The organism is Salinispirillum marinum, from assembly GCF_042650105.1.
GTDB classification, from domain to species: Bacteria; Pseudomonadota; Gammaproteobacteria; order Pseudomonadales; family Natronospirillaceae; genus Salinispirillum; species Salinispirillum marinum.
This window is the reverse complement of record NZ_JBHSAL010000002.1, coordinates 288,357-346,027: the sequence shown is the minus strand read 5'-3', so window position 1 is coordinate 346,027 and position 57,671 is coordinate 288,357. Positions and strand designations below refer to the sequence as shown.

At 51.7% G+C, this 57,671-nt stretch carries 55 protein-coding genes and 2 tRNA genes (2 of these 57 cut by a window edge); 11 read left to right on the top strand and 46 right to left on the bottom strand.

The features are described 5' to 3' along the window. From ACFOSD_RS08730 to ACFOSD_RS08705, 6 genes are all read right to left on the bottom strand, one after another. On the bottom strand, positions 1-753 hold the 5' portion of the coding sequence (locus ACFOSD_RS08730; RefSeq protein ID WP_380695572.1) for an HAD-IIA family hydrolase. The gene continues 255 nt to the left of window position 1, outside the view; the window shows 753 of its 1,008 coding nt (coding positions 1-753); it begins with the start codon at positions 751-753; its stop codon lies off the left edge, out of view. Next, the gene (gene phnE, locus ACFOSD_RS08725) at positions 660-1,469 is read right to left on the bottom strand and encodes a phosphonate ABC transporter, permease protein PhnE (protein ID WP_380695570.1); all 810 of its coding nucleotides are present in this window, start codon (positions 1,467-1,469) and stop codon (positions 660-662) included. Before phnE (ACFOSD_RS08725) ends, ACFOSD_RS08730 begins: the two co-directional genes overlap by 94 nt. Beyond that, entirely contained in the window at positions 1,466-2,272 is an 807-nt protein-coding gene (gene phnE, locus ACFOSD_RS08720) for a phosphonate ABC transporter, permease protein PhnE (RefSeq protein WP_380695568.1), read from the bottom strand. Before phnE (ACFOSD_RS08720) ends, phnE (ACFOSD_RS08725) begins: the two co-directional genes overlap by 4 nt. Next, positions 2,269-3,096 carry a phosphonate ABC transporter ATP-binding protein gene (gene phnC / locus ACFOSD_RS08715; protein ID WP_380697254.1) on the bottom strand — a complete coding sequence of 276 codons (828 nt, stop codon included), beginning with the start codon at positions 3,094-3,096 and terminating at the stop codon, positions 2,269-2,271. The genes phnE (ACFOSD_RS08720) and phnC overlap by 4 nt, the downstream gene beginning before the upstream one ends. Before the next feature lie 124 nt (positions 3,097-3,220). Continuing rightward, positions 3,221-4,168 carry a phosphate/phosphite/phosphonate ABC transporter substrate-binding protein gene (gene phnD / locus ACFOSD_RS08710; protein WP_380695566.1) on the bottom strand — a complete coding sequence of 316 codons (948 nt, stop codon included), beginning with the start codon at positions 4,166-4,168 and terminating at the stop codon, positions 3,221-3,223. 182 nt (positions 4,169-4,350) lie between these two features. Next, on the bottom strand, positions 4,351-5,229 hold the full coding sequence (locus tag ACFOSD_RS08705) for an MBL fold metallo-hydrolase (RefSeq protein WP_380695564.1): 879 nt from the start codon (positions 5,227-5,229) through the stop codon (positions 4,351-4,353). Between the two features lie 160 nt (positions 5,230-5,389). Between ACFOSD_RS08705 and ACFOSD_RS08700 the strand changes: the two genes are divergently transcribed. Next, entirely contained in the window at positions 5,390-6,637 is a 1,248-nt protein-coding gene (locus ACFOSD_RS08700; RefSeq protein ID WP_380695562.1) for an NAD(P)/FAD-dependent oxidoreductase, read from the top strand. Positions 6,638-6,652: 15 nt separating this feature from the next. Here the strand turns inward: ACFOSD_RS08700 and ACFOSD_RS08695 are convergent, their stop codons facing one another. The 26 genes from ACFOSD_RS08695 to gyrA all read right to left on the bottom strand — a co-directional run bounded on the left by ACFOSD_RS08695 (position 6,653) and on the right by gyrA (position 30,984). Then, positions 6,653-7,786 (bottom strand): hypothetical protein, encoded by a 1,134-nt coding sequence (locus ACFOSD_RS08695; protein ID WP_380695560.1) that lies wholly within the window; start codon positions 7,784-7,786, stop codon positions 6,653-6,655. Beyond that, a complete protein-coding gene (locus tag ACFOSD_RS08690) occupies positions 7,770-8,459 on the bottom strand; it encodes an ABC transporter ATP-binding protein (RefSeq protein WP_380695558.1) in 690 nt (229 codons plus the stop codon). The genes ACFOSD_RS08695 and ACFOSD_RS08690 overlap by 17 nt, the downstream gene beginning before the upstream one ends. 12 nt (positions 8,460-8,471) lie before the next feature. Continuing rightward, positions 8,472-9,713, bottom strand: a complete 1,242-nt coding sequence (locus ACFOSD_RS08685) for an ABC transporter permease (protein WP_380695556.1) — start codon at positions 9,711-9,713, stop codon at positions 8,472-8,474. Beyond that, positions 9,713-10,951 carry an ABC transporter permease gene (locus ACFOSD_RS08680; protein ID WP_380695554.1) on the bottom strand — a complete coding sequence of 413 codons (1,239 nt, stop codon included), beginning with the start codon at positions 10,949-10,951 and terminating at the stop codon, positions 9,713-9,715. Before ACFOSD_RS08680 ends, ACFOSD_RS08685 begins: the two co-directional genes overlap by 1 nt. 11 nt (positions 10,952-10,962) lie before the next feature. Further along, entirely contained in the window at positions 10,963-11,700 is a 738-nt protein-coding gene (locus ACFOSD_RS08675) for an outer membrane lipoprotein-sorting protein (protein ID WP_380695552.1), read from the bottom strand. A gap of 123 nt (positions 11,701-11,823) precedes the next feature. Beyond that, on the bottom strand, positions 11,824-12,474 hold the full coding sequence (locus ACFOSD_RS08670; protein ID WP_380695550.1) for an NAD-dependent epimerase/dehydratase family protein: 651 nt from the start codon (positions 12,472-12,474) through the stop codon (positions 11,824-11,826). A gap of 49 nt (positions 12,475-12,523) precedes the next feature. Then, on the bottom strand, positions 12,524-12,997 hold the full coding sequence (locus ACFOSD_RS08665) for a GNAT family N-acetyltransferase (protein ID WP_380695548.1): 474 nt from the start codon (positions 12,995-12,997) through the stop codon (positions 12,524-12,526). 260 nt (positions 12,998-13,257) lie between these two features. Continuing rightward, entirely contained in the window at positions 13,258-14,901 is a 1,644-nt protein-coding gene (locus ACFOSD_RS08660; RefSeq protein WP_380695546.1) for a methyl-accepting chemotaxis protein, read from the bottom strand. A 314-nt stretch (positions 14,902-15,215) separates the two neighbouring features. Next, complete coding sequence (locus ACFOSD_RS08655) at positions 15,216-15,575, bottom strand: VOC family protein (protein ID WP_380695544.1); 360 nt, start codon at positions 15,573-15,575, stop codon at positions 15,216-15,218. A gap of 7 nt (positions 15,576-15,582) precedes the next feature. Beyond that, on the bottom strand, positions 15,583-15,987 hold the full coding sequence (locus tag ACFOSD_RS08650; protein WP_380695542.1) for a DUF1801 domain-containing protein: 405 nt from the start codon (positions 15,985-15,987) through the stop codon (positions 15,583-15,585). A gap of 62 nt (positions 15,988-16,049) precedes the next feature. Beyond that, positions 16,050-16,766 carry a substrate-binding periplasmic protein gene (locus ACFOSD_RS08645; RefSeq protein ID WP_380695540.1) on the bottom strand — a complete coding sequence of 239 codons (717 nt, stop codon included), beginning with the start codon at positions 16,764-16,766 and terminating at the stop codon, positions 16,050-16,052. 192 nt (positions 16,767-16,958) lie between these two features. Further along, positions 16,959-17,498: a GNAT family N-acetyltransferase gene (locus ACFOSD_RS08640; protein WP_380695538.1), complete on the bottom strand. Its 540-nt coding sequence runs from the start codon at positions 17,496-17,498 to the stop codon at positions 16,959-16,961. Continuing rightward, positions 17,491-17,901, bottom strand: coding sequence for a VOC family protein (locus ACFOSD_RS08635; protein WP_380695536.1), 411 nt, complete (start codon positions 17,899-17,901; stop codon positions 17,491-17,493). Before ACFOSD_RS08635 ends, ACFOSD_RS08640 begins: the two co-directional genes overlap by 8 nt. Before the next feature lie 65 nt (positions 17,902-17,966). Beyond that, the gene (locus ACFOSD_RS08630; RefSeq protein ID WP_380695534.1) at positions 17,967-18,887 is read right to left on the bottom strand and encodes a sensor domain-containing diguanylate cyclase; all 921 of its coding nucleotides are present in this window, start codon (positions 18,885-18,887) and stop codon (positions 17,967-17,969) included. Between the two features lie 8 nt (positions 18,888-18,895). Continuing rightward, entirely contained in the window at positions 18,896-19,702 is an 807-nt protein-coding gene (locus ACFOSD_RS08625) for an alpha/beta fold hydrolase (protein WP_380695532.1), read from the bottom strand. A gap of 220 nt (positions 19,703-19,922) precedes the next feature. Beyond that, positions 19,923-20,882, bottom strand: a complete 960-nt coding sequence (locus ACFOSD_RS08620) for a LysR family transcriptional regulator (RefSeq protein ID WP_380695530.1) — start codon at positions 20,880-20,882, stop codon at positions 19,923-19,925. Positions 20,883-21,398: 516 nt separating this feature from the next. After that, positions 21,399-21,474: transfer RNA gene (locus tag ACFOSD_RS08615), tRNA-Gly, on the bottom strand. A gap of 147 nt (positions 21,475-21,621) precedes the next feature. Beyond that, a tRNA-Glu gene (locus tag ACFOSD_RS08610) sits at positions 21,622-21,697 on the bottom strand. A 62-nt stretch (positions 21,698-21,759) separates the two neighbouring features. Further along, complete coding sequence (locus tag ACFOSD_RS08605; protein ID WP_380695528.1) at positions 21,760-22,941, bottom strand: hypothetical protein; 1,182 nt, start codon at positions 22,939-22,941, stop codon at positions 21,760-21,762. A gap of 21 nt (positions 22,942-22,962) precedes the next feature. After that, a complete protein-coding gene (locus ACFOSD_RS08600; RefSeq protein WP_380695526.1) occupies positions 22,963-23,220 on the bottom strand; it encodes a LapA family protein in 258 nt (85 codons plus the stop codon). 3 nt (positions 23,221-23,223) lie between these two features. Next, entirely contained in the window at positions 23,224-23,517 is a 294-nt protein-coding gene (gene ihfB / locus ACFOSD_RS08595) for an integration host factor subunit beta (RefSeq protein WP_304994041.1), read from the bottom strand. 232 nt (positions 23,518-23,749) lie between these two features. Continuing rightward, positions 23,750-25,429: a 30S ribosomal protein S1 gene (rpsA, locus tag ACFOSD_RS08590; protein WP_380695523.1), complete on the bottom strand. Its 1,680-nt coding sequence runs from the start codon at positions 25,427-25,429 to the stop codon at positions 23,750-23,752. 195 nt (positions 25,430-25,624) lie between these two features. After that, on the bottom strand, positions 25,625-26,314 hold the full coding sequence (gene cmk / locus ACFOSD_RS08585) for a (d)CMP kinase (RefSeq protein ID WP_380695521.1): 690 nt from the start codon (positions 26,312-26,314) through the stop codon (positions 25,625-25,627). Between the two features lie 5 nt (positions 26,315-26,319). Beyond that, positions 26,320-27,216 carry a prephenate dehydrogenase/arogenate dehydrogenase family protein gene (locus tag ACFOSD_RS08580; RefSeq protein ID WP_380695519.1) on the bottom strand — a complete coding sequence of 299 codons (897 nt, stop codon included), beginning with the start codon at positions 27,214-27,216 and terminating at the stop codon, positions 26,320-26,322. A gap of 6 nt (positions 27,217-27,222) precedes the next feature. Further along, entirely contained in the window at positions 27,223-28,335 is a 1,113-nt protein-coding gene (gene pheA / locus ACFOSD_RS08575) for a prephenate dehydratase (RefSeq protein WP_380695517.1), read from the bottom strand. A 21-nt stretch (positions 28,336-28,356) separates the two neighbouring features. Then, the gene (gene gyrA / locus ACFOSD_RS08570; protein ID WP_380695515.1) at positions 28,357-30,984 is read right to left on the bottom strand and encodes a DNA gyrase subunit A; all 2,628 of its coding nucleotides are present in this window, start codon (positions 30,982-30,984) and stop codon (positions 28,357-28,359) included. Between the two features lie 276 nt (positions 30,985-31,260). On the opposite strand from gyrA, the gene ACFOSD_RS08565 reads away from it, so the two are divergent. The 4 genes from ACFOSD_RS08565 (at position 31,261) to ACFOSD_RS08550 (ending at position 35,355) form a co-directional block, all read left to right on the top strand. Continuing rightward, positions 31,261-32,586, top strand: coding sequence for a TRZ/ATZ family hydrolase (locus tag ACFOSD_RS08565; RefSeq protein ID WP_380695513.1), 1,326 nt, complete (start codon positions 31,261-31,263; stop codon positions 32,584-32,586). Beyond that, positions 32,579-33,286 (top strand): bifunctional 2-polyprenyl-6-hydroxyphenol methylase/3-demethylubiquinol 3-O-methyltransferase UbiG, encoded by a 708-nt coding sequence (ubiG, locus tag ACFOSD_RS08560; protein ID WP_380695511.1) that lies wholly within the window; start codon positions 32,579-32,581, stop codon positions 33,284-33,286. Before ACFOSD_RS08565 ends, ubiG begins: the two co-directional genes overlap by 8 nt. A 10-nt stretch (positions 33,287-33,296) precedes the next feature. Next, positions 33,297-34,064, top strand: a complete 768-nt coding sequence (locus tag ACFOSD_RS08555) for a YciK family oxidoreductase (RefSeq protein WP_380695509.1) — start codon at positions 33,297-33,299, stop codon at positions 34,062-34,064. A 361-nt stretch (positions 34,065-34,425) separates the two neighbouring features. Next, on the top strand, positions 34,426-35,355 hold the full coding sequence (locus ACFOSD_RS08550; protein WP_380695507.1) for a GGDEF domain-containing protein: 930 nt from the start codon (positions 34,426-34,428) through the stop codon (positions 35,353-35,355). 20 nt (positions 35,356-35,375) lie between these two features. Here the strand turns inward: ACFOSD_RS08550 and rluB are convergent, their stop codons facing one another. The 5 genes from rluB to ACFOSD_RS08525 form a co-directional block, all read right to left on the bottom strand. Continuing rightward, positions 35,376-36,305, bottom strand: a complete 930-nt coding sequence (gene rluB, locus ACFOSD_RS08545; protein ID WP_380697252.1) for a 23S rRNA pseudouridine(2605) synthase RluB — start codon at positions 36,303-36,305, stop codon at positions 35,376-35,378. A gap of 76 nt (positions 36,306-36,381) precedes the next feature. Next, positions 36,382-37,356, bottom strand: a complete 975-nt coding sequence (scpB, locus tag ACFOSD_RS08540) for an SMC-Scp complex subunit ScpB (RefSeq protein ID WP_380695505.1) — start codon at positions 37,354-37,356, stop codon at positions 36,382-36,384. Next, positions 37,349-38,221, bottom strand: a complete 873-nt coding sequence (locus tag ACFOSD_RS08535; protein ID WP_380695503.1) for a segregation and condensation protein A — start codon at positions 38,219-38,221, stop codon at positions 37,349-37,351. The genes scpB and ACFOSD_RS08535 overlap by 8 nt, the downstream gene beginning before the upstream one ends. Before the next feature lie 4 nt (positions 38,222-38,225). Continuing rightward, positions 38,226-38,846 carry an L-threonylcarbamoyladenylate synthase gene (locus tag ACFOSD_RS08530; RefSeq protein WP_380695501.1) on the bottom strand — a complete coding sequence of 207 codons (621 nt, stop codon included), beginning with the start codon at positions 38,844-38,846 and terminating at the stop codon, positions 38,226-38,228. A 13-nt stretch (positions 38,847-38,859) separates the two neighbouring features. Further along, the gene (locus ACFOSD_RS08525; protein ID WP_380695499.1) at positions 38,860-39,732 is read right to left on the bottom strand and encodes a PHP domain-containing protein; all 873 of its coding nucleotides are present in this window, start codon (positions 39,730-39,732) and stop codon (positions 38,860-38,862) included. A gap of 151 nt (positions 39,733-39,883) precedes the next feature. Between ACFOSD_RS08525 and ACFOSD_RS08520 the strand changes: the two genes are divergently transcribed. The 6 genes from ACFOSD_RS08520 to ACFOSD_RS08495 all read left to right on the top strand — a co-directional run bounded on the left by ACFOSD_RS08520 (position 39,884) and on the right by ACFOSD_RS08495 (position 44,898). Continuing rightward, entirely contained in the window at positions 39,884-40,183 is a 300-nt protein-coding gene (locus ACFOSD_RS08520; protein ID WP_380695497.1) for a YciI family protein, read from the top strand. Next, positions 40,180-40,872: a TIGR04211 family SH3 domain-containing protein gene (locus tag ACFOSD_RS08515; RefSeq protein WP_380695495.1), complete on the top strand. Its 693-nt coding sequence runs from the start codon at positions 40,180-40,182 to the stop codon at positions 40,870-40,872. The genes ACFOSD_RS08520 and ACFOSD_RS08515 overlap by 4 nt, the downstream gene beginning before the upstream one ends. 6 nt (positions 40,873-40,878) lie before the next feature. Next, positions 40,879-41,208, top strand: coding sequence for a hypothetical protein (locus ACFOSD_RS08510; RefSeq protein WP_380695493.1), 330 nt, complete (start codon positions 40,879-40,881; stop codon positions 41,206-41,208). Beyond that, positions 41,184-41,807: a peptidylprolyl isomerase gene (locus ACFOSD_RS08505; protein WP_380709168.1), complete on the top strand. Its 624-nt coding sequence runs from the start codon at positions 41,184-41,186 to the stop codon at positions 41,805-41,807. The genes ACFOSD_RS08510 and ACFOSD_RS08505 overlap by 25 nt, the downstream gene beginning before the upstream one ends. Before the next feature lie 15 nt (positions 41,808-41,822). Next, positions 41,823-43,760, top strand: a complete 1,938-nt coding sequence (mnmC, locus tag ACFOSD_RS08500) for an FAD-dependent 5-carboxymethylaminomethyl-2-thiouridine(34) oxidoreductase MnmC (RefSeq protein WP_380695489.1) — start codon at positions 41,823-41,825, stop codon at positions 43,758-43,760. A gap of 118 nt (positions 43,761-43,878) precedes the next feature. Further along, the gene (locus ACFOSD_RS08495) at positions 43,879-44,898 is read left to right on the top strand and encodes an Rpn family recombination-promoting nuclease/putative transposase (RefSeq protein WP_380695487.1); all 1,020 of its coding nucleotides are present in this window, start codon (positions 43,879-43,881) and stop codon (positions 44,896-44,898) included. A gap of 52 nt (positions 44,899-44,950) precedes the next feature. Here ACFOSD_RS08495 and hrpA read toward each other — a convergent pair whose 3' ends face one another. From hrpA to ACFOSD_RS08450, 9 genes are all read right to left on the bottom strand, one after another. Then, positions 44,951-48,859, bottom strand: coding sequence for an ATP-dependent RNA helicase HrpA (gene hrpA, locus ACFOSD_RS08490; protein WP_380695486.1), 3,909 nt, complete (start codon positions 48,857-48,859; stop codon positions 44,951-44,953). A 162-nt stretch (positions 48,860-49,021) separates the two neighbouring features. Then, positions 49,022-49,546, bottom strand: a complete 525-nt coding sequence (locus ACFOSD_RS08485; RefSeq protein ID WP_380695485.1) for an adenylate kinase — start codon at positions 49,544-49,546, stop codon at positions 49,022-49,024. A gap of 343 nt (positions 49,547-49,889) precedes the next feature. Then, positions 49,890-50,288, bottom strand: coding sequence for a fosfomycin resistance glutathione transferase (gene fos / locus ACFOSD_RS08480; protein WP_380695483.1), 399 nt, complete (start codon positions 50,286-50,288; stop codon positions 49,890-49,892). Between the two features lie 112 nt (positions 50,289-50,400). Continuing rightward, on the bottom strand, positions 50,401-53,562 hold the full coding sequence (locus tag ACFOSD_RS08475; RefSeq protein WP_380695481.1) for an N-6 DNA methylase: 3,162 nt from the start codon (positions 53,560-53,562) through the stop codon (positions 50,401-50,403). Then, complete coding sequence (locus ACFOSD_RS08470; RefSeq protein WP_380695479.1) at positions 53,531-53,803, bottom strand: XRE family transcriptional regulator; 273 nt, start codon at positions 53,801-53,803, stop codon at positions 53,531-53,533. The genes ACFOSD_RS08475 and ACFOSD_RS08470 overlap by 32 nt, the downstream gene beginning before the upstream one ends. A 35-nt stretch (positions 53,804-53,838) precedes the next feature. Next, positions 53,839-54,501 carry a transposase gene (locus ACFOSD_RS08465; protein WP_380695477.1) on the bottom strand — a complete coding sequence of 221 codons (663 nt, stop codon included), beginning with the start codon at positions 54,499-54,501 and terminating at the stop codon, positions 53,839-53,841. 77 nt (positions 54,502-54,578) lie between these two features. Further along, positions 54,579-54,974, bottom strand: a complete 396-nt coding sequence (locus ACFOSD_RS08460; RefSeq protein WP_380695475.1) for a hypothetical protein — start codon at positions 54,972-54,974, stop codon at positions 54,579-54,581. Positions 54,975-55,045: 71 nt separating this feature from the next. Continuing rightward, a complete protein-coding gene (locus ACFOSD_RS08455; protein WP_380695473.1) occupies positions 55,046-55,822 on the bottom strand; it encodes an abortive infection family protein in 777 nt (258 codons plus the stop codon). Between the two features lie 677 nt (positions 55,823-56,499). After that, positions 56,500-57,671 carry the 3' portion of an AMP-binding protein gene (locus ACFOSD_RS08450; protein ID WP_380695471.1) on the bottom strand. The gene runs 493 nt beyond the window's last position, so 1,172 of the gene's 1,665 nt are visible here — the last part of the coding sequence; the start codon falls outside the window, past its right edge; its stop codon occupies positions 56,500-56,502.

Here is a 57,671-nt window from a genome sequence, read left to right as displayed (position 1 = left end):
AGGATGTAATGAGGTGGGTAGTCGCTTCATACAGTAATAACCGGGCTGAACACGAAAACGGTCTTCATAGGGTGCTACAAGGTCGGGATTAGCCAACACAATGGGCCGTGGATGGGCGTTCAACGACGCCACCCACGCCTCATGTCGAGACATGTCCCACGCCGCAGCATTAAGAAAAATATACCCTTCAGCCGCCAAAAAATCGGGATGATCAGGCCATAAACCTTCGGGTGGTAAACCTGTAGCATCGGCATGTTCCGGTAATATGAAGCCCCACCGTTGTACTGCATCGTAGCGCCGCAATCCAATGATGGTTGCATCTCGGCTACTGATGATCTGCTCCGGTGTTAAACGAAAACCTAACTGTTGAAACTTAGCCAGGGCCTGAGCGCCGGAAAGCGACGCGCCATTGGTCAGCACCAGCACCTGTTTGCCTTGGTCCTGCAAGCGCGCCAATGCTTCAACCGCGCCCACAATCGCGGACTCGCCGACGTTCAAAACACCGTATGCATCAAACACAAATACATCATAGTGTGCAGCCAGTTCATCCAACGACTGCACCGTTTGGGTTTGATGCGTGCACGGCGGCACCTTCGGTAACGTGGCACGAATTTCCTCATACCAAGTTAAGATGGTTTCTGCCGTTATGTCACTGCTCATTAAATCACTGCCTTGCGCACGCTGGCCGATACCCATTCGCTGAACACCACGGTAGCCAACACCACCAAAATGATCAAGGTAACTTGCGGCCACGCCAACACATTCATACTGGCTTGTAATTGCACACCAATACCGCCAGCACCGACGAGCCCAAGAATAGCGCTTTCACGAATGTTGATGTCCCAACGGAAAACACTGATGCCAAAAAACGCGGGCAGTACTTGCGGCACAATTCCGTAGTTCAGAATTTGGCTGCGCGATGCACCCGTCGCCGTAATCGCCTCAATCTGCGCCACATCCGTTTCTTCAATGGCTTCATACAACAGCTTGCCGATAAAGCCAATCGACCGGAAGGCAATCGCCAGGATACCCGCCAGTAAGCCAGGCCCTAAGATAGACACCAGTAATAATGCCCATATCAACGAATTAATCGACCGGGTCGCCACAATGCACAGCAAAGCAAAAGGACGCAGAATCAGGCGCGATGGCGTGGTATTCGTGGCCGCTAAAAATGCCAGTGGCACCGCCATGATGATACCCAGCAAGGTGCCTAAAGTCGCCATGTTGATGGTGTCCCATAAGGGCTTCCATAAACGGTCCATATACTCCCAGCGTGGGGGAAACGCTCGATCCAACAAATCAGCTCCCGCACGCGGAGCGTCTGAAACAAATACCCATAGCGTGTTCTGCGTCATTAAATCCCAGCACCAAACAAAGAGTGCGACCAATAAAAACCAACCCAGCCACAACAACAGGCGGGTTTTGGGCGTACGATGACGCCAATTCAAATCCGATTCTTGCACAGTCATTTCACTAACTTCCGTAGATGACCTGAGGTGTATTCCGTTGCCATTACAATCAGAATAATGATCAACAATACCGCGCCAGCACTGTCGTATTCATAGCGCGATAGCGAGGTGTTCAAGGTCGCACCTATGCCACCTGCCCCCACAATGCCAATGACCGCACTTTCACGAAAATTGATGTCCAAACGATACAGCGACAAGCCGACCAAACGCGGCATCACTTGCGGTTGAATGGCGTAATTGATCAATTGAAACCATGACGCACCGGTTGCTCGAATCGCTTCGGCCTGCGCTTCATCAATGTCTTCTATATCCTCAGCCAGCAATTTACCGATGAACCCAATGGTGGCGAACGTTAAGGTCAGAAAGCCCGCGAAGGCGCCAAAACCGAACAAGGCCACGAAAAAAATGGCAACGACGATTTCTTGTAAAGCACGGCTCATTGCAATGATGCTACGGCAAAACAAGTACACCCAAGCGGGTGCCACATTACGTGCCGCACCAATACCAATCGGAATGGAAATCAACACGCCGACCACGGTGGAGGTCAACGTCATGGTTAGGCTTTCGACCAAACCGGCAGAGATGTCGCGCCAACGCGTCGTAAAATCTGGCTGTAAGAAACCACCCACGAACCGTTGTCCGCGCTCTAAGCCTTCCATTACTCGTAACCAATTCACCTCAACGGTGCCTGTAGCGACGTAAAGATAGGCAATGGCCGCGACTAAGAACAGCCAGCGCAAAGGTCGAGACTTAATGATTTGAGGCGGACGACGCCAATGCGTGGCGTAGGGTTTCGTGGTCATAACGCAGCCACCAAGCGCTTGGCTTCAGCCGCTGCAGCATTTTCTTCTGCCACATCCTCAGCGGCGCCCTTACGCATCGCCGTCCAGTCTTCTTCACCATAAATTTGGGTGAGAACCTGCTCGGTCAATTCACTCGGTTTGCCATCGAACACAATCTTACCGGCCTGCAAACCGATGATTCGGTCGGTGAACTGCTGCGCCAACACCACATCGTGAATGTTGATGATGGCGGGCAATCCGCTTTCATTACAAATTTCAACCAATAACCGCATGATTTGGCGGCTGGTTTTCGGGTCCAGACTGGCGGTCGGTTCATCGATCAACAGCAATTCAGGGTCTTGCTCTAAAGCCCGGGCAATACCAACCCGCTGGCGCTGACCACCCGACAAGGCATCGGCGCGTTTATCGGCATGGGCCGACAGCCCTACGCGGTCGAGCAAACGAAAGGCTTTGGCGATGTCTTCGCCCGGAAAGCGGCGGGTAAAACTGCGCCAAAATGGTACATAACCTAAACGGCCGGACAGAACATTTTCCATCACGGTTAAGCGTTCCACTAGCGCATATTCCTGGAAAATCATGCCAATGCGGCGACGCACGCGCCTTAAGGCCGTATTCGATAAGCCGGTGATGTTCTGATCATTCAGTTTTACAACGCCTGATGTAGGCTCAACCAATCGATTTATACAACGAATTAAGGTTGACTTCCCCGCGCCAGAAGGCCCGATCAACCCCACCACCTGCCCTTTGGGCACCGTAAAGGTCACGTCGGAAAGGGCTTTATCGCCCGTTTTGTAGATTTTGTTTAATGCTTCAACCGTCAGCATGATGAACTCCGCCATGCGCGATGCCACGCACAGTGTTAAAACCAGTGAAACCACAGAAACGAACACTCGCCTGCACGAGTGCTCGTTCAATCAAGCGTAAAATGACGCTGGGATATACTAAGGCTTAGCGACAGGTGTATTGCACACCCAAAGCCGCATCGATATCACGAATCACCGACCAATGACGCTGGAATGTGATGGGGATAAACTGCGCTTCGCCAGATTGCGAAAACTCGGCTTCAAGCGTCGTGCCTGCCCAATCGAAGCTGAAAAAAGCTTCTTGAATCTTAGCTTGCAAATCTGGATGCAGGTTGTGTGCAACACCGTAACCCGTAGTAGGGAAGCTGTCTGATTTAAAGACGGTTACATAGTCACTGCTTTTTACGACATCACGCGCCAACATACGGTTCAATACCGAGTTTGCAACAGCGGCGGCATCGTAGTCACGGTTTGCAACGCCCAAGATGGAGTTGTCGTGTGAACCGGAAAACGCAGGTTGATAATCACGGTTAGCAACCAACTGATAGTTCGACTCTAACAACGCTTGTGGTGCCTTGAAACCCGAATTTGACGTTTCTGAGGTGAACGCCAATTGACGACCTTTCAAGTCGTTGATTTCAGTGATGCCGGACGTTGGGTGGGTGATGATTTCCATTTCATAACCAAAGCTACCATCGGCACCGGCCATCATAGCAAACGGACGAAACCCGGCGCAGGCAACGGCCAACGGGTTCGAACCGGTGTTGAATCCGGCAATGTGTAGACGGCCAGAGCGCATGGCTTCGATTTGGGCCGCGTTCGAGTTTACAGGGAAAAACTGCACGCGTTTGCCGGTAACTGATGCCACATGATCCAGAAATGGCTTCCATACATCGGCATAAACAGCGGGATCTTCTACCGGTGTATAGGCGAATACCAAGGTATTTGGATTAACCCATTCAGACGCATTGGTGGGGATGTCGGCGATCAAGTCACCATCGTTATCCGTAAAGCGCGGATCTAAACTGAATTGTGCCAAGGCAGGTTGTGTTATTAGGGCTGCAAAGGCGGCCGCTATGATTGTTTTACGCATATTATCCTCTAGGCTGGTTTGTATGACAGCGCAGAGAATAGAGGCGTTTCGTGAACGTTTTGTGGTTTTTAAATGTCACTTTCATGACATCTTCTCACACAACGTTCATATTCTTGCCGACACAAAACGCAAAAAGCCAGTCACCGAGGTGGCTGGCTTTAACCTGACGAATAGTTTGAGTACTACTGTGCTGTTGTGATGTTCAACGGAATCTTCAAATACCGCTTACCGTTGCTTTCTTGCTTCGGCAAATGCCCCGCATCAATGTTCACAAGAATGCTCTGGTAAATCAGCTTAGGTGCGGCCAAGGTCTTGTCCTTGTTTTCCCGGAACTGCACAAACTCATCTTCCGACGTGCTGGCTTTTAACTGAATGTTTTTTGCCTTCTCTTCGCCGATAGTGGTTTCATATCGCAATTCGCGGCCACCGGGCTGGTAGTCATGCCCAACAAATACTCGCGTTTCATCAGGCAAACTGTACAAGTTCTTTTGAATGCCTTGATACAACGTGCGTGCATCGCCCGCTGGGAAGTCGCAACGGCCTGTGCCGAAGTCCGGCATAAACAACGCATCCCCGGTAAAGAGCGCGTCGTCCACATGGTACGTTAGGCATGCTGGTGTGTGCCCTGGGGTAGGCAGTGCTTTTATGCTCAGGCTACCTGCCGTCAGAACTTCATAATCTTCAATCAAACGATCAAACTGTTCACCGTTGGCAACGAAGCTGTCGTCAAGGTTATATACGCCTTTGAATACGCTTTGTACTTGACGAATACGTTCACTCACCGCCACTTGAACTCCGGGGAAATCATCCCGGAACAACTGGCTTGAGCTGAGGTGGTCGGCATGGGCATGGGTTTCCAGCACGTAATGGAGTTTCAGCCCTTCCTGCTTCACATAGTCCACCACCTGTTGATAAGAAGTGTCGGATACCTTACTGCCAATCGGGTTGTAGTCCAACACGGGATCAATCACCACTGCATCTTTGGTGGCAGGATCTGACACCACATAAGTCAGCGTGAAGGTAGCTTCGTCGTAAAATGTTTTGATATTGATGTTGCTCATGGTGTATCTCCTAGAGTTTGTATCTACTGATCACATGAGCAACATCTTATATTAGATATTTCTTATGGTCAACATTAGAATACTCTAAATTTTAAACTGGCGACCCTGCTTCTATACTGTAAGACACGAGCAAAATTTTGAGCACTCTTACGGCACTCTCATGACGAAGCAAACGATTGTACTGGGCGCAGGAATGGTTGGTGTGAGCGTCGCGTGGCACTTGGCGCAGCGCGGCCGCGATGTGCTCTTGCTGGACCGCCGACCACCCGGCCAGGAAACGTCCTTTGGGAATGCAGGCATCATTCAACGTGAATCCGTAGCACCTTATGCCTTTCCGCGCGATATGAAAACCATTCTCAAAGTACTGCCCAACCGCCGGATTGATATTCGCTATCGCCCCGCCGGTATGGTCGCTGCGGCCAGCCCGCTATTCAGTTATTGGTTAAATTCCATGCCGGACCGGTACAAGAAGATCGTACCGGAATACGCCTCCATTATTGCGCTCTGTACCGACGAACATGAGCCGATGATAGTAGCCGCACAGGCTCAAAAGCTGGTGCAAAAGAAAGGTTGGTTGCAGTTGTTCCGCACTGACGAAGCCTTGCGAGATGCGTTATTGAATGCCGCTGAAGCGCGCACCATGGGCGTGGAGTTTGCGCTGTTGCAACGTGCGGAATTAGAGCAAATTCAACCCGGCTTATCGTCTTCCATTATCGCGGCTATTCATTGGCAAAATTCATGGACCGTGGAATCACCCGGCGACTTGGTTCAGGCCTATGCGCAGCATGCGGAAACCATGGGCGTAACCTTCGTCCAAGCGGACATTCAATGCATTGACCAACACAGTGGCGGTTGGCAGGTAACCACAGCCACGGGTACATACGATGCTGCAGAAATTGTGGTCGCTTTGGGCCCGTGGTCGCAGCGCTACCTAGCGCCTCTCGGCTACGATTTTCCATTGTTTGTTAAACGCGGCTACCACATGCATTACCGCCAACCGCAAGACCAACAAGCCACCCTGAACTATTGGTTGATGGACAGCGAAAAGGGCTATTTGTTAGAGCCCATGAAATACGGTATTCGCCTGACCACGGGCGCAGAACTGGCTAACTTGGAAGCACCGCCGTCTTATAGCCAGTTGGATGCTGCCGAACACGAAGCACGTAAACTGTTTGGCATCGGCGAGCGAGCCGACCCGATACCCTGGAAAGGCGCCCGCCCCTGCTTGCCGGACATGAAACCCATTATTGGCCCGGCTCTAAAGCACGAAGGTTTATGGTTAGCCTTTGGACATGGCCATCAAGGCTTTACTCTTGGCCCACCAACAGGCCGGTTGCTGGCTGAATTGATGGATGGAGAACCAACGGCCATTGATATGCGGCCGTTTCGGGCGGAGCGGTTTCGCTAGGCTGTTTGGCCATCGCTAGAACACCGTCGACCACAACACGGCTAAGCGCAGAGGGATTTGTGCGAATTCCGTACCGCTATCCTGCTTAGCTAGGGGCACTTCAATAGTAGCATCCACTTGCGTGTTGTTACCCAAACTGCGCCCCACATTACCGAGCAACAACGTGTCTGCATCTTGAATGTTGTGCAGCAAACCTAAATTCAGGTTCACCAAAGGCGAAGGTGTAGCGCTGGCGTTCAGTGCCACATAGTGCTGTTTTCCGAGCGTAACCAGCCCTTTCTGAAAGAAATCCGACGTCATATTTTCCGCGTCACCAACATCATTATAGTGATACTCCGCGACCACATAGACATCAGACCAGACCGAGCGGTCGGCACCCAAGGTGATTCTAGCCCCCGACAGCACATCGTCGTGCAGCCATGCGGATTCCTGCCACAGCCCCCAATCACCGGCAAATGTTTGGGTGCTCAAGCCGACGATCCATTGCGCCTGATTGAGCGTCAGCGCCGTGAATTCCGCAGACACCGTACCCCATTGTTGCGTGGCACGGGCGAACAACAGGTTATCCTGACCAAACACCCAGCCTACATCCAATTCACCGGTTAAACCCAGTGGGTTCCGCCAACGCACAGCATCGACTCCGGGCCGATAACTGCGTTCTTGCGCGCCGATACGCTGCGGCACCACCACATCCAGTGGAGAAAATTGCCGAGAGACTCCCAAGCTGATGGGTTGTCGGCCAACGGTAAATTCTTGTGCACCCCAATAAAACACCCCATGTAAGGTATCGAGGTTCTGTTCTATCACCCAAGTATCACCATCACTGCGCCACAGTTCTGTAGGTAAATCCCAAAGGCGTAAATCTGCCCCCGTGGACTGGGCAGCAGCAATACCGGTGCCCGGCTCGTCCACCAACCGTACCCGGTGAGCCAACCCATAATGTGCATTTAAGGTAATCCCCACAGGTGCAGAGTATCGGGTATTCAGCCGGACAAGCGCTGTCTGGTCGACTACCGTCTGTTCGTTCGGGCGTTGCAGTTCACTACCTACATTGAGATCAACCCAGCTTTCGCAGCTCGCTGGCTCAGCCATCAGTACCCCAGCCAAAACCCAACCCAATAGGGGTAAGAATTTACCCACGACGGTCATCCTGTTCTATCCGGCCATCCCGCAGTTGCACCAACCGGCTGGCCCGCTCCATGATCATCGGATCGTGCGTGGAAAACACAAAGGTCATGCCCTCCTTTTGGTTCAACTCATGCATCATGTCCAGCAAGTCCTTGCCGGTTTGTGAATCCAGATTCGCCGTCGGCTCATCTGCCAGAATAATATCGGGCTGGCTCACCATGGCGCGTGCTACCGCAACGCGCTGCTGCTGTCCGCCGGACAATTCTTTGGGGCGTCGATGCGCTTTGCCTTCCAACCCAACTCGCGCCAACATGGCATCAACTCGACGCTGGCGTTCTGCCTTGGGTACGCCTTGCAACAGCATGATGTATTCGCAATTCTCTGCGGCGCTGAGGACGGGAATCAGGTTGTAGGCTTGGAAGATGAAGCCGATGTGGTCACGCCGGAAATCGGACAGCTCGCGTCCGCTCATCAGGGATATGGCCTTGTCACTCAAACGAACCTCGCCGGTCGATGGCGTATCCAAGCCGCCCATCAACTGCAACAGGGTCGATTTGCCGGAACCCGAAGGCCCGACAATAGCGGTGAACTCACCGGGCTGAATCACCATACTCACATCATCCAGTGCTTTAACCAGCGTGTCTCCCGCCCCGTAATGCTTACTCAGTTGTCGCGTTTCTATAACCGGTTTCATTCCAGACACTCCTTAAAGGCTTTTATGCAAGGCTTTCGCCGGCAGAATTCGGGCCGCATACAAGGCGGGGTAAAGCGCGGCGACTAAGGTGAGCGCCACTACTGCCACGGGGAAAACGGTGTACTGTGTTGCCTGCACTTCTGCTCGAATCACTTCGGCCACCGCCACCCCGGAAATCTCCATCGAGCCATAGTCGATGCCTACCGCACCCAACCACAACGTTCCCCCCAACCCCATCAGCATGCCCACCAGCACCGCACCTAAGGCTAACAATAGGGTTTCTGCCATGATCAAGGCGAACACCCCACGCCGCCGCGTACCAACCGCCAGCAACACGCCAATTTCCCATGTCCGCTCATAGATCGACATAAAGATGCCATTGGTCACACCCAGTCCGGCCAGAATGAACAAAATCACCCCGATGACGGCCATGCTAGAACCGGTTAATGCCAACATGCTGGCCAATTGAGGCATCAAGGTCGTCCAACCTTCGGCACGTACATCAGGGCCGCTCAGTTGTTGCCACAACGGTAAATAGGGGTCACTGGCTAAACTGGCGTTCTGCATGTTGAAGGCAATTTCATGCACTCCATCGCCAATCGCCAGCATGCTTTGCAGGCGCGGTAACAGGATGAAAATGGCCTCTTCGTCAAACCCCTTGGCGTTAAAATGAAACAAGCCACTGACCCGGAATAATTGTTGGTCAGCGCTGTTGTATTCTTGGTTATGCACTGACACCACAAGGCGATCACCAAGGTCCACCTCCAACAGTTCGGCCAACCGCCGCCCCATCAGCAGCTGCCCCACCGGGCCAGAATCCGCCAAATACTTACCGTCCACCATCACATCGGCCAAACGCGACACCCGCGCCTCCGCATCAGGTGCAATGCCAATAACTTGCACAGCGCGATTGTCGGCGGCGCTGGAGATCATGCCAAAAGCCAAGGCACGGGGCGTTGCATTGGCTACGGAAGGCTCTCGCGCCAAAGACGTCAACAGCGGTTCGGGGTTTGGCACATAAAACGTTTCATCGCGTTCCGCTAGGTAGTCCACATGATGGATTTGCGCATCGCCCGGAAACATGCGAGTGGCGGAACGCACGGTAGCATCGGTAAAGCCCACCACAAAAGCATCGGTTAAGATCAACGCCGCGGTGCTCAAGGCGATAATCAGCCCGGTTAACAAGGTGCGCCGCCGGTTGCGTTGTAGATTGCGCAACGCCAGTTGCCAGTGTTGTGGTTGAAAAATGCCCATTACAAAGCCCTCATGGCATCGACTGGCACCAATCGGCTGGCCCGCCACGCTGGCAACAGAGAAATCAACACCGCAGCGACAAAAATGATCTGCGCTGGCATCAGAAATACCGTCAACGACATCTGTCCACGATAATGGCTAAATACGATCCCCGAAATATCGATCGGCTCAGCCAACGCCACGCCCACCAAGCTCATCCAAAGGTTTAAAGGAAAGGCCAACAAGAACCCGATACCACACCCTAACAAGGCCAACAGAAGCGTTTCTAGGACGATCAATGAGAAAATCCGTTGCGGTGGCGTTCCGATGGCCTTCAATACACCGAACTCCCCCGTGCGTTCCATCACCGACATCAATACCGTATTGAGCACGCCCACACAGACCAGGAAGATCAAAATGTAACTGGCAAACATCCCACCTTCTTTGTCCGCCTCCATCAATTCGTAGAATTCTCGCGCGACTTCTTGCCAAGTCGAAACGACCACCGGGTCGGTAAAGCCAGCCCCGGCAACCCAAGTATCTACCGCCTGCTGTACTTGCTCTGAACGCCGATAATCCTCTCCCACCACCAACCATCGGTGCGCTTGTTCGGGCAACACAAAAAACGCCTGTGCGGCTTGTAGAGGCAGAACCACCCACCGGCTTTCTGCCGCGTCGGCATCGCCTAGGATACCGGTAACCCGATAAAGATCATTCGCCATCGAGCCATCCGCACCTTGCGACAACAGCACGATGTCGTCACCCACAGATAGATTCAATTGCCGCGCGGTCAACGCACCGATCATCGCTTCGTAGAGGCCATCGGGTGTCAGTTGGTCGGTAAAATAGCGCCCCGCAGTGATTTTTTCTGCCAGATAAGACAGCTCTGCTTCGCGCTCGGGAATTAAACCTTTCACCTCGACCGGCAAGCTTTTTTCTTCGCCATACGCCAATGCACCGCTTTCAATGCGTGCCGACACCGAATGCACCTCTGGTAACGCAGCCAGACTGCTCAGGCCATCAGCCGACACGGCAACGGTGCGATACAGATTAGGGCGCTCAATGTACCCCGGCGCGGTGAGCTGTACATGCCCGGTGGTATCGCGGGTGAAGTACTGCAGCACCTGATCGTAACTGCCCTCATTTAGCGAATACATAACCGAGACCAGCAAATAGCCACCGGACATGCTCAATAGCGTCAAAATTGTACGCCGACGATTACGCAAAATATTGCGTAAGGCCAATACCCACATCAACATGATGACGCTCCTTAGGGCACGCGCCGTAAATTTTGCAGCGAAAAGAAAGACTCGTCCAAATCCACATCGAACGACAATGCCTCGTAGGTGATACGCGTAATCTGCCCCGGCTTATTGACCGGTCGTAACGTCATTGTGGCGGGAAGTGTTACACCACCGAAGTCACGAATGTCGCTGAACTCCATGACGCGCATCAACGCGCCCGACTCATCGAAATATCGCTGGGAAACGGGCAATAGATCGGACTGACGCAACGTAATTTCCATCGCCCCCCACACCGTCACCGTTTGTTCACGCGGGATCAGATGCAAAACATAGAGATCGCCTTGTTCTTCCAGCCGCACCTCGTATTCATCGACCCAGGACGTTTCCCGCATCAAATCATCGTTGGTAAAGTCCGATCCCATCCAGCTACCCATCATCATGGATGGCGATACCCGCACGGTACGGTTGACCCGAGGCAGGAAATTCCACATTTCGTCGTCACGCTTTAAGGTACTTACACCACGATCACGTACCGGCTCCAATACGCGAACCAAGGCGTAATCCAAGCCCAATGACCATGAATCCATGGTGAGCGTACGTTCAAAATCCGGGGTGACAATGTGCATGGACATGCGGGCTTGGGCAGAATCCTGTTGGTAGAGCTGATCCATCTGGGTCAGTAAGGCAATGGCTCTTTCTTGATCGGCAGACACCAAGGGAGCCGACATTGCCAATGAGAGTGTGATCAAGCCAATCGTACGCATTTGCCTTGCTCCGCTAAGATTCTATCTAAACGATAGCAGGCAGGTATGTATTGTGCGACTGACATTCGTCACCTTTTTGTCCCAGTTTTTGGGATCATATTCCGCCTAGTGTCGACGAGCTAGTCAGTTAAACAACGATTTACCTTCTAAAATGACTCGACCCTCACCTGCCGGTTTAATCGCACAGGCCACCAGCTTTTGCGCCAACTGCTTGGCTTCAATGGGCCGAATACTGGCGGGCAATAGCGGTGCGATAGGACCAAAAATCTTTTGACTGATGCTTTCCATTGGCCGTTGCGCATGCGGTCCTAATAACAAAGATGGCCGCAGAATGTGCAAGCTACGCAATGGCAGTTCATAGAGTGCATCTTCTAACGCGCCTTTCACCCGGTTGTAAAACACTTTAGATTGCGCATTCGCCCCCACCGCAGAAATCAAACAGACCCGTTGGGTTCCACGCCCCACCGCCCAGCGCGCCAACGCCAGAGGATAGTCGTAATCAATCTCTTGAAAACGCGCTTGGCTACCCGCCTGCTTGATGGTCGTGCCAAAAGCGATACACAGCACATCGGGGGCTTCATTCAGTTGTTTGTCGAACGCCGTGAAATCGGTAAAATCCGTCGCAATAAATTCGCTGTTGCTTGGTGCTTCTTCTGGTAACCGCCGACCGGGCAACCATACGTTTTCGCATTGTTCCGCTAAGAGTGGCAAGGCCGCAGACCCAACCAGGCCCGTGGCACCCATCAGCATTGCGCTCTTTATGTTGGTGCTCATACTGCCTACCCCTATGTCTTATTTATCGTTTCTTTAACTGATCATAACGTCAATTTACGCCAGCGGCACCCAAGCGCAGTTCCATGAACACACTGTAGGGATCCTCCTTGTAAGACCCAAAAGGCCCACAATAGGAAAAGCCATGTTTTAGGTACAGTGCTCTGGCGGGTTCAAAAAACGGCATTGAACCCGTTTCAAGGGCTATCGAACGGTATTGCCTGTTCATTGCTTCTTGCACAACATGGCTGACCAGTTTTGAGCCTATACCCTGGCCTCTTACCGACGCTTTCACCCGCATAGACTTCACTTCGCCATGATCTACGTCCAGCTCTTTAAGCGCAGCACAACCCACCAGTTGATCACCGTCGTACAGGCTCCAAAAGGTGATGTCCGGCGCTCGTAAGCCCTCTAAATCCAGCGCATGTTTGCTTTCCGGGGGCGAAACAGACCTCATATCATTGATATGTTGTTGCAGGAATTCGGCGATGTCTTTGCCTTCAAGGTTATCGATGCGGATGTCCATCAGTCATTTCCTTCTGCGTGCTAATTGGTCAGTACAGCCAATTAACAGGCATTCCGCCTTAAAAATCCAGCATTGGAATAAACCCGGCAGCAAGCTTCACGCTCCGCGCTCTATTAGCTTGGGGAGCGGGAGTCGTGAAGCAATTTATGTAGGTCATTGTGCAATCCTCGGAAACAACCTTAAATAATATGCCACGGAATGGCACTTATTCCATGAATTCAGGTCCGAGGTCGTTCAGTTGATGCTATATGCCCAAACGCCTACGTGGCCTGAAAGCGGGCAATTTCGCGATCTACACGTTCAAAGCGTTGACGCAAGTCGATCAGTGAGCGCTGAGCATCCAGTACCCTGCTCTGGGTTTTCCCGGCCGAATCCGACACAGACTGCACATTGGTTGCCACCTCCTCAGTCACTACCGTCTGTTGCTCCGAGGACGCAGCCACTTGCGTGAACAGGTCATTAACACGGGTCATAGAGGCGAAGAGATCTTCCATTGCGCGTTCGCTATTCTGCACTAGTGTTAAACTATGCTCGGCAGCCTCCTGATGAGTGGTCATAGCATCAACTGACTGCTTGCTGCGAGCGCTCAGCCTCTCGATAACACTGCTTATGGTGCTCGTGGATTCATGAGTCTTGCGAGCCAGGTTACGCACTTCATCTGCCGCCGACTCCATTAGCTCTACCAACTGCCGTACCGCTTGATCGGTAGCACGACTGTCAGCGCCCACAGAGCCGAAGGTTTCCTGCAATAATGCCAAATGCTGATCTAACGAGCGTGCGACATCGGCTAATTCATCCCGCCCATCATCATTAATACGCTGAGTAAGATCATGCTTAACCGCAACTGCACCCAGTACATCCCGAATACGGTTTACTCGACGTCCTAATGACAGCACGGTCATCACAATCACCAAGGCCATCAGTGATATCAAAATCAACGCAGCAAAGAGTGCTACCTGCTGTTGCCATTGTCGATTAGACAGCGTGCTATTGGCGAGCGCTGCGGACTCGGCCTCCATATCCAAAGCCAAACCATTCAAATCAACAATGATCTGGGTTGCTAAGGCAAACCAATCCGATGGCCCGGCGAGATTGCTAGGATCGGATGCGCTAAACACACCATTAAGTACCTGACCAACTCTCTGCCAGTGATTACCAGAGGACAATTGCGTCAATTGGCGGCGGCGCTCAGGGCTGGCAAAGTAATTGAAAACAGCTTCTCTGGCTGCGAAGTCATCTGTGTAGGATTTTATGACTACAAGACGTTGAGCCGTTGTGCCTCCGGCACTGAACACGCCATTGAGGGCACCGCGATACTGACCGGTACGCTCCTTCATCCACAAGATTGCGAGGTGAGCTTCCATTAACCGTTTACCTTCCAGTGAGTCCAGTTGCACCATAAGGAACCCACTGGCCTGCAAGGCATGGAGAATTAAGTCCGAGTAATAGTTAAACGCCGCCGCCCCGTTAAGCACATCTACATCTCGGCGCAGTGCCGAACGCGCCTCTAAGCGTTCGAGCACCGGTTGTAATGCATTGTCGATAGCCGAATGTTCTAAAGTCCGTGGTTGACCGTCTTCTACCCAGGCGCGCAGTCTGTCGGCAGCCTCATCAGCTACTCGACGTTGTGCGCGCACTGCAGATTCACCCGAAGTGCCTCCAGAACCTAGAAAGCCAGCAGTCAAGCCACGCTCTACCGCAAATTCATGGGCTAGACTGTTCAAGTGGCCGGCAATTTCCGCAACCTCCACGCTCACTTTTGCCGCACGGACATCAGCACGCACCGTACTCAACCAGAGCATTAGCATAGCCAGAGCAAACACAATAGGAATTAACGACAATAACAACAAAAGGGTACGAATTTTCATTCGTGACAGCAGTGTTTGAGTCAGGGATGTAACCATGGAAATGCGCTCCGTTATTCTCAAATGCACAGAGTGTTCGCATCATTAGATGATGCATACAATAAGCAGCGTTACGCTGCCTTATAATTTTGTCTGATTCGCAATAACTTCAAGACATCCATGAATAACATCGGCCTGACCAACAGCGCTCGTTATCCTTCGATGGAAACTCCATCACATTACCGATTATGTGTACCATCGCCAATTCATCGCCAATTTTCCCAAAAAAATAGCGGTGTTCGGCAGCAGCATTTCCTGAAAACTAATCAGGAAAAATTCTACAGTCGAACACCGCTATCATTTGGAGGCTTACCCTACTCTAGAGGTTCCGCCCATACAGCGTATTCGTTTCCGCTAGGGTCAGAAAAATGGAACCGCCGGCCACCCGGAAAGGAAAATATGTCTTGCACGATCTGACCGCCTGACGCTTTGACCTTCTCGACCGTTGCTTCCAATTCAGCACTGAACAGCACCACCAAGACACTGCCGCTCTTCGTTGACACCACTTGATCAGACTTAAAAAAGCCGCCATCAATGCCAGCGTTCTCAATGGCTGCGTAGTCTGGACCATAGTCCACGAATGACCACCCGAACGCTGCGGTAAAGAATGTCTTAGTCGCCGCAAGATCCCGCGCCGGGATCTCAAGGTAATTTATCTTGCCGGTTTCTTTCATGTTGTGATCAATTTCCCAGTAAGGACATGTGTTTAAGTTCGTGATACCTCAGAGCCAATAACAGGCAATGCCCTAGCGGCACTTGTTCGATGTTGGTGCTTAGGGGTATCACTATGGCGCGCTTGCCTTCGTACGCAAATTCATTGCGATAGAGTTCTTTGCACGTTTCAATCATGCTCGTTTGGCAATGGAAAAACACTTTGATGGAGTCCGGGTCTTGGTGCTTCCAATCGATTCGAATAGATGTGCCACCTTTAACCAAATAGCTCGCTTCACCCCACTTCAGCGTTTCTTCAACATCACCCAGTTCATGTTCTGCAGCAAGGGCCAATATCAATCGGCGCACGCTTTCAAGTTGCTGTCGAGCGTCTTGCGGGTAACCGTCAAATTTCGCCTGCACTTCAGGATTCATAAGCCAACCCATAACCACAAAAGTTATTTGCTAAACCGCGTGTTACAAACAGCAAATTATCATCACTCTGCTGTTTGGAGGCCCGTGGTGTGCGCATCTATAATAGTTTGTAAATGTCCGCTTTGAATTACAGCGGCATGCGCTTCATCAAAGCGCGCTACAAAATCTTCATCTACAGAAGCTTTAGAGAAAATGAAATATGCCGGGTCAGATGACAACTGAATATTCGTCTTCACAATTTGCCCTTGAAAACCGCGGTCAGCAATTTCCATCAATCCCGTCAGGTAACTAGCGGCCACCGCATCAATTCGCTTGCGGTCCAACATTTGCCACAAAAGCGTACGGTCTGGCACCAACGTTAAACGGTCTCCCAGGGTACCCTGCTCTAGTGCATCATAATATTCAGGGCCATAGTTAACCCCTATTTGAGCACCGAGATTAAAATCACTTACAAGAAATTCCGAGAACGATTGCCAGGCGATTTTTGCAGCATCTTCTGCCCGTACAAACAACACATTCGGCGAAACGGAACCTTGCTGAGCATAGTGAGCAAACTCGCGTCGTTCAGGTGTATCAAATGCCCCACCAACAATATCCACCCGACCCGCCCGTAACTCGGCTAAAGCACGCGCCCAAGGCATTTCGACAAACACTACCTCGCAACCCATTAAATTTAATACGGTGCGCGCAATGTCCGCTTCTATTCCGCTAACACCATCAGGCGCTTCAGATGAAGAATAGGTATAGGGTGGGTCTTCCGTCCAGCGATAGGTTTTCACACATTCCTCCGCGATCGCCGAGAGCGGAACAAGCATACCGCTCAACATTACCCATGCCCACAACCGGCTACATAACCAACGAGAGAACTTTTCAGAAACGGCAAAAAACGAGCTTACCGTACAACTCAACATAGGCTTTCCCCTGCATTGTGCTCACATCATTGTAGGTGACGAGCTAAGAATCTGTTTTATCTAACACCTCACCATATAAAACGGGTCCGGCGCATCGGGGCTGGAAATTCCTTTCAGGATAGCCAGTTCACCGGCTGTTGCCTCCCGAAAACCCGCTTTGCGATAACTTCTAACTGCCCGCTCATTGCTCGCGGAAGGCTGCATAAAAAAGCGCTCTATACCCAGTGAAACTGCAAGATGCCGACACAAAGCGTCTAGGGCACGCGTACCAAACCCCTTGCCAGCAAATTGTGAGCCGAACATCCAGATATCGAGCTCTACGAATCCAGAAGCCGGGTCAACATCGTTATAGCTGACTTGACCCACCGCCTCACCGGCATGTTCGATAATAAAGCAGCGGCCCAACTCAGGACGAGAACCATCAAAGTAGTGATCTTGATAGTCTGAGCAAAAGTCCTCATAGCTCAAAAGAGGCGTGTATAACTGTGATGGATGACTCAGCAGAACATCGGTCAGGTCAGAACGCGCTAATGCTTCGAATATTTGCCGTCTATCCGCTATTACCGCAGGCCTTAGCTGGATATCGCCAACATCAACCATCGGACGACATAGCCGACATATCCATCCACATCGTTTCCCAAATGTGGCCATCAAGATCGGTCAAACTTCGGCTATACATAAAACCCAAATCCTGCACCGGGTTCACATCCGCTACACCACCTTGAGCACCAGCCGTTTGTGTCATCTCATCGACCTGTTCGCGCGAATCACAAGACAAGGCCAGCATGACTTCACTGGACGTTGTTGGTGGAATTGGGCGGTTCGTGAAAGTACGCCATTTTTCATGCGTCAACAGCATCACACTGATGGTATCGCTCCATACCATACAGGCTGCCGTTTCATCGGTGAACACCGGGTTGTTCTCAAAACCGAGAGACGTATAGAACGCCATAGATGCTGCAAGATCGGTAACAGGCAAGTTAACAAAAATCATGCGGGGCATGGCAATTACCTTTTTATGTTGGATTTGATTTTTAAGATCTAAGCTCTATTTTTTGGTCGGTTCATTCAACAGGACACCTGTGTGCCGTTGCGTCCAGCCGCCTTTGCCTCATACATTGCGCGATCAGCCAGTTCAAAAAGCGTTTCATAGTCATGCATATCTTGCATGAGGCTTGCTGATGTTACTAGGCCAATACTCACCGTAAGAGGCTTACCTCTAACCAGTATAGTTCCTATCAAGTCATGCAGCCGACGAGCAAATGCAAGCGCTTCGGACTCATTCGTATCCGGCAAAACCAAGGAAAATTCCTCACCGCCATAGCGGCCCACAACATCCGATTCCCTAGCGTGTTCACGCAAAACATCGGCCAACCGTTTTAATATCTCATCGCCCGCAAGATGGCCTTCAGTGTCATTCACCTGCTTAAAATTGTCGATATCAAGCACGACAACCGAAACAGGACTATTGCTTCGTTTCGCCTGAGAAAGCAACTGCTCCGCTCGGCGCTTAAGCTGCCGACGGTTAACCAAGCCTGTCAGTTCATCTGTCACCGACAAATGATAAAGTTTTTCACTGTGCGCCTCTAACTGACGACGCGCCTGAATAAGCTCTTGGTCTAGTTGATTGCGCCGGGTGGCGTTGAACAGGCTCCAGTAGATATGCCCTTCTTTACCGCCATTCAGCACCGCATTAAGAACAACCGGAATCGCCTGCCCATCTGCGCCACGAAGATCCAACATCACTTCTTCACATTTGCCCTCATGCAATAGCAGGGGGAGTAAATACGTATCGAACATGATGTTTGATGCTGGCGAAAGCAAATCGGTTAATTTTCGGCCAATAAGCGCCTCGCGGGAGATCCCGAGCAGCTTTTCAGCATAAGCATTGGCATAACGCAGCTCTCTACCACCCTGGCGATCTGGACTATCCGTCACCAAACAGGCACAGGGAAATTCATCCAGCATCCACTGTCTATCTTGCAACATAACTGCCCCTACCGTACCAGGAAGGAAAGCACTTCAGCACTGACCTTTTCCGGGTAACTCATGTGAAAACAATGGCCTTCAGTATCCAGCGTCACTAACTGACTGCCGGGCATCTGTTGATGCATATACTCGCCGACGGAGGGGTTGGCCAACGCATCTGATTGGCCCTGTAGCAATAAAGTTGGATGGCGAGTTTGAGGCAAAATATGGCGATAGTCGGAAAAGAACGTCGCTTTCGCAAATGTCTTGGCAACCAACGGGTCAGTAGAGCAAAAGCTTCCTGAGAGCTCGCCAGTCAACTCCTTCGAAGCGTCATGGCCCATAGCTAACGGGGCAAAATAATCAGCCCAGCCAATGTAGTTCTTGTCCATCAAATCCATCAATTGCTCAAGGTCTTCCCGCGCAAAACCACCCTGATAATCCGGTGGCAGATTCAAATAACAAGGTGAGGGGCCCAACATCACCAAATCGCGGAATCGGTCTGGTTGCTCGAGAGCCGCCAACAACCCCACCACTCCACTCACCGAATGTCCCAAAAAGCTGACATCCTGTAGGTTATAGACGTTGCAGATGTCGAGCACATCCTGCGCATAGCCCTCCAGTCGACTGTACCGATCCACACTAAAAGCGCTCAACTGAGAATGTCCGCTACCCACATAATCGAACAACAACACTTTATATGATGCGGTAAAGGCTGGCGCCATAAACCGCCACACGTTTTGGTCACAACCAAATCCGTGCGCTAGCATGAGTACCCGATCACCCTCACCGATCCAGTGCACATTATTGCGCTCGGCAATGCTCTTCTGATCCATACCCTGCTCTCCATAAAACCCGTTGCCGATGGACTTCCATCGCCGCGTAATTCTGAGGTCGGATCTCAACCACGCATCACATCTGACGTTAGACTAGAGTCATTCTAGACTGCTAGCCAACTACTTGCTTAGTCAAATGGTCAAATTAAACATGCAACACCGTTAGAACATCAGCCATCAGCGAATAGCGCCCGGTATTACAAAGTACCAGCAATGTGAGTCAGCCTAGCAATCGTCCGGCAAGACGTTCTTTCTGTGCCCGAACGGACTCGGTTAGAAAGTCCATAAGCGCATGAATCCGCACAACACCTCGGAGATCCGGATGCATCAAAAACCACAGTCCGTATTCCAATTCGGGAATGGGGTCAGTGAGCTGGATAATCTCAGGATCTGCCTCCGCTAAATAGCACGGCAGTACAGCCAACCCCATACGCGAGCGAATAGCACTGAGTATGCCGACCAGCGTATCAACACGGCAAACACAGGATTCTCTCAACGAGTTATTATCCATCCACAGGTCCAATGCTGAATCTTGCAGTCGTGGACCAGCACAAACCCAAGGTTGCTGGAGAAGAGTTTCAATGCGCGCGCCCGGCGTTAGGCCTAGGCTTCGGTGCCCGTATACGGCCTGACCAATTGTGGCCAGCGGGCGGCCAATCAGATTTTCAGGGGGATGGTTGGACGGTCGAATTGCCACATCCGCCTCCCTGCGGGTCAGGTTGAATAACTGATTAGAAATAGCAACGTCCAACACAATGTTTGAGTATTTTTGGCGGAATTGAGTGAACAGCGGAGCCAACAGACCCATCAACAGCGAATCTGTTGTTGTAGCCCAGATTTCCCCACTAGGTTCAAGATCACGACCAGCGACTTTACGCTCAGCGGCAAGGGCAGCTTCATCCATAACCCGAGCCGTGTCGGCAAGTTCTTCACCAGCAAGGGTAGGTTGATAACCCGTCCGGCTTCGCTCAAAAAGCGTAACTCCCAGACGCTTTTCAATATCACTCAACCGCCGGAAAACAGTGGCGTGACTCACATTCAAAGCGCGAGATGCGCCCGACAAAGAGCCCTCCGATGCGATGGCTAGAACTAACTCAAAATCATTCCATGCCAATTGACTTCGAGTTTTCTGCGCAATGCCCGAAAGTTGCCCCCGCTGCTCACCTGTTCGTTTTTGCAAAGTAATTTCTCATTTTTATGTAATCGCTTGCAGTATAGAACATCAATAGCATGTACCTGAACCATGAAATTAACAAGGCGCCCAATCCATTGGCGGAATGTAACAGAGGTCAGCAGCATGACGATTTCAAAACAAATACACGACGTTAACGTTAGCAGAACATTTATTCGTAGAGCTGATGATGTTAGTGAAAAAGGCGATTCGGATAAATCGCACGAAGGAGGCATCCCGCATAGATACCGGGATGAACAAGGAGGTATTGACGTTGAACAAATCAGGCAGGATCAGCACCAAGCTCGTCGACTCGTTTTACGCTCGATGATTCGGCGTCTTCTGAAGTTTCGGTGGTAGTGCTGATCCTTTTTAGGGTTATGATGAGGGAGAACTTAAACGGCGTTGTGCATTTGATAAGCGAATGATCAGGGTACAGCAATACATCGTAGGAAACCTATGAATCGAGACGCCGGCTCGTTGACCGAAAACAAAAAAGCAGCCCTGAGGCTGCTTCTTTAAATTTGGAGCGGGAAACGAGACTCGAACTCGCGACCCCGACCTTGGCAAGGTCGTGCTCTACCAACTGAGCTATTCCCGCATAAAACTTTTTGACTCACTCTAGTTGCTTGGCAAACTAGGCGGTCGTGCTCTTCCGGCCTCATATCGCCGATTTGAGTCGTTCATCCCAGCTCGAAGCAGTGCTTCGAAAACTGCTGGGCTTCACCCAACTGAGCTATTCCCGCAATGGCGTCCCCTAGGGGACTCGAACCCCTGTTACCGCCGTGAAAGGGCGGTGTCCTAGGCCACTAGACGAAGGGGACGCAAACCTTCGAACGAGGCGAATAATACGGGCAGGTGTTTTCCGTGTCAACAATTTATTTAGTTAAATCAACAGGTTGGCAAACTGCCCTTGGCTCACACCCAACGTCTCCCAACGGTCACATTGTGGACAGTGCCAGTGATGCGTACTGGTTTCGTATCCACAGTGCGAGCAACGGTACAACCAGTGCCTCTCTTTCAAAGGAGCCAATGTCCGCGCAATACGATCAAGCGGTGCCTGACCATTTTGCCGCGCAAGGTGCTCGAGCTGAAACGCGACCGTTACGCCGTTCGCATTTACACTGTCCAATAGAGCAACGCCCTCCCCCATTTTACCCAAACGGCACAACAACTCTCCATGCACGAGCCTAACATCGGGATTGGCTTGATTGCGTTGTAATACCGGTAATATGCGCGCTAGGTAGTCTGGCTTCTTTACCATTACGCTGTACAACAGATCACGCAGCAGATCCATCCGGTCGCCGTGCATTTCTATATAGCGTTGCAATAAGCGGTTCAGTTCGCGCCCTTCTCCACTCATCACCGCCATCCGAATGCTGCTGATCAAGGGACGCCGGGAGTCGGTATTGAGCGCCGCCGCATCGGCGATTAGGCGGCGTGCTTTCTTCGGGTCGGTATCAGCAATGTGTTGCGCATGTTCACAAAGCATGTGGACCTGCTCTAGTTTCAATCCGGTTTGCGCTAGGTTTGAATCGGCAGCAAATACGTCAACCGCAGCGGCCCAGTCTTTCTGTTGTTGATAAATTTTCAACAAGTATCGCGCTGCGTCTGTGCTATAAGCACCGCGCTGCGCAATTAAGGAACGAAACAGGTCTTCCGCCCGACCAAGAATGCCAGCGGTATAAAAGTCCTTGGCAAGTTCCAACTGGGCTTGCTGTAACGCCTCCCATGACAGACCTGGCCGACCATATAAGGACTGGTGTATTTCAATAGCCGACTGAATATCACCCTGGCGACGATGTGCTTCCGCCATGTCCATACTGGCTTGAAAACTTAAGTCTCCCTGCGAGTGCAGATCGCCAATCGTTCGCCCAGCAACAAGCCGAGTCGATTTATTCTTTAATGCGGTAGATTCTGGCTTGGGTTTGGCCTTGGCTTGCAGGTCAGCCAGGCTCGGACGCCGACGAAAATAGGATAACCAATGATAGCGGCTTTGCACCCATAGGCCTGCACTGAACATCAGCGCACAAACGATTAATACTTGTTCCCAGCTAAAATCGGGCACGGTATCCGCCGTTCAATAAAATCAGGATGGAGTTTTTTCAGTCAGTGCTTTACGCATTTGCTTTAATTCGCGCCGCAAGCGACGCTGCCCCCACCACATGACGAGTGCGGCAAGCAAAAACCCGAAACCCACGGCCAAAAGCATCCAGAGAAAAAATGGCAACATGGGAGTGGAAAAGCCCAAAAACGATAAGGCTACAGGTGTGGTATTGGAGAGCCCCAAACCTACACCGGCCAACAGGAGCACGATCAGAACGATCAAGCTCAATAAAGACTTCATAGTTTACTCGTCTTCAATGGCTGAATTGACGGATTCACGCAGTTCTTTGCCGGGTTTAAAGTGGGGTACGTATTTACCATCCAATAATACGGCTTCGCCGGTTTTAGGATTGCGCCCTTGGCGCGCAGAACGGTAATGCAACGAGAAGCTGCCAAAGCCGCGCACTTCAATACGTTCACCGTCAGAAAGTGCTTCCGACATGTGTTCTAGAATTGTTTTGATGGCGAGTTCCACATCCTTGGCGGATAAATGGGGCTGCCGCTCCGTGATGCGCTCTATCAATTCCGACTTTGTCATTGTTCCTCCTACATAGGGTGACCGCAAAGTCGGAATAAAGAGTAAGCCAGACACGCCAGAAACGCAACAGTCTAATTTTTAAGCGTTTTTTATGTTTTTTATGAACCGGTTGAAATAACTCTGTCATCTTTTGCTGCCGATACGAACATAAAAAAACCGGCCAAGGCCGGTTTTTTACTCGGTATGCTGATAACGCATAAGCGGTTATCAGCGATATCCAGATGTGATCGCCTTACGACTGATCTTGCATCTTCTGCTTGATCAAATCACCAATGGTGGTAGGACCTGCAACGTCTTGCGACTTATCTTTCAGCTCGCGTACCGCTTGCTTCTCGTCAGCCATGTCTTTCTGTTTGATCGACAAGGTAACAACGCGGTTCTTACGGTCAACGCTGATGATTTTGGCTTCTACTTCGTCGCCTTCTTTCAGTACGTTACGTGCATCTTCTACACGGTCACGGCTGATTTCAGAGGCTTTCAGTACCGCTACTACGTCTTCTGCCAGTTCAACAGAAGCGCCTTTAGCGTCTACTTCAACCACTTTACCGGTAACGATGGTGCCTTTGTCATTGATGCTCACGTACTCAGCAAACGGATCGCTTTCCATTTGCTTAATGCCCAATGAAATGCGCTCACGCTCTGGATCAACAGACAGGATGATGGTTTCCAGTTCGTCGCCTTTCTTGTACTTACGTACAGCGTCTTCACCGGTTTCGTGCCAGCTGATGTCTGACAAGTGAACCAGACCGTCAATGCCGCCGTCCAGACCCAAGAAGATACCGAAATCAGTGATGGACTTGATGGTGCCCTTCACGCGGTCGCCTTTCGTGAAGCTCTGTGCGAAATCTTCCCATGGGTTGATTTGCGTTTGCTTGATACCCAGAGAAATACGACGACGTTCTTCGTCAATGTCCAGTACCATAACTTCAACTTCATCACCCACTTGTACAACTTTCGATGGGTGGATGTTCTTGTTGGTCCAATCCATTTCAGATACGTGAACCAAACCTTCAACGCCTTCTTCCAGTTCTGCGAAGCAGCCGTAATCGGTCAAGTTTGTTACCTTAGCCTTAACCACAGAATCTTCTGGGTAACGGGCTTTGATATCAACCCATGGATCTTCACCCAATTGCTTCAGACCCAAGGAAACGCGGTTACGCTCACGGTCGAACTTCAATACTTTAACGTCGATCTCGTCGCCAACAGCTACGATTTCAGACGGATGCTTGATGCGCTTCCACGCCATGTCGGTGATGTGCAACAGACCATCTACGCCGCCCAAATCAACGAATGCGCCGTAATCGGTAAGGTTTTTAACGATACCTTTAACGCTCTGGCCTTCTTGCAGGTTAGCCAACAATTCTTCGCGCTCTTGCGAGTTAGCAGACTCCAGAACCGCGCGACGTGATACCACCACGTTATTGCGTTTCTTGTCGAGCTTGATAACTTTGAATTCGAGTTCTTTGCCTTCCAAGTGAGCGGTATCGCGCACTGGACGTACGTCAACCAGTGAACCTGGCAAGAACGCACGAACGGTTTTCACGTCTACCGTGAAACCACCTTTCACTTTGCCGTTGATGATACCCATGACCACTTCATCAGCTTCGTGGGCTTTTTCCAGATCAATCCAGGCTTCTGCACGCTTGGCTTTCTCGCGCGACAGACGGGTTTCACCCCAGCCGTCTTCCACTGCGTCCAGTGCTACTTTAACTTCGTCGCCAATGCTGACTTCCAGTTCGCCTGCTTCGCTCAAAAATTGAACGCGGGGAACAACGCCTTCTGACTTCAGGCCAGCATGGATAGTGACCCAGTCATCATCAATGGCTACAACAACACCAGTAACAATAGAACCGGGAACCATATCAATGGTCTTTAAACTTTCTTCGAAAAGATCTGCAAAGCTTTCGCTCATGGTTAAATTTTCCTAATCGATCAACGGCTTGGTCGACAAGCTTTTCCGTGCGCCAGCTCGCCCGGGTCAATCCAACAAAGTGTTCGCTACGGCTCGGGGCTGGATAAGAGCAATGTAAGAACACACCTAACCCTTTTTCAGGGAGGTGCGTATTTTACATATTGTGCCAGTGATTTAAAGGGTTTTAGCGGATTTTTATCCGATCAGCTTCAGCTTTTGCAGATCAACTCGAATGGCATCGATCACTTCATCCACTGACAGGTGTGTACTGTCAAGCAGGCGTGCATCGTTTGCCGGAATTAATGGCGAGGCAGCGCGTGAACTGTCGCGCTCGTCACGGGCAATAACTTCCGACAATACCTCGTCATAACTGGTGCCTACGCCGCTGTCACGCAGTTGCTCATAGCGCCGGCGCGCACGTTCTTCGGAGCTGGCGGTCAGAAATATTTTCAAGGTCGCATCGGGAAACACCACCGTACCCATATCACGGCCATCTGCCACCAGACCCGGTGCCGTACGAAAGGCACGTTGGCGTGCTAACAAGGCGTGACGCACCGCCGGATAAGCCGCTACCCGCGAAGCCGCTGCACCGGTTTTCTCCGTACGTAATTCACGTGTTACATCGTCGCCTTCTAAAAAAACAGACCCACGTTCAACATCAAAGCGAATGTCCAGATGCTCGGCCAGAACCGCTACATCGGATTCCTGGTCCAAGCTAACACCATGACTTAACGCGCAGAGCGCCGTTAAACGATACAACGCACCTGAGTCCAAAAAATGCCACCCCAGTTCACGCGCTAAGAGCGTACTGACTGTACCTTTGCCCGAGCCACTGGGGCCATCAATCGTGAGTACAGGGGCGTTTTGATCCATAAAAACCGTCATTAAACTTACCTAGCACGTTGTTCAAGTATGGATGAAAAGTAGTCACGCGCCTTTTTTGCGCGCGTAAATATCTGTTTCAGCGTAGCGCCATCGTGCGTTTGCAATGCCTTCCGGACGCCTTGTAGGTGCTCGATGTAGTGGTCGAGCACGGTTAATGTAGCTTTGTCGTTTGACAAAAAGATGTCATGCCACATGGTAGGGTCACTGGCGGCAATGCGCGTAAAGTCGCGGAATCCGCCCGCCGCATAATGAAATATTTCGTATTTCTCAGACTCCTGGGCCAAGGTATCAACCAACGAAAAGGCCAGTAAGTGAGGCAGGTGACTCGTCGCCGCCAGCACTTCGTCGTGCCGCTCCACACTCATCATTTGAATGTCGGCGCCAACACTTTGCCACAGCTCGGTGATGGTTTCGATGGCGCTAAAATCGCTGAATTCGTGCGGGGTGAGAATAACCTGATGACGGGCAAACAATTCTGGGTTCGCTGCATCCACGCCGCTGCGCTCGCCTCCCGCAATGGGATGACCGGGTACCAGCCAAGGCGGCAGTTCACCAAACACGGACTGTACGGCAGCGATCAAACTACCCTTCACACTACCCACATCCGTCAGCAGAGTTTCCCCATTCAGCAAATGCGGAGCCATTGCCGCCAATACACCGGGTACTGCAAGCACAGGTACCGCTAACACAACGATATCTGCCTCATTGCAGAGCGTATGCAAATCCTCTGCAACCACATCGACCAAGCCCAAATGCAAAGCCTTGCTCGTGGTATCGGACGAGAGATCAAAACCCACGCGGCGCAAGGGTACTGCTCTGGACCGCAAGGCGGCGGCCAACGAAGCACCGATCAGACCAAGGCCAACAATCCCTACCGTTTTTCCCTCTAATAACGTCATCATCAAGCCTTACAATACAGCCATCGGATACGAACCCAGCACTTTCACTTCTACCGCCCGCTCACGCACTTCCAGCATAGCTTTCTGTACATGCTCTTCTTCTAAATGACCTTTAAAGTCGATGAAAAACACATAAGCCCAACTACCGCTGGGCGACGGACGGGTTTCCAAACGGGTCATATCAATACTGTGCTTGCTGAAGGCTTCCAACAAGTTGAACAAGACGCCCGGGCCGTTACGCATGGAAACGATCAAGCTGGTTTTATCATTACCACTGGGCTGCACGTATTGCTGACCAATAATCAGGAAGCGCGTGGAGTTGTCTGGTCGGTCTTCAATCTTCTGGTGAATAATATCCAAATCATACAATTCGGCCGCCATTTCACCGGCAATGGCGGCGGCATTCCACTCAGAATGCACACGCTTGGCGGCTTCGGCATTGCTGTTCACCGCAATACGCTCAACATGCGGCATATGCGCATCCAGCCATTTACGGCATTGCGCCAAGGACTGCTGATGCGAATACACGCGTGAGATAGCTTTTTGTTGGGTGTTTTTGCCAATCATCAAATGTTGGTGAATGCGCAGTTCCACTTCACCACAGATTTTCAAATTGGAGTTCAAGAACGTATCCAAGGTGTGATTCACCACACCTTCGGTTGAGTTTTCTACCGGCACGACACCGTAATTTACCGCCCCGGCTTCCACTTCGCGGAACACTTCATCAATCGCCAGCAAAGGCTTCGTTTTTGCCCATTGCCCAAAGTGCTTCATTGCCGCCTGCTGCGTGAAGGTGCCTTCAGGGCCGAGATACGCCACTTCCACCGGCTTTTCAAGCGCCAAGCACGCCGACATGATTTCACGAAACAGCTTTGCCATGTCCTCATTGTCGAGCGGGCCGCTATTGCGTGCCATGACGCGCTGCAACACCTGTGCTTCGCGCTCCGGGCGATAGAATACGGCATCCTCAAGGCCCGACTTACGAGCCTCCAACTTCACCTCGGCTACGCGTTGCGCACATTCGGCGCGAGCGTTGATCAGGCGCTGAATTTCCGCATCGATGCCATCTATCTCATCACGCAACTTGAGCAGTTCTGGGTTGTTCGTTGGCTTCGTTGCCATGATCGTTATCTCGACTCCACGCTAATCTTCGTTAGGCTCTTCGGTGTCTGACGCCACATCATTGTCTTCTACTTGAATGATGTTGCCATCGGCATCCAGCATTTCTGCGCCTTCTACTTCCTCAGGCTCGGCAATGCAGTCCACACCCACCAGTTTTTCTTCATCCGACAAACGAATGATGCGCACACCCTGTGTATTCCGGCTCAACACAGAAATCTCATCGCCCCGGGTACGAACCAAGGTGCCTTGATCGGAAATCAGCATGACCTCTTCCCCATCACCCATCTGCCGCGCCGCCACCAATGGGCCATTGCGATCATTCACCACCATGGCAATAACGCCCTGCGTGGCACGGCTCTTGGCCGGGAATTCAGCTGTTTGGGTGCGCTTGCCGTAACCCTTCTCCGACACGGTCAAGACGGTCAATTCGTTGTCCGGCAGAATGAGCGAAATCAATTTGTCGCCGTCGGCTAATTTGATGCCGCGCACACCGCGCGCTGTACGGCCCATTTCACGTACCGAAGACTCATGGAACCGCACTGCCTTACCAAATTGCGAAAACAGCATGATGTCGTTGTCACCATGTGTGACGGCGGCTTGCACCAAATGGTCGCCTTCATCCAAGGCCAGTGCAATCAAGCCGGATGAACGACGACGCGCAAAGGCTTCCAGACTGGTTTTTTTCACTGTACCCGCAGAGGTAGCCATGAAGACAAAATGGTCCGCCGTGAATTCACGGACCGGCAAGATCGAAGTAACCCGCTCATTTTCACCCAACGACAGTAAGTTCACTAGCGGTCGACCGCGCGACTGACGGCCTGCCGGTGGAATCTGGTACACCTTCAACCAAAAAACACGGCCTAAATCGGTGAAACACAGCAGAGTATCGTGCGTGCTGGCGACCAAAAGCATATCGACGAAGTCTTCATCTTTAACCCCTAAGGCAGACTTACCTCGGCCACCCCGGCGCTGCGCCTGGTAGGCGGTGAGCGGTTGTGTTTTCGCGTAACCACTGTGGGATATGGTCACCACCATATCTTCTTCGTTAATCAAATCTTCCATTGAGAAATCTTCACGATTCTCAACGATTTCCGTGCGCCGTTCGTCACCAAATTCATCACGAATTGAAATCAATTCACCTTCGATGACTTCCATCAAGCGCGCTTCACTGCCCAAAATACGCAGCAACTCACCGATGTCTTCAATGATTTGCTTGTATTCATTGATCAGTTTTTCATGTTCCAAACCGGTCAGTTTTTGCAGACGCAGGTCCAGAATGGCTTGTGCTTGGGTCATCGACAGATAATAACGTCCGTCCCGTACACCCAGCCCTTCTTCTAAATCCTCCGGACGGCAAGCATCGGCGCCGGCACGTTCCAACATGCCGGACACATCACCCATTTCCCAACCACGCGCCATCAAGCGTTCTTTTGCTTCGGCGGTACCGGGAGAGGATTTTATGAGTTCAATCACCGGGTCGATGTTGCTCAAGGCAATGGCTAAGCCTTCCAACACATGGCCCCGCGCCCGCGCTTTGCGCAGCTCGAACAAGGTCCGGCGCGTTACCACTTCACGGCGGTGGCGGATAAAGGCTTCTAAGAAATCCTTCAGATTCAGGGTGCGTGGTTGGCCATCGACCAAAGCCACGGCATTGATGCCAAAAACCGACTCCATGGGCGTTTGCGCATATAAATTGTTCAACACCACTTCTGCCATGTCGCCACGTTTGATTTCAATGGCGATGCGCATACCGTCCTTGTCTGACTCGTCGCGCAGTTCGGCAATGCCTTCTATTTTCTTTTCTTTCACCAAGTCAGCAATTTTTTCAATCAACTTCGCTTTGTTGACTTGGTAAGGAATCTCGGTAATTACCAGCGTTTCACGACCTGACCGGTCATTGGTTTCAACGTGCGACTTAGCCCGAATATAAACCCGACCACGGCCCGTACGGTACGCATCCACAATGCCCGAGCGGCCATAAATGAAGCCGCCGGTAGGAAAGTCCGGCGCTGGGATGTATTCCATCAAACCATCGATATCAATGGTGGAATCTTTGATCAAAGCCAAACAGGCGTTGATGACTTCCGTTAAGTTGTGCGGAGCGATGTTGGTCGCCATGCCCACGGCGATACCCGCCGAACCGTTCACCAACAGGTTGGGAATTTTGGTCGGTAATACTTCGGGAATTTGCTCGGTGCCATCATAGTTGGGGACGTAGTCGACGGTTTCTTTATCCAAGTCCGCCAACAGTTCGTGGGCGAACTTGTCCATCCGAATTTCGGTGTAACGCATGGCCGCTGCAGAATCGCCATCGACCGACCCGAAGTTCCCCTGCCCGTCGACCAAGGTGTAGCGCATAGCAAATGGTTGAGCCATACGAACAATGGTTTCATACACGGCAGAGTCGCCGTGCGGGTGGTATTTACCGATCACGTCACCGACCACACGGGCCGACTTTTTATAGGCTTTGTTCCAGTCGTTGCCCAAGACATTCATGGCAAACAAAACGCGCCGGTGCACCGGCTTTAGGCCGTCACGCACATCAGGCAAGGCCCGACCCACAATGACCGACATGGCATAGTCAAGGTACGACTGTTTCAGTTCTTCTTCGATGTTGACCGAGAGAATTTCTTTGGCTAGACCGCCCATGCATTAGTTCCTATTGTCCCCGTTGAACGGTGGCCCAAAGGAGGCCACCTGTCAGGTATCATTATTATCTAACTGTGGCACACAGCTGTCTGTCGCATGCCCCGCAAAATTCCGCGAATAGTACCACAAATCAATGCATTAGGGAGTGTTAGAAATGATGCAAACAGCAAGGTCGCCAAATTTGACTCGTTGCGCAACAATTCATCAGAAGACTGGCCTCGCCACGTGGTAATCAGTATCCTTCTGCACTTTACGATCTTTTGGATACCATCACTTATGACTTCCGTCGACACGCTCATCCACGCAGGCTGGATCATCACCGTCAATGCCGAGAAAACGGTATTGCAACATCACTCGCTGGCGATCAGAGACAACCTGATTGCGGCCATTCTGCCTACCGAACAAGCCCGTGCGCAATTCACCGCCACGGAAGAGCTGGAACTGGCCGAGCACGTTTTGATGCCGGGATTGATCAACATGCACGGCCACGCCGCCATGGCGTATTTTCGCGGTATGGCCGATGACCTGCCATTGATGAGCTGGTTGAACGACCACATCTGGCCAGCGGAAGGCCAATGGGTGAGCGCAGATTTCGCCCGCGATGGTACTGAACTCGCCATTGCAGAAATGCTGCGCTGCGGCACCACCTTTTATGCCGATAACTATTTCTTTGCCGAAGCCACCACCAACACCATCATCAATAGTGGGATTCGGGCGCAACTGTGTTTCCCGATCATCGACTTCCCCACCAATTGGGCTAAAACGCCCGATGAGCACTTGGAAAAAGGGTTGGCGCTGGCCAAACAGTTTAAAGGCCACGAGCAAGTCATGGTGTCGCTAGGACCACACGCTCCCTATACTGTCTCCGACGAGCCGTTCCGCAAAATTGTTGCGGCCGCCGAAGAACACGACCTGCTGATTCAAATGCACGTACATGAGACACAGGGCGAAGTGGATGACGGCATTAAATTGCATGGCAAGCGCCCCATCGCCCGCCTGCAAGAACTCGGCTTGTTAAGCCCGCGTATGCAGTGTGTGCACATGACCGCCCTCGACGACGCCGACATCAAGATGATTGCCGACAGCGGCGCAACCGTCGTGCATTGCCCGGAATCCAACTTAAAGCTGGCCAGCGGCTTTTGCCCTATCGAAAAACTGCAAAAAGCGGGTGTGAACGTCACCATCGGTACCGACGGCGCAGCATCAAACAACGACTTGGATATGCTGAGTGAACTGCGTACCGCTGCCATTCTGGCTAAAGCGGCCAGCGGCAATGCCGAAGCCCTGCCCGCCCACGCCGCCCTTGAAGCCGCGACCATCAATGCTGCGAAGGCGTTGCGCTTAGGTGACAAACTCGGCTCGCTGGAAGTCGGCAAATGGGCCGATGTGATCGCCCTAGATTTCAGTGAAATTGAAAGCCTGCCGATGTACGACCCCGTATCCCACGTCGCATACGCCACCAGCCGTAATCAGGTCAGCGATGTCTGGATTAACGGACAGCGCGTATTGGCGGACCGTGAATTACTGACCTTGGATGTACACGCCATTGCGCATAAAGCCAAAGCCTGGCAGCAGCGCATACAGGAGGCCCGTAATGTCTAATGCAGACCCGTTAGAGGTCGCCAAATTTAACGATGTTGCCGCGCGCTGGTGGGATCCCGAAAGCGAATTCAAACCGCTGCACGAAATAAATCCGCTACGGGCCGGTTACATTGAAGACCGCTGTGGCGGTGTAGCGGGTAAACGCTGGCTGGATGTTGGCTGTGGTGGCGGTCTAATGGCCGAAGCCATGGCCTACCGCGGCGCGGATGTCTTGGGTATCGACCTCAGTGAGGTTGCCATTCAAGTCGCCCAGGCGCATGCAGAGCAGCATCAAGTGCCTAATCTGCGCTATCAACTGACCGGCATAGAGGCTTTAGGCGCGGAGCATGAAGGCCAGTACGATGTTATTACCTGCCTCGAAATGCTCGAACATGTGCCCGACCCAATGGCCATCATTGAACAGTGCCAGCGACTGTTAAAACCCGGTGGCGATTTGTTCATTTCGACCCTAAACCGCAACCCTAAAGCCTTTGCGTTTGCGATTGTCGGGGCAGAATACCTCCTGAACCTCGTGCCCCGCGGCACCCATGAATTCAAAAAATTCATTCGCCCCAGCGAATTGTTGTCGTGGTGCCGGGCGTTTAATTTCGAATTGCAGGATGAAATCGGCCTGACCTACAACCCCATCACACGGACGTACAAACTCGCGCCGGATGTATCCGTCAATTACATGGTGCATGTGCGCAAAGATAACCCTTAAGGAATTGCTTATGAGCTCCAACGTAGCCCGCATGGACCTACACGACTTCGCCCCGGAGCACGATCTGCTGCGGGAAAAAACCATTCTGGTTACCGGCGCTGGCGCTGGCATTGGTGCCGCCACCGCCCTTGCCTACGCCAGTCTGGGGGCCACCGTTATTCTGCTCGGGCGTACGCTCGCCAAGCTGCAACACACCTATGACGCCATTGTCGAGGCCGGGTATCCGGAACCACTATTGATGCCGTTCGACCTGGAAAAAGCGGAGATCGAAACCTATCACCAGATGGCCGCGGCCATTGGGCAGCAGTTTGGCGCACTCGATGGCTTGGTACACTGCGCCGCCGTGCTGGGTCAGCGCACACCCTTGAGCAACTACAACCACGAAGCGTGGGAAACGGTGTTTAAGATCAACGTCCACGGCGCCTTTCATTTAACCAAAGCGCTGCTACCGGTATTGCATGCCGCCGAATCGCCGCGGGTGATCTTTTTATCGTCCAGTGTCGGGCGTGAAGGTCGAGCCTACTGGGGTGCCTACGCGGCCAGTAAATTTGCGGTAGAGGGCTTTGCGCAAGTATTGGCGCAAGAAGTCACACAACACCCCGACTTTTGTGTCAACGTGGTGAATCCAGGGCGTACCCGCACGCAAATGCGTGCTACAGCTTATCCGGGTGAGGACATTAATACCGTGCCCGCGCCGGAGACGCATAATGGGTTGATGGTGTATTTGATGAGTAAGCATTGTACGGGGACGAATGGCCTCAGTTTCGACGCTCAATAACGCTCAAAATCGCCTTTTCTCAAGCTGACGTTGTTAAAAATGGTCTCGAAATGCTCTCTTACTATCAGTAAGCTGCGCTTCCTTGGCCATTTTTGCCTAGTCAGCTTTTCGCCTCTGCGGTTTTGAGCACAACGAATGAATCTCCTTTTCTCAAGCTGAGGTTGTAAATCCGGCGGCGGCAATCCTCTGCCGCCAAATCGACCGCTCAAGCGGCATCTTTGCCGCTTTTTTCCTTCTCTCCGCGTTAAGCAACCCGCTAAAACACGCTAAGACCGGCGTTTTGTTAAATCATTCGCTTACCAAGCGAAGTGGCATGACTTTCGCTCTAAGACCGGTAATGTGATTAGCAGGTAACGTAACCATGACCATTTCATCTTCTTCGGGGAACTCGTCGCGGCGTAAGAAAGTGACGCCACTCGATGTAAAACGACCTCAAGAAATGGCCCGTGAACCGGGCACGTCGTTTTTACGTGAATTACGCTTGCGTATTTCCAGCTTGTCGCAAACCACCTTGGAACTCGAACAAATCGTGCAGTACTTCTTCGATGAAGTGCAGTCCGCTGTGCTGGTGGAGGGTCTCACCTATGCACACCCCAGCTTTGGGGTTGATCTACAATACGGCAGTTTGGAAAAACACCGGGCAAGTTACCGCTTGAACACGCAACAACAATATTTTGGCGAAATTACCTTTTCGCGCCGCAAACGTTTCAATGAAACCGAGCTGGCGCGTTTGGAATCCTTGCTCGATCTCTTTATTTATCCGGTACGCAACGGTTTGCAATACCGTGAAGCGCTCCGTTCGGCCATGACTGACCCGCTTACGGGTGTTGGTAACCGGCTGGCCATGAACAATGCTCTGGACCGGGAAATCGAGCTGGCACGCCGCTATGGCCGCCCATTAACGGTCTTGATGCTCGACATCGATAAATTTAAAGCCATTAACGACATTTACGGGCACGCCAAAGGTGATGACGTGCTGTGCACGGTGGCGGAATACATTGAGCAGTCCATGCGCTCGGTGGATGCGGTGTTTCGACTGGGTGGAGAAGAATTTTTAATCGTGTTGTCCGACACCTCGTTGGCGCAAGCGGTCATTATTGGCGAACGAATCCGGCAAAGCATTGAGGTATCTCATCAAGGCAGTGCCTCCGAGCCGCACGTAACGGCCAGCATAGGCATTTCCGAGTTTGCGCCCAACATGAGCGCCGACGACTTGATCAAACGGGCTGACCGGGCGATGTACTGTGCAAAAGAAAAAGGGCGCAACAAAATTGAATGCGCCCCGGCTTAAACCCAACGTTCTAGGGCGTCTTAGCGACGCCCGCGTTTCACGCGCTCCGGCGTCGTGTCTTCACGCATGGACTCGCGTCGGCGTCCGGCTGGCTTGACCGGTTTTGCCGCCACCCCAACACCCGCACGTTTCTTCTGCAAGCGTTCTGTTTGTTCTTGCGTCTTATGGTCCAAGCTGGGCAATTTTACCGGTGGCAAATCCACCGAAGCGGCCAGAGTATCGATCACCTTTTGATCCAGTTCTTTCCACTGCCCCATACGGAGGTCAGAATCCATAAAGACATTGCCGTAGCGCACGCGTTTCAAGCGACTGACTTTAACCCCTTGTGACTCCCAAAGACGGCGCACTTCACGATTGCGCCCTTCCATAATCACCACATGGAACCAAACGTTTGCACCGGAACCACCAAACTCTTGAATATCGGTAAAGCGTGCGAGGCCATCTTCCAGCATGACGCCTTCGTGCATGGCTTTCACCATATCCGGATTGACCGCGCCCAGCACGCGCACGGCGTATTCGCGCTCAACCTGGGACGACGGATGCATCAGGCGGTTCGCCAGTTCACCGTCCGTCGTCAGGAGCAGCAAGCCTGAGGTATTGATGTCCAAACGACCAATGGAAATCCAACGCCCCTGCCCTGCGGGTGGCAAACGGTCGAACACCGTGGGTCGGCCTTCGGGATCTTGCCGCGTACAGACTTCCCCTTCAGGCTTGTTGTACACCAACACTCGGCGATAGGTGGCTTGGGTTTCGACCGCCCGACCATCCATCATGATTCGATCTTTCGCGGTCACTCGGTCACCTAACTTAGCCACTTTACCGTTTACGGAAGCACGACCAGCTTCAATGGCGGTTTCCATTTCACGCCGCGAGCCCAATCCGGCACGGGCCAATACTTTTTGCAGCTTTTCGCTCGTCGGCGCGTCACTGGTGGCGAGCTTAGCGGGCATCGGCTTAGCCGGTGCAGATTTATCCGCTCCGGTTTTGACGTGCAGTTTTTTGGCCTGTGCCGAAGGTTTTTTCGACTCAGTCTTCTTTGGTTTGTCCGTTGTCATCGGTGCTCTTTTGCTCCAGTAAGCTGGCCTGCTGAGCCAACTTTTGTTCAATAATGGCGAGTTTTTCCGCGTCCGTTAACGCAGCCTCATGTTGTGCAACCGGCGTTTCGGGCCGCGCATCTGGCGTTTCCCGTTCGTGGGTTGCGGCATCTTCGTCCTCGTCGGCGTCTTGTGGGGCGCGCAACCGGGATTCAAATTGATCATTTAATTCATCCAACATCTGCCAGTGTTCGTGCAATTCGTCATCCAAGGCAGTGTCTTTTTCTTGCGCTTCCTCTTCTTTTAACCGGGCCAGCATGGCACTGAAGGAGACTTCTTTGTCCACCTCGTCCAACTCTTCAAACTCCAGTTCAGGTTCCAGTTCCGCCAGCGTTTTAATTTCAGACAAAGGCGGAAGATCATCGAGCGATGCGAGGCCAAAGTAGTCCAAAAAGGTACTGGTGGTGGCGAACAACGCAGGCCGACCCGGCACATCACGATGCCCCACTACTTTAACCCATTCACGCTCTAATAACGTGCGTACGATGTTACTCGCGACCGACACGCCACGCACATCCTCTATTTCACCACGCGTAATGGGTTGACGATAGGCAATTAACGCCAAGGTTTCCAATAACGCGCGGCTGTATTTTTTCGGCCGCTCCTCCCACAGGCGCGACAGCCATGGGTGCAAACCGCTTTTTGTTTGGTAGCGATAGCCACGCCCGACCTTCACCAGCTCGATACCCCGCTGGTCATTCTGTGCTTCCAGCCGACTGAGCAGATGTTGGATATCACGCCCGCTGAGCGGCAAATCATCACCAAACAGGGCACGCAAATCGTCTATGCTCAGTGGGCGACCACTGGCAAACAAGGCCGCTTCTACCACTTGCAAGTGCGCGCTCTCCGCATCAGGAAAGGCCGCAAAACCTAAATTCGGGTTGGTATCAAAGGTGTCATCACTCATGCACTTTTGCTCGCATATGCACCGGGCCAAAGAGCTCATTTTGCAGCACTTCCACCTGGTTTTCCTTGGTCAATTCCATCATCGCTAAAAAGCTTACCACGACACCTTGCCGACCTTCTTCGGGACGATACAAGTCGGTCAGTGCCACCACATCTCGGGTCGTCAGCAGGTCCAACAAATAGTTCATGCGGTCACGCGTTGACAAGGCTTCGCGCGTAACGTGGTGCTGTTCGAACATGGCTTCACGCTGACTGACGTGCTTCATGGCCAGCAACACTTCCATCCAACTGACGGGTGGATGTTGCTGACCACCGGCGGCAACATGCTCACCGGGGCTCACAAAAAACTCCCGTTCCTGCCTTGGCAAAGCATCCAACCGCTCCGCCGCTTCTCGAAATTGTTCATATTCCTGCAAGCGACGGATCAATTCCGCCCGCGGATCACCGTCTTCCTCCTCATCGTCTTCCCGACGTGGCAACAGCATCCGTGACTTGATTTCCGCCAACATGGCGGCCATCACCAGGTATTCAGCGGCCAGCTCTAATTGCAGATCCATCATTAAATCGACGTAAGCGGCGTATTGCCGGGCAATCTCGAACACGTTGATGTCGAGAATGTCGAGGTTTTGCTTCTTAATCAGATACAGCAACAGGTCAAGTGGCCCTTCAAAGGCCTGTAGGAACACTTCCAGCGCTTCCGGTGGGATATACAGATCCTGCGGCACATCGGTATACACTTCCCCCATGACCACGGCAAAGGGCAACTCACCCTGCTCTTGTCGGGCAACATCACGCAAGGCCGCCAACCCTTTGGGTGGCAAGGGTACAGAATCCTCGGCGGGCGGGCGGGCGTTCTGTTCGGTCATAGCGTTACTCAAAGGGGCTGGTGTCACCCGCACCGGCGCGCAATACGGAGGGAACATCATCCAACATACTGATCACGGTCGTGGGGATAAAGCCACAATAACCACCATCAATCACCAAGTCCAAACTGTGCTCTAAGGTTTCACGAATATCCCAGGCCTCAACGCGGGGCTCTTCTTCGCCAGGCATAATCAATGAGGTGCTCAGCAGCGGCTCACCCAGTTCCTCCAATAACGCTTGCGTGATCGGATGCTCAGGAATACGCAGACCAATTTCACGCTTTTTCGGGTGCATCAAACGGCGCGGTACTTCACGCGACGCATTCAAAATAAAGGTATAGGGCCCCGGCGTGTTGTTCTTCAACAGACGAAAGGCGGTATTTTCGACTTTGGCATAGGTGGCCAACTCTGACAAATCGCGGCAGATCAGTGTCAGATGGTGACTGTCATCAATCTGACGAATCGACCGAATGCGGTCTACTGCTGCTTTGTCGCCAAGGTGACACCCCAAGGCATAGCCTGAATCGGTCGGGTAGGCGATCACACCACCGTTGCGAATGATCTGCACGGCTTGGCGAATCAACCGTAACTGCGGAGTTTCCGGATGTATGGCAAAAAACTGGCTCATGCTAAATCTCTGTTCATGCGGTACGGAACCGAGTCCATACCGGTGTAATGTCTTTGGGTAAGGGGGGCACTTTTCCCAGGCTTAACCAACGCTGCTCATCGTGGTGGAAATCGCTGCCTGACGAACCCATCAACGCATGTTCTTGCGCCAAGGCCACCAAATGTTGGCGCATTTCCGGCAGCACGCCCGGCACGCCTATTTCAATCGCCTGCCCACCGTAGGCCGCAAAATCGGCCACCATTTGGCCGCGTTTGGTACGCGTCATTTTGTATCGGTGCGGATGCGCCAGCACCGCCTGACCACCCGCGTCGCGTATCCACGACACCACATCCCGCAAGTCTGGCCATTCGGTTTTAACGTCCCCTACTTTGCCAGCTCCTAATACGCTTTTAAAGAGGTGAGCCGAACTCTTTGCCTGACCAGAAGCCACCAAAAAAGCGGCGATATGAGGACGCCCGATGGACTCCACGTTCGTTTGGGTACTCAACCACTCTTTTACGCCGGTGTAGCCTTCACGCTCTAGTTTGCTCGCGATACGCTGTGCACGGCGACGACGAGACCGGGCTTGCTGTTCAACGGCCGCTACACTGGCGGGCGCTTCGGGATCAAAATCCAGTCCGACCACATGAACCAAATAACTGCCCCAAACCGCCGACCATTCTACCCCTGTTATGTAGTTCAGATTGCAATGTTCAGCCATCGCCAAGGCTTCTGCCTGGCCTTGGAGTGTGTCATGATCAGTGACGCTGAAAAAATGCAATTGTGCGTGCTCGGCGCGTTCCAACAAAGTGGCAATGGGTAAGGCTCCGTCGGAATGTAGGCTGTGGCAATGCAAATCCACCGCATCGTAACGCGGATCGGCAAGGGCGTGGACAGGTTCAAGCATGGTGATTACACTGGGCAACCATTACGATTGCCACTCTAAATACTGTGGGTGCGCAGTATACGGCATCAGCCGAAGAATGCTTACCCTTTATCATCGTTTTAGGGCATATTGCTGCTCCTGAGACCCGTGAAATGAGTCATAAGAACACATTATGTATTACAGCATTTACGCAGAAGACGTTGCAGAAAGCTTACCGTTGCGTCAAACGGCACGACCGGCTCACGTAGCGCGCTTGGAAATCTTAAAAAATGAGGGTCGTTTATTGCTGGCCGGGCCATTGCCTGCCATCGATGCTGAAGATCCGGGCGACGCTGGCTTTACCGGATCCTTGATTGTGGCAGAATTTGAATCCTTAGCCGACGCTCAGTCGTGGGCCGAGGCCGACCCTTACATCGCTGCTGGCGTATACGCCAGCGTTACCGTTAAACCTTTCAAAAAAGTATGGCCATGACCTTGTTTGCAAATACCTCAATTTTCAAAACGCTTGTTTTCATCTGTACATTTGCTCTGGCGGTTCAGGTCAGTGCGCAGTCAGCTACCCGTTACATCGGTGACGAACTTCGGGTGCCTTTGCGTACCGGCCCCAGCATTGAATATCGCATCATCAATGCTGGCATCCCCAGTGGGTCACAGTTAACTCTGCTGGATACCAACGAAGACAATACGTGGTCTTTTGTACGCTTCAACAACCAAGAAGGCTGGTTGCAGTCGCAGTTCGTCGTGGCACAACCCATTGCGCGCGACCGCTTAACCGCGGCGCAGAACGAGTTGAATGCGTTACGCACACAATACAACGAACTGCAAACCCGCTTTAACGAATTGCGGGACGACCGCTTAGCGGTGGATTCTTTGTATCAATCCATTGAGCAAGAGCGCGACGATGCGCTGGCCGAAGTGGAGCGCATCCGGGAAATCTCGAGCAACGCCATTTTGCTGGACGAGCGCAACCGCGAACTGGTGAGCCGGAATCGGGTACTGGAAAGCGAAACCGACACCTTGCGCCGTCGCAATGAAGACTTAGAAGCAAGCAGCAGCCAGTGGCGTATGCTGGCCGGTGGTGGTTTGGTTATCTTGGGCTTGTTGCTCGGCTTGATCCTACCGTCATTGGTGAAGCGCCGCCGTTCTGACGGTTGGGCATAAACGTTTATGCCCTGGAAGCAAGTGACCATAGAGCGGCCCTTTTCACCGGACTGTCTCCATGAATTGTTGCGCGAAGGGCATAAAGGGTCAGCCTCGCGCTACACCCATTTTGACATCGTAGAATGGGCGGGGCGCTACGCCAGTGAACTGGCTAAGTTGCACCCCATGCCCGACGACCAGCGTCTGATCTGGCGGATCACCGACGATATGCAAGTGCGATGGGAATTACACATTGCCTCGCACTATTCCATCAATGACATGAAGCGTTTCTCGCATGTCGATATTCTTTTACCGAGGCATTTTTTTCAACAATGGCTAACACTTCTCGACGCTTAGTTCTGTCCACTCTTTTGCTTACCAGTTTGCTCAGTGCTTGCAGTCAAGGCGACACTCCAGCCGCCACCGCTGCGGGGCCTGCAACAATGCCTGCCAGTGGTGTCGACGCCATTAACGTGGTCGTGGAAACGTCGCTGGGAACCGTTCGCCTCGCGTTAGACGCCGAGCAGGCCCCGGTGACCACAGAGAACTTTGTTACCTACATTGAAGATGAATTCTACGACGGCTTGATTTTTCACCGCATCATCGATGGGTTTATGGTGCAAGGGGGTGGTTTTAATGCAGAGATGCAGCAAAAAGCCGTGCGTGACCCCATCGTCAATGAATCCAACAACGGTTTGAGCAATGCGCGTGGCACCATTGCCATGGCGCGTACACAAGCACCAGACAGTGCCACAGCGCAGTTTTACATCAACTTGGTCGACAACCCGAATTTGGATTATCGCAATGGCCGAGCGGGTTATGCCGTGTTTGGTCGAGTGGTAGAGGGCATGGACGTTGTGGATCAAATGGCCAAGGTCCCCACTGGAAATCGCGGGCGCTTCCAAGACGTACCGGTTGAGCCCGTGCTCATTCGTTCGGTGCGTATCGAGCCCTAGACAGAGCCTTTCCTAATGGAGTTCGCCGAACTGCAATGGCGCGAGGGCGTGCCCTACTCCCCTCGTTTCGATGACATCTACTTCAGTCGGGACGGGGGCCGTGCAGAAACGGAACATGTGTTTCTGGCGCAAAACGGCTTACCGGAACGATTTCCTTCCGCCGCAGGTGAATTCTTCACCATTGGTGAAACCGGGTTCGGAACCGGGCTCAATTTTGTAACCACGTGGCAGATATGGCGAGAACAGCCACGCCAGGCACGATTACACTTTGTCAGCGTGGAAAAATACCCGCTCGCACCCGATGTAATGGCGGCACTCTGGCAACCCATGCTGGCCAGTTTTCCGGAGGCCCGGGAGTTCATAGCGCAGTATCACAGCCTGACACCGGGTTGGAACCGTTTTTCCTTCGCGGATGCCGAACTGACCTTGTACATTGGTGACGCTACAAAAGGCTTGCAAGATCTGGACGCTACCGTTGACGCTTGGTTCCTCGACGGTTTCACCCCGGCGAAGAATGCGGATCTTTGGAGCCCGACCGTATTCAATGCTATGGCTTCGTGCAGCCATCCCGGCACAACCTTGTCCAGTTTTACCGCTGCTCTAGGCGTGCGAGAACAATTGACCGCTGCAGGATTCAAGGTCGAAAAGTGTCAGGGGTTTGGGCACAAACGGACCATGATTCGGGGTCGGTTTGTGGGTTTTCATGGGCCGATGCAGCGCCTCAGCCCTACCCCACGCTGGCCGCGTTTAGCTGCTTCGCTGTCATCACAACAACAAGTCGGCATTGTGGGCAGTGGCATAGCCGCTGCAGAACTGGCCACGCGATTACGGCAACGCGGGTTTGACGTTGTCCTGTTTTCGCCCGATGGGCCCGGCTCTGCCGCTTCCGGTAACGGGCAAGGCGCGGTGTATGCCAAACCCGGTATCGAAGCCGACCCAGCCACCCAATTTTATGCCCAAGCCTTAAGTTACCGTACCCGGCTTTGGCAAGCTCACGGCCAGGAATGGCCCGGCAATGCCGATGGATTACTGCAACTGACTACCCTTGAACGTTGCGCACGCATTGCGGCCAATTCGCAACATCCTTTTGCGCAGTTAATGCGACCCGTATCCGCAGCAGAAGCTTCCGATTTGGCAGGCATAACCCTTGTGCAACCGGCGTTATATTTCCCCCAAGGCGGTTGGCTGGCCCCTAACGCCTATTGCCAACAGCAGTTGCAAGGGATTGAACACATTCGGCATAGTGTTATTGGTATTGAATTCGATGCGTCGACAGCTCAATGGGTGGTCACCACACAATCGCAGCAAGAATTCCGAATGGACGGCCTGATCATCGCGGCAGGCCAACACAGCAACGGCTGGCCAGTCACCGCCCATTTGCCCATCAAGCCCGTGCGCGGTCAGGTATCAGCGGTTCAGACGTCCGAAAAGCCACCGCATCAGTGCGTTCTCTGTGGTGAAACCTACCTCACGCCGGCAGACATTAATGGCCAGTGGCATTTTGGCGCATCGTTCGATGTCGGCAGCGATCACACAAATGTTCTGCCACAGGACAGCGCGGAAAACAGGCTGGGCTTGGCTCGGTTGGCCCCTGACGTAGCGGCATTTCTAGGCGACACGCCTTCTACCGAACGCGCCGGGGTGCGCGCCACAACGCCGGACTACTTACCCATGGCAGGTCCGGTACGGCAACCCATACAAACCACTAGGAAACATCCACAAAGCCCTATTGCCCATTCCGAGGACTTCTGGCCCCGCCTTGCAGTGCTCACCGGGCTAGGCTCAAAAGGCCTGGCGTCCTCCGCGTTGGCCGCTGAGCAGGTGGTGTGCTACCTGACCGGTGAACCCTCACCCATGGGGTATGCTCAGAGCAGTCGCCTACACCCAGAGCGGTTTTGGTTACGAGCACGCCAAAAACCCTCGTCAGTTCGACACTCCGTTGCAGAAAAATGACGTAAACCATGACATTTAACGCCGATGAAGTGTTTTATTTCACCGTTATGCCGTTAAACTCGGTCTGTAGAATCTCCTACAAAAAGTAAAACTGAACATCGAACACAAGGAACGAGACATGAAGGACAACCGCACTCCGCAAGATATGCCGGAGCACTCCGGTATTTCTCATACGAATACCAACGCCCACGACGAAAGCTACAAACTGCTGTTCAGCGAACCGGAAATGGTCGCCGACCTATTACGCGGTTATGTGCACGAACCATGGGTGGCGCAACTGGATTTCAACACTCTAGAGCCAGTAAAAAACGACTACATCACCAAACACCTTAAAAAACGCCAAAACGACTGCTTGTGGAAAATCCGCTGGCAAGATGAAGACCGTTGGTTGTATGTGTTTTTGATGTTGGAGTTTCAGTCTTCCGTTGACCCCACCATGGCGGTCCGCATCATGACGTACTTGGGCTTGCTGTATCAGGAATTGCACAAACAGAATCAACTCACCCCGGCGGGTAAACTGCCCCCAGTACTGCCCTTGGTGCTATACAATGGCGAACGCACATGGCACGCCGCTACCGACATCGCGGATTTGATCGACGATGTACCGGGCGGCTTACAACAGTACAAACCCCAACTTCACTACCTGTTGCTGGATGAAAGCCAATACCGCGACGACCCTTTACCGGAAGTGCGTAATTTAGTATCAGCCTTGTTCGGGTTAGAAAACTGTCAGCAACCCGATGATGTGAAACGTGTGTTGCACGCCTTATTGGAATGGGTAAAACACCCCGAACAACGCAGCATTCGGCAGGCTTTTTTAGTGTGGTTAAAACAAGTGTTTTTACCCGGCCGCCTGCCGGGTGTAGAATTTGCACAAATACAGGAATTGCATGAGGTACAGAGCATGTTAGCAGAACGCGTAAAAGACTGGACACGAAGCTGGAAAATGGAAGGCATTCAAGAAGGTCGACTGGAAGGCGAAGCTATTCTGTTGAAAAAGCTACTGACCCATCGATTCGGTACCTTGCCTGCGGCCATTGAACAGCGGCTGACCCAAGCCAGCAGCGCTGAGCTGGAAAGCTGGGCCGAGAACATTCTCGATGCAAAAACGCTCGAAGAAGTGTTCACTCGCCACTGAGTTGCGGTCGAATGTGCTGCGATACGGAGCCTCTCACCTGTACTAGCTCACGCTAGAGATTCCGTATCGCTTCCCACTGCTTCTCCAAGCGCTTCGCAGACACCGCGCCTTTAGCACCCAGTGTCTGCGCAAACAACGACACCCGATACTCTTCAATGGCCCACCGGTAGGCTTCCAGCTCGGGGCTGCTGCGTTGCTCTTTGCGCAACTTTTCCGCTTTACTGGCGTAACGCTCCCAAAAGCTGTTCAGCTCGTCGATGTACATCTGTTCCCGCGGCGACACCCCGCTGCTCCGATTCAAACGCACCACCATGGCCGACAAATAACGCGGCAATTCATGCCGCCATGGACGCGGTGTTTTTAGCAGAAAACCGCTATAAACCAAACGCTCCAACTGTGCTTTAACATCGGAATACACAAACGCCAAAGCAAAAGAAATACGCCCTTTCAAGGTTTTGGCAATTTGATGTACCGATGACATCATGCCATGCACTTCCAAGCTCAACTGCTCAGCCACCTCAGTTAAATGGGCCCGTCCGGTTTCTAAGGCGGCTAAAAAATCTTCCTGCCGCCGCAGGTCGCAAGCACCTTCGGCGTTCTCCACCACCGCCTCGACAATGGCCGTTGCCAACAAATCATCCAGCAAATCCCGACTTTGTCCGTGTGGCGCAAACAACAACGCCGTTTCCCGGTATTTGGGCAGGCGTGAACCGAGGTATTTTTCCTGCTCGGCCAAGTGCAACCGCGCCAAGCGCAACACCCCTAATCGATGCTGCTGTGCCGCATAATCCGGGTCGGTAAACAGCTCGATCGCCACCGAATGCACCTTATCCACTAACGCAGGATAGGTGGTGATCACCATGCCCGCTTGCTTGAGCTGATGCGTTTCTGGTACGTCACCGAAATCCCAACGTGTTAAGCCATCGCGCTCCAACCCACTGCGTTTTCGCGGCACCGGTTGAGTATCGGCAACGGTAATCGCACTCCACAACGCATGCAAATCACGCCCCTGAGTCAGCGTTTTCCCTCGCTCGTCCACCACCTTGATGTTAAACCGCAAATGCTGGTCAATGTTGTCGGGCTGCCAGTCTTCCGGCTGAATACGCACACCTTTCAATCGCCACAGGCGCTCGGCCAGTACTTCCGTGAGCGCAACGTTATCGGGCTCGACACCGTCCAAGGCTTGGCGAACCGTATCAGGCACTGGCACTAAGTTGCGACGTAACGCCTTGGGTAAGCACTTCACCAAAGCGATGGCTTTGTCTTCCAGTAAGCCGGGCACCAACCAGTCCAGACGCTCGGGTGAAAGCTGACGTAACGCCACGGCGGGAACGACAGCGGTAATACCATCGTCCTGTTCGCCGGGGGCAAACTTGTAGGCCAAGGGAATTTCCAAACCATTAAAACGGAAGTGGTCCGGATAGGCCTGCTCGGACGGCAGTTCGTCCTGCTGGCGCAAGTCTTCCGGTTTGAAATACAAACACCGTGGGTCGGCTTTCTCGGCGTCTTTGCGCCATTTTTCAAAACCTTTGCCGTTCACGATGTGCTCCGGCAAACGTGCGTCGTAAAACGCAAATAAGGCTTCATCGTCCACACGAATATCGCGCCGACGAGCCTTATCTTCCAGCGTTTCTACTTCATCCAACAAGGCTTGATTATGCTGCGCAAACGGCGCTTGGGTGCGGTATTCGCCTTCGACCAAGCCCTGCCGAATGAACAACTCCCGGCTTTCTTTCGGATTAACCGCACCGTAGTTGACCAACCGCTTGCCAACAATCACCAACCCATACAACGACAAGGTTTCCCACGCCATCACCTGGGCACGTTTGGCTGAAAAATGCGGCTCGGAATAGGCGCGTTTCAACAAGTGTGGCGCCAGGCTTTCACACCATGAAGGGTCAATTTTTGCCACCGTACGTGCATACACCTGGGAGGTTTCCACCATTTCGGCGGCCATCAACCACGCTGGCGGCTTGCGGTACAAGGCCGAACCGGGAAACACCACGCACTGACGGCCACGCGCTGCGGTAAACACCTTACCTTCTTTCCATTGCGCAATCTGGCTGAGCATGCCGGACAATAAAGACTGATGAATGGCCGAACCGGTGCCCGGTTCTTGATTAAACCGCAGGCCCATGTCTTTGCACATAATCTGCAATTGCCGGTGAATTTCACGCCATTCACGCAACCGCAGCACATTCAAATATTCTTTCTTGCAGAACTGCCGAAACGGATTCGTACCCAGCGCCTGCCGCTGCTCCTCCGTGCGCTGCCAGAGGTTAAGAATGGTCAGGAAGTCCGACTCCTTATCCACATCTTGCGCGTGTTTTTGCTGCGCTTGCGCCTGTTTGTCTTGCGGGCGCTCACGCGGGTCTTGCACGGCCAAAAAAGACACAATCACCAACACTTCCGTTAAGCTGCTGCGCTGATCGGCTTCTAACAGCATGCGTGCCAGCCGTGGGTCTACCGGCAAGCGAGCGAGCTTACGCCCTAACGGTGTGAGTTCGTTACTGTCATCCACTGCGCGTAGTTCGTGTAGCAGTGTGTAGCCGTCTTTAATTTGCCGATGATCCGGCGGATCGATGAACGGAAACCGATCGACCGCACCCAGTTTCAGGTGCAGCATCTGCAAAATTACCGACGCCAAATTCGTGCGCAGGATCTCCGCATCGGTAAATTCGGGTCGCAAATTGAAATCGTCTTCAGCGTACAACCGAATACATACACCGGGTGCAATTCGTCCGCACCGCCCGGCGCGCTGATTGGCCGACGCCTGTGAAATGGGTTCAATCGGTAAGCGCTGGACCTTCGATTTGTAACTGTAGCGACTGATGCGGGCCACACCGGTATCAATCACATAATGAATGCCCGGCACCGTAATGGACGTTTCCGCTACGTTGGTCGACAACACCACACGCCGGCCTTTACCGGCGCTGAATACTTTTTGTTGGTCAGCCGCGCTCAGCCGAGCGTACAGCGGGAGTACATCCAAATGCGCCAAGTCCGCATCTCGCAGCACTTTTGCCGTTTCACGAATATCGCGTTCACCGGGTAAAAATACCAACATATCGCCGCCCGTCTGCGGCGTTTGCCCGGCCCGTTCCATGGCCAGAATTTCCTCAACAGCGGCTAAAATCGCTTCCGGGCCACCGGCCGCATAATCCTCATGTTCGATCGGCGGCCGGTACAAAATATCCACCGGGTATGTCCGACCCGACACCTCAAACACCGGCGCTTGGTTAAAATGCGCCGAAAAGCGTTCCACATCAATGGTGGCCGACGTAATGATTACCTTGAGATCAGGCCGTTTTGGCAGCAGGCGATTGATGTAGCCTAACAGGAAGTCGATGTTCAACGAACGTTCGTGCGCTTCGTCGATGATCAGGGTGTCATACTTGTTCAAAAACGGATCGTTCTGTGTTTCCGCCAGCAAGATACCGTCCGTCATCAACTTGATTTGCGTCACCGGGGTGGTGTCGTCAGTAAAACGCACCTGATACCCCACCTGCTGCCCTAGCGGCACTTTCAATTCTTCGGCAATCCGGGTAGCGACCGCACGCGCCGCCAAACGCCGGGGCTGGGTATGACCGATCAACCCTTGCGTTCCCCTACCCGCTTGCAAACAAATTTTTGGTAACTGCGTGGTTTTACCCGACCCCGTTTCACCCGCCACAATCACCACTTGGTGCTGCTCAATAGCCGCCTGCAACTGAGCCGCTTGCTCACCTACCGGCAGTTGCGCATCCACCGTGACTTTGGGCGTGTTCAAACGGCGCTGCTGCACCTGCGTTAAGCTGTGCTCTGCCTTGCCTAGCCAACGTTCAAAGTCGGCCAGAATGTCATCACCCGCTGTCGAACGCTGCCGCAAACGCGCGAGCTGCTGCGTTAGCGCATGGCGGTCCCGACATTGAACGTGGGTGAGAATCTGTTCGGCTTGTGGCCAGGAAGGTGTTGCAGACATAACGCGCCAGGATCAGCAAAATGGGCGCGTAGTATAAGGAACTGCGTAGGTAATGGGTAGGGAGGGATGGTTAAGGTGCGGTGCGGTGCGGCGCAGTCCGGCCAACCGCACACTCCACGCTTTTTACGTTTATTATTTCAGGATTTGCTACCAACCGGCCTGTCACCTCATCGGCTTGCAGTGTTGATCCACAAATCCATCGAGTTCAGAAACCGAACGAACGATGAAAACGGATTTATGGGCCGAATAACTGTGCAACCGACGCGAAAAATCGTCATTCCAAAACTTGGGACACAGCCTTAACACCTTATAGCTTGCCAAGGTTCCTTTTAACACCGAACTGCCATCCGGCCAGCCTTCCGGTTTTATGAAAAGCCCTTTGAGCAGCCGCTTGGTCACAAACCAATAGCTTGTGGTGTAAGGGAGATCGACGTAGATCAACGTATCCGCCGCCTCAAGACGCTGGTTAAAAGCCCCTATTGGGCCAAAACCATCAATGACCCAACGCTCAGACGCTAGGATATTCTCATGCGCCGCATCAAACGTTGGGCGATCCACCAGCGCACCGTTCTTCTGGTAAACGATGGAATCCAATTGATGCAGAGGAATGCCGGTCGCTGATGATAGCGCCTTGCTCAACGTCGACTTACCACTGCCCGGTTTACCAAACACCGCCACTTTGTTCATACTGCCTCCAAACATAACGCTTCCAAAGCAGCAGAAACAAAAAACCCACCGCTTTGGGTGGGTTTTAGATACATCACGGCAACAGCTATCCCACCATTCTCAAGGAATGATGATAATTCGTGCGGGCTGTTGTTGAAGGTATCGGTTCATACCCGCATCGTCTTACACGGCTGGCAGATCGTCAAACGTTTTTTGCCAGACAAGTAATGAAACAACCAACAACCCATAGCAGTTAAATGATCGACTATCCGTTTATGGTCAAGAAAAATGGCGCAAAAATCACACAACGCTGAAATCTCTGCCAACAGCTCTGCTGGCGACCTTTTTAACTCCGTCAGCCAGTTTACAGCCACTCCAACCCTGAATATGGCTTTTCCTTCAACGCCTTTAAACGGGTTTGTAAATCGCCACTGTGGGCTTCGAGCTTGTTGCCATCTGGATCTAAAAAATACACCGAATCACCTTCACTGACGTTTTGCTTCCACTCGATGACTCCCGCATCACGCAACTTTTTTCTGAATTCAGCGAAATCTTGCTCCGCGATATCAAATGCGATGTGTGAATAATCCTGACTTGGTGAAACGTCATCGCACGACAGACAAAACCAAACACCGCCAAGGCTAAGGTAAGCGCCACGGTCCCAACGGACATGGGCTTTCATACCTACGAACTCCGTGTAAAACGCAAGAGAGCGCACTACGTCACTGATGGCAATGGTGATGTGATTTAGGCCTTGAAGCATAAACTTTTCATTCATAGAAACAGAGTTTGAAGTCCAACGGTATTATCGGAATTATGTAACAAATGCACAAACCCAGTAAAAACAATGTTTTACCGGGTTTATATTACAAATATTACTTAATTCCCAACACCTCGTTAACCAAATCATCAAGTTCCTGTTGTTCTTCTTCCGAAATGTCACCACCAGACATTGTTGCTATACGGGCAATCTCGCTAATAGCCAGGTGAACACTATCCATATCGTCAAACTCTGGTATTTTGAGGTATTCAGCAACGCTGGACCCGAGGCTCAATAGTGAGCCGTAAGCCATCACAGCTTTTGCTACATAGGTTGAATTGAGAAAACCTGTCAGAAACGCAGCATGGTCTTCTGTTTCCACCGGGATAAAGTAGAGTTTATGGTCAGGCACAACGACTTTGGTCCCTAATATTTCGTCCTCAACAGGACCAATATAGGCCGCGAAAAACGTTTTGTTGTTCATTTCCCGCCACAACACTTTATACGGAGAAAACGTATATTGGCCCGTACTCCAGAGGGAGTAATATGGTTTGTTCTGTTGGAAGCGCTTTAAACTGGACCGAACTTTTAACTGTTCTTTAAATTGCTCCAGGAACTGGTAGGTATTTGGGTAATCGAATGGCAGATCAGGATCTCCATGCATCTCTCGTTGCGGCACGAGAGAATGAAACGGTGTTGGAACGGCCCTAAACTTCGTCACATCCTTTCCTCTGAGCATAGGGAAAATGTGCTCTGCTTCAACGACATCGGTTATCTCAGGTATTCCCTTTGTACGCCCTTCCTGCACTCTGTTTCGGATAGTCACGTTTCCATTAGTCATTTGCTTATCCAGGATGTCTACCCAAAATATGGCGTGCCTGTCGGTTGTAATACCTTTTCTGGCTACATAGTGGCTTTTTCCTTCATTGAACACATATTTAAACACCTTGTGCTCTTTCTTTGTCGCAATTAGCCATGGACGCGAATCGTTCTTACCGCCAGGTGCGGGCTTTGCAAATAAGTTTTCACTTTCTGCCTGTTCACGAAAGTCTGATGCATCTGAAAAAGAGCGGATGGTTTTGTTTTTAGCGTTTTTCGCTGACCATTTTTTGTAAGTGATTGGATACCTGGTATTTTCACCACGCTCAACAACCAGTAAAGTCGGAAAGTTACTGACACCATCAAAGGGCTTAATGGCGTTGTAATCTTCCACCAGAGTCACCGCACAATTGATACGGCCTTCATCAATTTTAAAGCGTCTGAAGCCTTCACTGGATTCATTTGAAAAAACAGTACCGGTTATGAAAAATCCAAGTCTTCCACCGTCCTTCAAATATTTTCGAATAGCCTCAAAAGTGATGACGGTAGAAATATCAGACTCAATGCCTCCAACCCATTTATCAGAGCTAAATACTCCCATACTTCGGCATTTGTCATTAACGGCTTTGACATAGGCTCTTGGTAAGTGGCTCCATTTAACCCAGGGAGGATTACCACAAATGAATTTAACCGGACTTATCGAACCCGCTCTGAATCGCTCTGCAAGGATAGAACACCATATTCCATCCCAACCTTCTTTATGCAGCTCAACCAATGTATTAACCGCATTATTGAGGGCTGTTTCCTCTATTTTGTTGAGGTTTAATGATGCGACCATTTTAAGAAGGTGTTCAGATATCTTACTGGCGGGTAAGTCATCCATAATCCAAAGTTTAAGCTGCTGAAATACGGCATAGAATTGGTCATCCAGAATCAGTTTCTCTGGCACTCTGAACAGCTTTTCGCCTTTATCTGTCAGAAGATTATATTCATAACAACCATCAGGGTGAATATTGGCCGTGTTGATGGCATCAGCCATGTATACGGGAATTGTTACAGGATTTTGTGGGTTTAAATATGGAGCTATAAACGTCACGATAGAGCCTTTCGCACTCAATACGGCAAGAGGATTAAGATCTATGCCGTACAGGCCGGACAACAACTCAACTGCATCCGCTCCAGGTTTTGCAACTCTTCTTCGCCTTATTGCTTCAAGCAAAAACGTACCTGATCCACAGGTAGGATCAAGCAGGTCAGATTCCAAATCCCATTCAATAACATCAAGCCCATGTTCTGCCAGCCAGTCTGGTGTATAGAACTCACCAAGCGCGTGTCGAAGCTCGCGGGGTACGAATCCTTCATATATCCCCTTAAACAGATCTCTGGTACTTTCAGGTCGTTTCTTACTGATTTCAAAATCAACGATTGATAATTCCACCAACAAGTCGTCAATAACCTTTGCAAATTGAGTCCAGTTGTCGTCTTCCAGATACCAGGAGAAGAAGTCTCCGGCATACATATTTGAAATACCCGCATTCTTGAACAACTTTCCGGTTTCCATTGAATTGATACGCTCCTGAACATCAATGGTTGTATTCAGGATGTTTTGTGTGGAGCCGGGCAAAGCACATGCGGCGACTATTTTAGCCAGTAGTGCAATGTAAGTATTGAGTGAAAATAAATATGCCGATATGTTTTTTGTGTACTCAGCGTCATGATGAGCGCTTTGCCGCTCTATCAGGTTTCTCATTCCGTCAGGCTGAATCCCAACAACCTGACCAAAGAGGCGGTTCCATTCAGTGTAGAGCAGCTTTTCCTTTGAAGTGCCACCTGCATCTGCTAGGACGATTGCATCAAAAAACATAGGAATGAGTTGTTGCCCATATTTAGAGTCAGGTCCAACAACTTCTTTTAACAGGATGGCTGAAACCAGTGGTGTCCCGTTGTTGATGAGTTCCTTAATGAGTCTTGTCGCGGCTTTTTCATCAAAAGCCTGTAAGGTTTCCCACACTGGCACACCGGACGTATCATGACGACCAAATGCTATACTCTCGCCGTCCCACGCTACCATGGTGTAATCTGACAGCTCACGACCTTCATCACGATGCAAAAGTTGGGCGTATTCTTCGGCCTGTCTTTTGCCATGTTTACACTTTCCATTATTCTTTTTATTGAAGGACTTTGGGCCTTCATACTCAATAATGACAGCGCCGTGAGCAGAGTCGACCCATTTATAACCACCTTTTCCATCTGGCACCCGCCGCTGAATAGGGCAAGGTTTCCAGATACCGTTCAGGTTTCGGCTAAGTTCTTTAAATGACAACTCAATTTCGTGCTGCAACTGATACTCGTTCTGAGCGCTTTCAGTCTTCTCAATGACATCCTTAACTAGCTGGACTGCGTGTTGTTTCATTATTTCCTGCGCCTTACTCTTTTCTGTTTCCACCAAACTGACCATCTTTTGCAGCACCTCTAGGCTTATTGGGTTCAAGCTCTACGCTTTCGATGACAGTTTTAAAGTCCAGACCTTTCTCTGCCATCTCTCCCATGAGAACGACAACAATGGCCCAATGCGCCGGGATCTTTCCGGTCTTAGAATAGTTGGTTAGTGAGTTGGGATTGAGTTTCACGATTCTGGAAAACTCACGCCCGGAAATACCCGCTTTGCCTAACTGACGTTTGAACTCTTCATAATCCATACTGACAGATACTGTCTTTATATACAGTAAAATCCTCATTCGATGTGTATGCTAAAGATTTGCCATTTAAACATAGAATTATTTTTAATGTACATTAAATAATGTTTGCTTTTGCTTGATGCACATAGATCTAGTGAGGGGAGGACAGTATGAAAAACAGAAAAACAACATTTTCTGTTGTGAATCACCCCGGTTTTGTCTGAGGCTGTCTGGCCGGTCTTTCCAGTCGTAGCAGCCACTGTCTGTGAGACACCTTCAGCCATAGACTCAAATACCGTACTCCGTAGCTGGTGCCATGAGCCGATATGAATCGGTATCTGTCTTGGGTGCTTCCGACAGAATCCGCTGCCACTCAGCGTACCCCCGTTGGGTATGTTTAGGAGGCCGTTCTCCAGCTTGAGCTTGTCGTTTTCCTTGCGCAGCCGTTTCAGCTCCAGAGACTCGGCATCCCCAGTTGCAGGCTTCGGTTTAGTAGGTGTTTTGCGCGGCGTTTTCGATACAGCTTTTTTGCTCCTTGACGGGCGTAATAGCCCTTCTCGATATTCTTTGCGCCATCGTGACAGCATGAACGGATGAATGTCCATGGCGAGCGCAACGTCTTTAATCAGTACGTCAGGATCGAAGGTCATTTCGACGGACTTGCGCTTAAATTCTAGGCTGTACTGCTGTGTCTTTTTGGCTAAATTGGACTTGAGCATGGTGCACCTCTTCGGTTTAAAGAGGCGTCCGTTTTATTGGGTCAAGATCACCGTCGCCGTGACTTGCCTGGTTAGGCTCAACCCAGAACTGAGCCCTCACGCTCAATGAAATCGAGCCACTTCTTGAAATCTTTTTCCGACATTTGCACCAAGCGCTCAATATCCTTACCGGATCTCACGACCCCAAGCATGTTAAAAAGTGCTGCAAACGCGGTAACTTGATAATGAAAAGAAGCCCACGCTGGACTCTTTAGCAAGCACTGCTTCGCCAAAATCGGTGCGCCTTCCTGGTACTCGTCCGGAAGAGGAAGACTGTCGGGAACACAGCTCTCTATTCCGTGAAGCAAATCATGACTATGCTCCAGAGCGTACCGAAGCTTCTCCCCCACATAGGTGAGCGGCGGACCGTTTCTTGATTCGTTTTTCTCATAGGCCGGCCCATTCGTGCTTTTCATGAAGTCATCGATATCCATACTTAAACCTCTGTTCGTTTACTGGCCTAACACCGCAATCACGCGCTTGTCGCGTGCATTGCATTATTAGCTCATATTTTTGCATTCAAGTAGTGAAATAATGCCGCAACCGTGTTCACTATATACAAGGCGTCATCTTCATCAAGAAGACCCTCGTTCGGGTGAGCTAGGCTGTTATGGTTCCTTATCTCGTTGAATTGGTGAACGATATTCGACGACGTGTTTAGTACCTTTAATACTCTATCGTTCTCCGTCAACTCAAACTGGCCTCTCAAGGATTTGTATATTTCATTTATTCCGTCTCTCGGCCCGATCGTCAGGCCATTACCTTCTGCCTTTGACTTCAAAAATGCATGGAATGCCGTATGAAGCCTATCGATACAATTCAAAAATCGTCCGTCAGCTTGCGCTTCTCGGAATTCATCAATGCAACGCTTTAGCGTTGTATCAGGCGCTTCAATATCCGGAAGATCAATTGTTGGATGCTCTTCGAGCTTCTCTGTGAGTGCTACGGTCATAAACCGGATGTAATACTCGGTTATTTCCTCAATGGTGCTTTTTATTTGGTTCAGCGCCTGCCTGAAACCCGGATCGGTTTCCTTCTCACCAAGTGCGACATACTTGTCAATGTCTACCACCGCATGAAGGTAGTAAAATTCGTCCCCAAATGCGTTAGTTCCCTCGAATAAGCGCCAGGGGACTTTACGAAATATCTTCATGGCTCTGTCGTGTTTTCGACCCCGAAGCAGCTTCTCTATGTGAGATCGAGTCTTCGCCCAGCTTTCTTCCGGCACCTCTCCAACTCTGATAATTTCGTTGCTACCACCACTTGTGAGAAGTCGTTGCATATGCTTCCTTCTAAGCTAACAGTTTATTTCTGCGTATGCGCGTTTTTCTGGAAAGCCTAAAAAGCCGAACTCCTTGTAACCCACTGTTTCAGTTAGTGTTTTCTGACTTTCCATCAAAATCTCTCCTAGAAAAACGCGCATGCGTGTTAATCTTTTTAGCCATCTTCAAAAATTGCGCATAAACATGCAAAAACGATTTTTAAGTCATGTTTTTATAGGGTTATAAATTTCAGCCGCTGAAAAGTGAGCATAACCAGAACATTACTATACAGAAAAACACGCATTGCAGAGTTGGCAAATTTTGGAGCAGTGAAACTGTAAAGCCGGTTAGATACGCTACCGCCCTTCCGTGTACGTGGCACCTTGGGTGTTGCGCGGAATGAATGCCGCGCGAGTTGTTGTGTTAGTTTTAGTGCATACGAGTGGCAGAGTCAAAGTTTTTATTAGGTTTTTGGTGGTGGATTCCCGCCGATTCGCGGGAATGACGAGCGCAGTTATGCACAGGACGCAGGGGTATGCCTTAAGGCGCGCCTTCCGGCCTGCCGTGAAGCGCCGAAGGCATGGCCCAAAAGTCCGTGCCGGGGCTGGGGTTTATGGATTCCCGCCGATTCGCGGGAATGACGGGGCGGCGCGGGAATGACGGGCGACTCGTGAGTCGCCCCTACGTAACAGCGGCTTTAGGCGTCGGTGTCGCGCAATTCACGGCGCAAGATTTTACCCACGTTGGTTTTGGGCAGTTCTTTGCGGAATACGAACTGGCGCGGTACTTTGTAGGAGGTGAGTTCGCCTTTGCAATGTGCAATCAGTTCTTCTGGCGTGACTTCTTTGTTGGTGACCACGAAAGCTTTTACCGCTTCGCCTGATTTCTCGTCTGGCGTGCCGACCACGGCGCATTCCACTACGGCGGGGTGTTTCACCAGTACGTCTTCCACTTCGTTCGGGTAAACGTTAAAGCCGGATACGATGATCATGTCTTTCATGCGGTCAACAATGCGAATGTAGCGGTCTTCTTGCAGTACGGCGATGTCGCCGGTATGAATCCAGCCGTCTTCGGTGATGGTTTTGGCGGTTTCTTCGGGGCGTTTCCAATAGCCTTTCATCACCTGTGGGCCACGTACCAAGAGTTCGCCCGGCTCACCAAAGGGTTGGTCCTCGCCTTGTTCGTTCACCACGCGAATTTCCGTACTGGGGGCTTGCAGGCCAATGGTGCCAAGCTGCCCGAATCCGGGCGGATTGAAGGCCACTACGGGTGAGGTTTCCGTCATGCCATAGCCTTCGCTGATGGCGCAGCCGGTCATTTTTTCCCAGCGTTCGGCGGCTTCGCGGGTTAAGGCCATGCCACCCGAAATGGTGAGCTTGAGGTTACTGAAATCCAGCTTTTGGAAGTCTGCATTGTTCATCAGCGCCACAAACAGGGTGTTCAAGCCTGCACAACCGCTGAACTGCCATTTGCTGAGTTCTTTCACAAAGCCGGGAATGTCACGCGGGTTGGGAATCAACACGTTGTGGTTGCCGGTTTCCATAATCACCAGGCAATGCACGGTAAAGGCATAAATGTGGTACAGCGGCAACGGTGCGACAAAGGTTTCCTGGCCCGGTTTAAGTGCCAAGGCGAAGTATTCATAGCATTGCAACATGTTGGCAATGAGGTTGCCGTGGGTCAGTTCGGCCCCTTTGGCTACGCCTGTGGTGCCGCCGGTGTATTGCAATACGGCGGTGTCGCTTTGCTGTTTTGCTACGGGGGTAAAGGTTTTCCCCTGCCCCATGGCGAGGCAATCGCGCAAGGGTTTTACGGCGGTGGTGTCGTATTCCGGCACCATTTTCTTCACGCGTTTTACGACAGTGTTCA

Excerpts from the sequence above, each read along its gene's own strand:
- phnE (WP_380695570.1), bottom strand. The coding sequence starts at position 1,469 with ATGACTGTGCAAGAATCGGATTTGAATTGGCGTCATCGTACGCCCAAA.
- phnE (WP_380695568.1), bottom strand. The coding sequence starts at position 2,272 with ATGACCACGAAACCCTACGCCACGCATTGGCGTCGTCCGCCTCAAATC.
- phnC (WP_380697254.1), bottom strand. The coding sequence starts at position 3,096 with ATGCTGACGGTTGAAGCATTAAACAAAATCTACAAAACGGGCGATAAA.
- phnD (WP_380695566.1), bottom strand. The coding sequence starts at position 4,168 with ATGCGTAAAACAATCATAGCGGCCGCCTTTGCAGCCCTAATAACACAA.
- ACFOSD_RS08705 (WP_380695564.1), bottom strand. The coding sequence starts at position 5,229 with ATGAGCAACATCAATATCAAAACATTTTACGACGAAGCTACCTTCACG.
- ACFOSD_RS08700 (WP_380695562.1), top strand. The coding sequence starts at position 5,390 with ATGACGAAGCAAACGATTGTACTGGGCGCAGGAATGGTTGGTGTGAGC.
- ACFOSD_RS08695 (WP_380695560.1), bottom strand. The coding sequence starts at position 7,786 with ATGACCGTCGTGGGTAAATTCTTACCCCTATTGGGTTGGGTTTTGGCT.
- ACFOSD_RS08690 (WP_380695558.1), bottom strand. The coding sequence starts at position 8,459 with ATGAAACCGGTTATAGAAACGCGACAACTGAGTAAGCATTACGGGGCG.
- ACFOSD_RS08685 (WP_380695556.1), bottom strand. The coding sequence starts at position 9,713 with ATGGGCATTTTTCAACCACAACACTGGCAACTGGCGTTGCGCAATCTA.
- ACFOSD_RS08680 (WP_380695554.1), bottom strand. The coding sequence starts at position 10,951 with ATGTTGATGTGGGTATTGGCCTTACGCAATATTTTGCGTAATCGTCGG.
- ACFOSD_RS08675 (WP_380695552.1), bottom strand. The coding sequence starts at position 11,700 with ATGCGTACGATTGGCTTGATCACACTCTCATTGGCAATGTCGGCTCCC.
- ACFOSD_RS08670 (WP_380695550.1), bottom strand. The coding sequence starts at position 12,474 with ATGAGCACCAACATAAAGAGCGCAATGCTGATGGGTGCCACGGGCCTG.
- ACFOSD_RS08665 (WP_380695548.1), bottom strand. The coding sequence starts at position 12,997 with ATGGACATCCGCATCGATAACCTTGAAGGCAAAGACATCGCCGAATTC.
- ACFOSD_RS08660 (WP_380695546.1), bottom strand. The coding sequence starts at position 14,901 with ATGGTTACATCCCTGACTCAAACACTGCTGTCACGAATGAAAATTCGT.
- ACFOSD_RS08655 (WP_380695544.1), bottom strand. The coding sequence starts at position 15,575 with ATGAAAGAAACCGGCAAGATAAATTACCTTGAGATCCCGGCGCGGGAT.
- ACFOSD_RS08650 (WP_380695542.1), bottom strand. The coding sequence starts at position 15,987 with ATGAATCCTGAAGTGCAGGCGAAATTTGACGGTTACCCGCAAGACGCT.
- ACFOSD_RS08640 (WP_380695538.1), bottom strand. The coding sequence starts at position 17,498 with ATGGTTGATGTTGGCGATATCCAGCTAAGGCCTGCGGTAATAGCGGAT.
- ACFOSD_RS08635 (WP_380695536.1), bottom strand. The coding sequence starts at position 17,901 with ATGCCCCGCATGATTTTTGTTAACTTGCCTGTTACCGATCTTGCAGCA.
- ACFOSD_RS08630 (WP_380695534.1), bottom strand. The coding sequence starts at position 18,887 with ATGTTGCAAGATAGACAGTGGATGCTGGATGAATTTCCCTGTGCCTGT.
- ACFOSD_RS08625 (WP_380695532.1), bottom strand. The coding sequence starts at position 19,702 with ATGGATCAGAAGAGCATTGCCGAGCGCAATAATGTGCACTGGATCGGT.
- ACFOSD_RS08600 (WP_380695526.1), bottom strand. The coding sequence starts at position 23,220 with ATGAAGTCTTTATTGAGCTTGATCGTTCTGATCGTGCTCCTGTTGGCC.
- ihfB (WP_304994041.1), bottom strand. The coding sequence starts at position 23,517 with ATGACAAAGTCGGAATTGATAGAGCGCATCACGGAGCGGCAGCCCCAT.
- rpsA (WP_380695523.1), bottom strand. The coding sequence starts at position 25,429 with ATGAGCGAAAGCTTTGCAGATCTTTTCGAAGAAAGTTTAAAGACCATT.
- cmk (WP_380695521.1), bottom strand. The coding sequence starts at position 26,314 with ATGACGGTTTTTATGGATCAAAACGCCCCTGTACTCACGATTGATGGC.
- ACFOSD_RS08580 (WP_380695519.1), bottom strand. The coding sequence starts at position 27,216 with ATGATGACGTTATTAGAGGGAAAAACGGTAGGGATTGTTGGCCTTGGT.
- pheA (WP_380695517.1), bottom strand. The coding sequence starts at position 28,335 with ATGGCAACGAAGCCAACGAACAACCCAGAACTGCTCAAGTTGCGTGAT.
- gyrA (WP_380695515.1), bottom strand. The coding sequence starts at position 30,984 with ATGGGCGGTCTAGCCAAAGAAATTCTCTCGGTCAACATCGAAGAAGAA.
- ACFOSD_RS08565 (WP_380695513.1), top strand. The coding sequence starts at position 31,261 with ATGACTTCCGTCGACACGCTCATCCACGCAGGCTGGATCATCACCGTC.
- ubiG (WP_380695511.1), top strand. The coding sequence starts at position 32,579 with ATGTCTAATGCAGACCCGTTAGAGGTCGCCAAATTTAACGATGTTGCC.
- ACFOSD_RS08555 (WP_380695509.1), top strand. The coding sequence starts at position 33,297 with ATGAGCTCCAACGTAGCCCGCATGGACCTACACGACTTCGCCCCGGAG.
- ACFOSD_RS08550 (WP_380695507.1), top strand. The coding sequence starts at position 34,426 with ATGACCATTTCATCTTCTTCGGGGAACTCGTCGCGGCGTAAGAAAGTG.
- rluB (WP_380697252.1), bottom strand. The coding sequence starts at position 36,305 with ATGCCCGCTAAGCTCGCCACCAGTGACGCGCCGACGAGCGAAAAGCTG.
- scpB (WP_380695505.1), bottom strand. The coding sequence starts at position 37,356 with ATGAGTGATGACACCTTTGATACCAACCCGAATTTAGGTTTTGCGGCC.
- ACFOSD_RS08535 (WP_380695503.1), bottom strand. The coding sequence starts at position 38,221 with ATGACCGAACAGAACGCCCGCCCGCCCGCCGAGGATTCTGTACCCTTG.
- ACFOSD_RS08530 (WP_380695501.1), bottom strand. The coding sequence starts at position 38,846 with ATGAGCCAGTTTTTTGCCATACATCCGGAAACTCCGCAGTTACGGTTG.
- ACFOSD_RS08525 (WP_380695499.1), bottom strand. The coding sequence starts at position 39,732 with ATGCTTGAACCTGTCCACGCCCTTGCCGATCCGCGTTACGATGCGGTG.
- ACFOSD_RS08520 (WP_380695497.1), top strand. The coding sequence starts at position 39,884 with ATGTATTACAGCATTTACGCAGAAGACGTTGCAGAAAGCTTACCGTTG.
- ACFOSD_RS08515 (WP_380695495.1), top strand. The coding sequence starts at position 40,180 with ATGACCTTGTTTGCAAATACCTCAATTTTCAAAACGCTTGTTTTCATC.
- ACFOSD_RS08510 (WP_380695493.1), top strand. The coding sequence starts at position 40,879 with ATGCCCTGGAAGCAAGTGACCATAGAGCGGCCCTTTTCACCGGACTGT.
- ACFOSD_RS08505 (WP_380709168.1), top strand. The coding sequence starts at position 41,184 with ATGGCTAACACTTCTCGACGCTTAGTTCTGTCCACTCTTTTGCTTACC.
- mnmC (WP_380695489.1), top strand. The coding sequence starts at position 41,823 with ATGGAGTTCGCCGAACTGCAATGGCGCGAGGGCGTGCCCTACTCCCCT.
- ACFOSD_RS08495 (WP_380695487.1), top strand. The coding sequence starts at position 43,879 with ATGAAGGACAACCGCACTCCGCAAGATATGCCGGAGCACTCCGGTATT.
- hrpA (WP_380695486.1), bottom strand. The coding sequence starts at position 48,859 with ATGTCTGCAACACCTTCCTGGCCACAAGCCGAACAGATTCTCACCCAC.
- ACFOSD_RS08485 (WP_380695485.1), bottom strand. The coding sequence starts at position 49,546 with ATGAACAAAGTGGCGGTGTTTGGTAAACCGGGCAGTGGTAAGTCGACG.
- fos (WP_380695483.1), bottom strand. The coding sequence starts at position 50,288 with ATGCTTCAAGGCCTAAATCACATCACCATTGCCATCAGTGACGTAGTG.
- ACFOSD_RS08475 (WP_380695481.1), bottom strand. The coding sequence starts at position 53,562 with ATGGTCAGTTTGGTGGAAACAGAAAAGAGTAAGGCGCAGGAAATAATG.
- ACFOSD_RS08470 (WP_380695479.1), bottom strand. The coding sequence starts at position 53,803 with ATGGATTATGAAGAGTTCAAACGTCAGTTAGGCAAAGCGGGTATTTCC.
- ACFOSD_RS08465 (WP_380695477.1), bottom strand. The coding sequence starts at position 54,501 with ATGCTCAAGTCCAATTTAGCCAAAAAGACACAGCAGTACAGCCTAGAA.
- ACFOSD_RS08460 (WP_380695475.1), bottom strand. The coding sequence starts at position 54,974 with ATGGATATCGATGACTTCATGAAAAGCACGAATGGGCCGGCCTATGAG.
- ACFOSD_RS08455 (WP_380695473.1), bottom strand. The coding sequence starts at position 55,822 with ATGCAACGACTTCTCACAAGTGGTGGTAGCAACGAAATTATCAGAGTT.